The sequence below is a fragment of the Rhodococcus sp. GXMU-t2271 genome, assembly GCF_041414735.1.
Taxonomy (GTDB): domain Bacteria; phylum Actinomycetota; class Actinomycetes; order Mycobacteriales; family Mycobacteriaceae; genus Rhodococcus; species Rhodococcus indonesiensis.
On record NZ_JAUIZP010000070.1, the window covers coordinates 1 to 57,671 of the forward strand.

Here is a 57,671-nt window from a genome sequence, read left to right on the forward strand (position 1 = left end):
CGCGCGGGTTGTCGATCAGCATCCGATCGATGTCCGCCTCGCTCACCCCGGCCTCCCGCAGCGCGGGCAGCACGTCGTTGTGCAGGTGCATGTAGCTCCATCGCGGCGTCGCCACGGCGAGCATCTGCGGGTCGAGCCAGTCGTTGAGGGTGGCGTAGTCCTGCGAGAGCAGCATCCGGCCGGCGTAGCCGCGTTCGACCAGCGCCGCGATGGTCTTCACCCGCTGCTCGAAGCCGAGATAGACGTCCACGCCGCAGCGATCCATGCCGATGTACGAGCCGGCGTCCATCAGCGACGTCAGGTAGCCGATGTCGTCGGAATCGCCGCTGTGGCCGACGATCACGCGCGAGAGGTCGACACCCTCCTCGGTGAACAGGCGCTGCATCACCCGTCCCGACTCGGAGTGGGCGTGGGTGTGCACCGTGATCGGCACGCCGGTGCGTCGGTGGGCGACCGCCACGGCCCGGGCCGTGCGCTCGACTCCCGCCGTCAAGCCCGGGGCGTCGATGGCGCACTTGAGCATTCCCGCGCGCACGCCGGAGTCGAGGATGCCCTCCTCGATGTCGCGGACGAAGAAGTCCACCATCGGTTCCGGGCCGCCGAACAGGGTGTCGGGGCCGCGGTAGTGGAAGTAGTGCGGCAGGTCCATGTAGGTGTAGAGACCGGTGGCCACGACGATGTTCATGTCGGTGGCCTCGGCGACCCGTCGGATGAGGTCGATGTTGCGGCCGGTGCCGACCACGGTGAGGTCGACGAACGTGTCGAAACCGGCCGCGTGCACCTCCCGTACGCGAGTGATCGCCTCGGCGACCGCCGCGTCCAGGTCGACGCCGATGTCCCAGTTGCCGTGCAGTTCGGGGGAGAGGACGAACAGGTGCTCGTGCATCAGTGTCCGGCCGAGGCTGCCGCTGTCGACGGTACCGGTGACGGTGGGGACGGTGGTCATGACGTCTCGCTTCCTACGACCTGAATGAGAATTCAGTTTCGTATCAGATCACGATGAGACGCGCATCACAAGACCCCGAGGGTCGTCAGTCCCGCGGCTGGACCCGCGTCATCGCGAGCACGTCGAGCCTCCGATCCAGCTCCTCTTCACTCAGGCCGTCACCGATCAGGCCCCGGTCGATGACCGCCTGCCGGATGGTCTTCTTCTCCCGCAGCGCCTCTTTCGCGACCGCAGCGGCCTCCTCGTACCCGATCGCCGAGTTCAGCGGCGTCACGATCGAGGGCGACGATTCCGCGAGGGTACGCAGATGTTCGGTGTTCGCCACGAGCCCGTCGACGCACCGCTCGGCGAACAGGCGCGAGACGTTCGCCAGCAGGCGCAGCGACTCGAGCAGGTTGCGGGCCATCATCGGGATGTAGACGTTGAGTTCGAACGCACCCGCGGCACCACCCCACGCCACAGCCGCGTCGTTGCCCACGACCTGCGCCGCCACCTGGGTCACCGCCTCCGGCAGCACCGGGTTCACCTTTCCCGGCATGATCGAGCTGCCGGGCTGCAGATCCGGCAGCTGGATCTCGGCGAGACCTGTCAGCGGCCCGGACCCCATCCACCGGATGTCGTTGGCGATCTTCGTCAGCGAGACCGCAATGGTCCGCAACGCCCCGGACGCCTCGACGAGACCGTCCCGGGCGGCCTGCGCCTCGAAGCTGTTCTTCGCCGGGGTCAGCGCTTCCACCCCGGTCGCCCGCACCAGTTCGGCGACGACGCGGGGACCGAACCCCTCGGGGGCGTTCAGGCCCGTCCCGACGGCCGTGCCCCCGATGGCCAGCTCACCCAGCCGCGGCAGGGTCGCCTGCACCCGCTCGATGCCGGCCTCGATCTGCCGGGCGTAGCCACCGAACTCCTGGCCGAGTGTGACCGGCACGGCATCCATCAGGTGCGTCCGCCCGGACTTGACGACCAGTTTCCACTCCGCCGCCTTCGCGGCGAGCGAGGCCCGCAGCTGATCGAGGGCCGGGACGAGATCCTTCACCGCCGCCTCGGTGGCGGCGACATGTGTCGCAGTCGGGAAGGTGTCGTTCGACGACTGCGACATGTTGACGTGATCGTTGGGATGTACCGTCACCCCGCGCTGGGCGGCGATGCTCGCGATGACCTCGTTCGCATTCATGTTCGAGCTCGTGCCCGAACCGGTCTGGAACACGTCGATGGGGAACTGGTCGTCGTGCAGGCCCTCGGCGATCTCGGTGGCGGCGGCGACGATCGCATCGGCCTTCTCCGCGTCGAGCAGACCCAGATCCTTGTTGACCTGGGCGCACGCCGCCTTGAGCAGACCCATCGCGCGGATCTGGGTGCGCTCGAGGCCGCGACCGGAGATCGGGAAGTTCTCCACGGCCCGCTGGGTCTGAGCGCGCCACAGGGCGTCAGCCGGGACTCGGACCTCGCCCATGGTGTCGTGTTCGATTCGGAACTGCTGCTCGGAATTGTCGGCCATGGCTTCACAGTAGGCGGCGCGAGCGGCAGCGGCGCCCCTTCGGACAGGCAGAGATCCGAAAGGGCGCCACGACCGCGGACCGGGTCACGGCAGGGGAGGAACGGCCCCCGCGACGCCGTGGAAATCGATCGAGGTGAATTCGCTGAGCTTCTTCAGCCGGTGGTACGCCTCGACCATCCGGACGGTGCCGGACTTGCTGCGCATCACGATCGACTGCGTCGTCGCGCCGCCGCCGTAGTAGCGGACACCCTTCACCAGCTCACCGTCGGTGACGCCGGTCGCGCAGAAGAAGATGTTCTCGCCCTTGACCAGATCGGTGGTGGTCAGCACGCGGCCCGGCTCGTGGCCCGCGTCGATCGCCTTCTGCCGCTCCTCGTCGTCCTTCGGCGCCAGGCGACCCTGCAGCGCGCCGCCCATGCACCGCATCGCGGCCGCGGCGATGATGCCCTCCGGGGTGCCGCCGATGCCCAGCAGCATGTCGACACCCGAACCCGGGCGTGCCGCGGCGATCGCGCCGGCGACGTCACCGTCGGAGATCAGCCGGATGCGCGCGCCGGTCGCGCGCACGTCGCTGATGAGCTGCGCGTGCCGGGGACGGTCCAGGATCGTGACGGTGATGTCGGAGATCTCCGAGTGCTTCGCCTTCGCGACACGGCTGATGTTCTCGGCGACCGGTGCGGTGATGTCGATGACGTCCGCGGCCTCCGGGCCGACAGCGATCTTGTCCATGTAGAACACAGCGGACGGGTCGAACATGGCGCCGCGCTCGGCGACGGCGAGCACCGCGATGGAGCCGGGTGCGCCCTTCGCCATCAAGGTGGTGCCGTCGATCGGGTCGACCGCCACGTCGCACAGCGGCCCGTCGCCGTTGCCGACCTCCTCGCCGTTGTAGAGCATGGGCGCCTCGTCCTTCTCGCCCTCGCCGATCACGACGACGCCGCGCATGGACACCGAGCTGACCATGTGACGCATGGCGTCGACGGCGGCGCCGTCGCCGCCTTCCTTGTCGCCGCGGCCTACCCAGCGGCCCGCAGCCATCGCCGCGGCCTCGGTGACACGCACCAGCTCGAGGGCGAGATTGCGGTCCGGGGCCTGGCGGCGGGTCGGGGTGCTGGCCGTCATGGGCTACTGCCTCCTGGTGCGGTCGGTCGACGTGGACGCCGACGCGGGACGGCCGTCGAACAGGCGACCGTCGGGTTCCGATGGTTTCGAGTGGTAATTCTCTCATCACCGCCCCGTGAGCGGGGCTCGGACCCGGCCACGTGCGGGTATCGGTGCCGGCGGCTGTCAGACTGGAGACGTGGCCCCCCAGAAACCCCGCATTCTCCACGACACGCGCGACATGGCGTGGTCGCTGATTCCGCTGCTGCTGATCATGGTCGTCATCGCCGCCATCGCCAGCCAGTGCTCCTTCAGCCCCGGCGGCCCCACCGCGGGGCCCGTGCCCAGCTTCGACGTCGACGCGGGCCTGAAGTACGACGCGCGCGAGCTGGACTTCCCCATCCGTCAGCCGAAGGTGCCGGAGGACTGGCAGGCGAACTCCGGCAGCCGCAGCATCATCACCGGCGAACAGGGCGGCGACTCGAGCACCGTCGGGTTCATCACCCCGGCCGGCCGGTACGTGCGGTTCACCCAGTCGAATGCGGGGGAGGACGAGCTGGTGCGATTCGTCGCCGGGGAGCCGCGCACCGCAACGGGGGCGCAGGACATCGCCGGCCGCGACTGGGTGGTCTACGGGGGGCAGGGCGTCGAACCGCTGTGGGTGTCCGACTTCGGCGACGTCCGGATCCTCGTCGGTGGTTCCGGCGACGAGGCCGAGTTCCGCGAACTCGCGGCCGCTGCGGGCGCAGCCGAGCCGCTACAGCCCTGACGGGCGAGGCCACTTACTCCTCGTCGTCGCCCACCTCGTCGTCGCTGTGCGCCAGCGCGGCCTCGACACGCTGCCGGGCGCCGGCGAGATGCTCCTCGCAGCGACGCGCGAGCGCCTCGCCCCGCTCCCACAGCGTCAGCGACTCGTCCAGGTCCAGGCCACCCTGTTCGAGCATCTTGACCACGTTGACCAGCTCGTCGCGTGCCCGCTCGTAGCCGAACTCCGCAACGTCGTCGTTCGGGCCGCTCACGGGCGTGTCCTTCGTCTCGCTCATCCGCTCCTCGTCACTTCTCTCGTCCGATGACGGCCGCGCGCACCGCACCGTCGGCAACCCGTACCCGAAGCTGGGTGCCGGGCGGTGCGTCGTCGACCGACCGCAACACCTCCGCGTCCCCGTCCGGGACCATCCGCTGCACCACCGCGTAGCCGCGGGCCAGGGTGGCGGCGGGACCGAGCGTCCCGAGCCGCGCCCCGAGATGTTCGATCCGGGTGGCCTCGGCGGCGATCGCCCGGCCCACATCGCGCCGGGCGCACTGCCGCAGCCGCTCGATCTCCTCGCTCCGCTTGTCGACGGTGCGCAGCGGGTCGGCGAGTACCGGTCGGCTGCGCAGCTGTTCGATCACGTGTTCCTCCCTGCGCACCCAGTTGCGCAGCGCCGCGGCCGCCCGCGCCCGCAGCTCGTCCACCAGGTCCTGCTCGGCCACCGCGTCGGGCACGATCCGTTTCGCCGCGTCCGTGGGGGTGGCCGCCCGCAGATCGGCGACGTAGTCGGAAAGTGGACTGTCGGGTTCGTGCCCGATGGCGCTGACCACCGGCGTCGTGCACCGCACGATCGCTCGGCACAGCGCCTCGTCGGAGAACGGCAGCAGATCCTCCACGCTGCCGCCGCCGCGCGCGAGCACGATCACGTCGACGGACGGGTCCGCGTCGAGTTCCTCGAGCGCATCGAGGATCTGCGGGACCGCGGTGGGCCCCTGGACGGCGGTGTTGCGGATCTCGAATCGGACGGCCGGCCACCGGCGCTGCGCGACGCTGAGCACGTCCCGCTCGGCGGCGCTCGCCCGACCGGTGATCAGACCGATCCGGTGCGGCAGGAACGGCAGTGGCCGTTTGAGCCGCGGGTCGAACAGCCCCTCGGCCGCAAGCAGTGCGCGAAGCCGCTCGATTCGAGCGAGGAGTTCGCCGATTCCGACGGCACGGATCTCGGTGACCCGCAGGGCCAGGGTGCCGCGGCCGGTCCAGAACGACAGCTTGCCGAACATCACCACCCGGCTGCCCTCGGTGAGCGGCACGGGGGAGTTCTGCACCAGCTGCGGCGAGCATGTCACCGACAGCGACATGTCCGCCGACGGATCCCGCAGCGTGAGGAAGGCGGTGCGGGTGCCGGGACGCACATTGAGCTGGGTGATCTGTCCCTCCACCCAGACCGAGCCGAGCCGGTCGATCCAGCCGGCGACCTTCTGTGAGACGGTCCGGACCGGCCACGGATGCTCCGCGGAGTTGGACGGGGTGGCCGTGGGCGCGGAGGTCACTTGGTGCTTGCGTTCGCGATCCGGTTGGACAGCATGGTCTCGAACGGGTCGCGCGCGCGGGTGGCGCTTTCGTACTCGAGCAGCGCCCGCAGGTCCTCGACTGACAGGGTGCGCATCCGCGCTCGCAGCTGTGCCAGGGTCAGCGACGGGTAGTCGAGCAGCTCGACGATCTCGGGAAGCTCGGCCCCGGCCGCGCTCCCGGCGGCAGTCTTCTTCGCCGCCTTCTTCGCCGGTGCCTTCGCGGACTTCTTCGCGGGTGCCTTCGCGGACGTGTCACCCTCGCCGCCGGCCGCGGTCGTGCCGGCACTGATCTTGGCGGCGGTGGACTCGGCGGTCGACTCCGCTCCGGCGCGGGGCCCGGACCCCTCCGTCCGGGCGTCGGCCGACGTGCCCGCCTCGGGGCCGGCCGAGACCGGGACCGCCGCCTCGGTGGCTGGTGGCATCGAGTAGAGAGCGAAGCGTCCCGGCGTCGCGGCGGTCGACGGCTCGGCAGTGCCCACCGGCTCGACGTCCTCGTCGAAGGTGGCCCACGACGGCGCCTCGGCGGGCGCAGCGCCGAGCAGCTCGAACAACTGGTCACCCTTGATCGCGAGCGACGTCATCGTCTGCTGGATCCGCATCGTCGTCTGAAGGATCTGGCTGACCGTGGTCATCGGCAGGGCGACCGCCGTGGACGGCAGCTTGAGGGTCTCTTCGTACGCGGTGACGGCCAGCCCGGCCGCCACCCGCGCCATGAACGGTGGACGGATCATGTGAAACAGACTGCCTCACGTGCCGCCCGATTGGTAGCCGAGGAGGGCCGGCCCCGCGGACGGCCCGTACCCTGGAGACATGTCTGCGCCTGTTCCCCTCGAAGTCGGAATCACTCGGTCGGCCGGTTCACCGGCCGCCGGTAAGCGCGTCCTGCTCGCCGAGCCGCGCGGGTACTGCGCCGGTGTCGACCGAGCCGTCGAAACGGTGGAGAAGGCACTCGAGAAGCACGGTGCCCCCATCTACGTCCGCAAGGAGATCGTCCACAACCGTCACGTGGTCGAGACCCTCGCCGAGCGCGGGGTGGTCTTCGTCGACGAGACCGACGAGGTACCGGAGGGCGCGGTGCTCGTGTTCTCGGCCCACGGTGTCTCCCCCGCGGTGCACGCCTCCGCCGCCGAACGCAACCTGCGCACCATCGACGCCACATGCCCCCTGGTGACGAAGGTGCACCAGGAGGCGAAGCGCTTCGCTCGCGACGACTACGACATCCTGCTCATCGGGCACGAAGGCCACGAGGAGGTGGAGGGCACCGCAGGCGAGGCCCCCGACCACGTCCAGCTCGTCGACGGTCCGGATGCGGTCGACCAGGTCACCGTGCGCGACGAGGCGAAGGTCATCTGGCTCTCGCAGACCACCCTCAGCGTCGACGAGACCATGGAGACGGTCCAGCGGCTGCGCGAGAAGTTCCCGCTGCTGCAGGATCCCCCGAGCGACGACATCTGCTACGCCACCCAGAATCGGCAGGTGGCGGTCAAGGCGATGGCGCCCGAATGCGACCTGGTCATCGTCGTGGGGTCCCGCAATTCGTCGAACTCGGTCCGGCTCGTGGAGGTGGCTCTGGGGGCCGGTGCCCGGGCCGCGCATCTCGTCGACTACGCCCGCGAGGTCGACCCGACCTGGCTCGAAGGCGTCCGCACCGTCGGAATCACCTCCGGTGCCTCGGTGCCGGAGGTCCTCGTGCGCGGCGTGATCGATCTGCTCGCCGAGCACGGTTTCGCGGACGTGCAGTCGGTCACCACAGCCAACGAAACCCTGGTGTTCGCGCTGCCCCGCGAACTTCGCTCCGCGCGTCGCGCGTGAGCCGTCGCGCGTGATCCGGAGCGGGCTCGGTCAGTCCTCGTACCGGTCCCGGTAGCGCACTCGGGGCTGCCGGTATTCGGGGGCATCCGGGCCCGGAGACCGACGACGGGTGGGCGGGGGCACTTCTTCCCGCTCGTAGGGCCGGTCGGGGCGGGACCGGTGATCGCCGTGACGGTCGTAGTCCCGGCGGGTCTCGGCGGCCCGTCGCGGCGCCGGTTCGGCCCGTCGCGGGGCCGGTTCCGCCCGGCGTGAGGCCGGTTCGGCGCGGCGTGGGGCCGGTTCGGCGCGCCGGGGCCGGTAGGCGACGTCAGGTGCCGCGGGTGGCTCGCCGGTGCCCCGACGCGCCGTTTCCGGGGCCGGAGCGGTGGAGCGGCGCCGCACCACCGGGTTGTCGCGCGTGTCCGCAACCTGTCGCACGCTGGCCTTGGTGGAGGCCGGGGGCCGGGCGGCCGCACGGGCGCGACGTCCCCGCGCCGGCTTCGTAGCCCCAGCACCGTCGCGGTCCTGCTGCGAGCCGCGTGACGGGGCCCCAGCGGCGCGGGCGCCCCGCCGGCGCGGACGGGCCGGGGCCGGTACCTGCGACCGGCTCAGGAAGATCCGCAGCCCGCCGACGACCAGGACCGCCACCGTGGCGGTGAGCATCACCGGGAACCGGTTCACCAGCGGATACGCCACGTTGAGCGCCAGGTCCTTCAGGCCACCACCACCGGATTCGACGAGGAACTCCTGCGCGATCGGGACGGCGACAAGGAGCAGTAGCGGCGGCTGCGCCATCGCGGTGAACAGCGCCCGATGCTGCACGGCTGCTACCGCCGCGACGCATCCGAGCACGTAGAACGCGGAGAATGCCGAGCCGAGCTCGTTACCGCGTGCCGCATCGATGAGGAAGCCGAGCAGGGTCGAGCCCGCCGCGACGAGGACCGCGCCCCACCACGGGACGCCAGGCACAGTGGGCGCCACCGACCGCATGTCGAGCGGCACCGCCGAGCGAGCACGTTGCGTTGCAGACACATGTCGACACTAGACCCATCGGGTCAACTTGCTTCGTCGACAGGACCGTCGGACTCGGAGTTGTCCGTCGGACTCACGCGGCGCGGCCACGCATCGACCGGTCGCACCTCCGGGTGTTCGCCGTCGAAGATCTCCAGTTCGCTCAGCTTGCGGGCCGTCACCCCGACCCGGGACTCCATCGACGCGACGGTCAGGTTGAACGAGTCGACGGCCTTGCCCAGCTGGGACCCGAGCCGGTCGAGGTGCCCGCCGACGACCCCGATCCGCTGATACAGCTCCCGGCCGAGCTGGTGGATCGTCGCGGCCTCCTTCGACAGGGCCTCCTGGCGCCAGGTGTGCGCGATGGTGCGCAGCAGCGCCACCAGGGTGGTGGGGGTGGCCAGGATCACGTTCCGCGCGAACGCGTACTCGAGCAGGTCCGAATCCGCGGCCAGCGCCGCATCGAGGAACGGGTCGCCGGGAACGAACAGCACCACGAACTCGGGCGTCGGATCGAACGATTCCCAGTAGGCCTTCGCCGAGAGCTGGTCGACGTGCGTGCGTACCTGACGGGCATGCCGCATCAGGTGCTGGTCGCGCCGAGCGACGTCCTCCTCCTGGGCGGCGTCGAGATAGGCGGCGAACGGCACCTTCGCATCCACGACGATCTGCTTGCCACCGGCGAGATACACCAGCAGATCCGGGCGGACCCCGTCCTTGGTCACCTGGGTGTCGAAGTCGCAGTGCCGCACCATTCCGGCGAGCTCGACCACGCGTTCGAGCTGGATCTCGCCCCATCGTCCGCGCACCTGTGGGGCACGCAGAGCCGTGACCAACTGCTGCGTCTGCGTGGAGAGCAGCTGCGAGGCGCGGTGCATGCCCTCGACCTGCTCGGTGAGACCGGCGTACGCGTGTACCCGGTTGCGCTCGACGTGCTCCACCTGCCGGGCGAGCGCCCCCACCGCCTCCTGCAACGGTCCGACGAGACGTGAGACCTGTTCACCGATCGCGCCCGAATGGCGGCGGGCGGAGTCCTCGCTCACGGCGCCGAGCGCCTGCCGCAGCTGCCCTTCGTTCTCGCGCAGAGCCGCGAGCTGGGCCTCCGCCCGCGCGGCGCGGTCGCCGCTGCGGGCGGCGTGCAGCAGCCAGCCGACAACTCCGCCGAGCGCGAGGGCGGCGAGCAACGCCAGTGCCGTGAGTGCCGTCATGGTGCGCATGATGCCCGAGTGGACCGACAGGCTCACCCGGACCGGGCGACGGCGTGTCGGTGCGCTGCTCTACGGTCTGACGGCATGCGGATCCTGCACACCTCGGACTGGCACATCGGCCGCACCTTCCACGGTGTGGATCTGTTGTCCGACCAGGCCCAGGCCCTCGCCGCCCTCGCCGACCTCGTCGCCGAGCGGCGGGTCGACGTGGTGGTGGTGGCCGGGGACGTCTACGACCGCTCCATCCCGAGTGCCGATGCCGTCGCGGTGTGCAACGCGGGGCTCGAGGCGATCCGCGCGGCCGGTGCCGTCATCGTCGCGACGTCCGGCAACCACGACTCTCCCGTCCGCCTGGGCGCCGGCGCGGCGTTCGCCGCCGAGGGCGGGCTGCACCTGATCACCCGGGTCTCCCAGATCGACCGGCCCGTCCTGCTCGACGACGCCCACGGCACCGTCGCCTTCTACGGCATTCCCTATCTGGAGCCGGAGATCACCCGCGCCGAGCTGGGTGTGCCCGAGGCCCGCTCGCACGCGGAGATTCTCGGGGCGGCGATGGACCGGGTCCGCGCCGACGCGCGTGCCCGCGACGTCCGCGCCGTGGTTCTCGCGCACGCCTTCGTCGTCGGCGCCGAGGCGTCCGGTTCCGAGCGGTCCATCTCGGTCGGCGGCGTCGAGACCGTCCCGGCGTCGGCGTTCGACGGCGTCGACTACGTCGCTCTCGGTCACCTCCACTCCCCGCAGACCGTCGCCGAGCACGTCCGCTACTCCGGTTCGCCCCTGCCGTACTCGTTCGGGGAGCGCACCCATCGCAAAGCCGTGTGGCTCGTCGAGCTGGATGCGGCCGGGCGGGCGGACGTCGAGCGCGTCGACCTGCCTGTCGTGCGCGGCCTGAGCCGTCTCACCGGCGTCCTCGACGATCTGCTCACCGACGACGCGCACGCCGCCGCGGAGGATCACTACGTCTCGGCCGTTCTCACCGACGCCGTGCGCCCCCTCGATGCGATGCGCCGGCTGCAGTCCCGTTTCCCCCGGGCCGTCCACGTCGAGTGGGAACCGCCCGCCGCGACCTCCACCGTCACCTATCGGCAGAAGGTGCGCGGCCGGACCGACCTCGACATCACCCGAGGATTCCTCACCGACGTGCGGTCCGAGCCGTCCGCGCGGGAGCTGCGCTGGGTACAGCAGGCGCTGCGCGACGTCGACCGCACCGCGGGTGTCGGGACCGAGCAGACCGCCGCACCGGGGGAGGCGTCCGCGTGAGGCTGCACCAGCTGGAGGTCACCGCGTTCGGGCCGTTCGCCGACACCGTGCGGGTGGACTTCGACGAGCTCGGCGCCGACGGACTGTTCCTGCTGCACGGCCGCACCGGCGCCGGCAAGACCTCCATCCTCGATGCGGTGGCGTTCGCCCTGTACGGCACGGTGCCCGGGGCCCGCGCCGACGGGCGCCGGCTGCTGTCGGATCACGCCCCCGCCGGCACCGCACCCCAGGTCGGTCTCGAGGCGACCATCGCCGGCCGGCGGCTGCGGATCGTGCGCAGTCCCGACTACGAGCGGCCGAAGCTGCGCGGTACCGGGACCGTCAAGCAGAACGCCAAGGCGAGCCTGACCTGGCTCGACGGTTCGGGTGAGCACCTCTCGCGGCTGCCCGACATCGCGGAGGCCGTCCGGCGGCTGCTGGGGATGAGCGCCGAGCAGTTCTTCCAGGTCGTGCTGCTACCCCAGGGCGAGTTCGCGAAGTTCCTGCGCGCCGACAGCGAGGACCGCGGCAAGCTGCTCGAGCGGCTGTTCGACACCACCCGATTCGGTTCCGTCGAGCGCTGGTTCAAGGACCGCCGCAGCGCCGCCGCCACCCGCCTCGAAGAACAGCAGCGCGCCGTCGACCTGCTCCTCGCCAAGGTCAGCGCCGCAGCCGGCCTCGAGGCGGGCGCGGACGCCGAACCGGTCGTGTGGGCGCACCGGCTGCGCGACGACGCCGCCGAGAACCGGGATCTCGCGCTGGCGGCACTCGACCGTGCGCGCGCCGACGACACCCGCGATCGGGCGGCCCTCGCGGAGGCGACCGAGCTGCGACGGTGCCAGGAACGCCGCGCCCGCGCGGTCGCCGAGCTCGCCGAGCTGGATGCCGCGGCCGCCGAGCTGCAGTCCCTGACCGCAGAACTCGAGACGGCCCGGCGGGCGGCGCCCGTCGTCGAGATCGCTCGCGACGCGCGCCGCGCCGCCGAAGCCGCCGCCACCGCCCATGCCGCCGCGGTGGACGCCGCCGCCCCCCTGGCCGCCGACCGGGAGGGACAGGCCCTCGTCGCGGAGCTCGACGGTTCCCCCGCCGACACCGACCGCGGCCTGATCCGGCCCCACGAGCAGCGGTGGTCCGCGGAGGTGGTCCGCCTCGACGGCCTGCTCGAGCAGGAGGAGCGCCTGATCCGGCTCGAGGCCGACCGCGCCGCTCTGCAACGGCAGCGCCGCGACCTGGTTGTGCGCGCCGAGCGGATCGCCGTGGACCTGGACGAACTTCCGAACCGCCGCGATGCCGCGGAGCAGGCCGCGCGCGCGTCCGAGCAGGCCGCCGCCACCCTGCCCCGACTCGAGGCCGAACTCACGCGGACCAGCGACGCCCTCGCCGCCGCCACCGAGCTCCGGGACCTGGTCCCGCAGCTGCAACGGCTCGAGGACGAGGTCGCCGCCCGCCGCGACGCGCATCTCGACGCGCGCACTGCCCTTCTCGACGTGCGTGAGCGCCGGATCGCCGGGATGGCCGCCGAGTTGGCCACCGATCTGGTCGATGGGCATCCGTGTGTGGTGTGCGGCGCCACCGCCCACCCGTCCCCGGCCCGGCCGGCCCCGGACACCGCGACCAAGACGGACGAGGACGCGGCCCGGGACGCCGAGCAGCGCGCCGCCACGGCCCTGACGCGGGCGCAGGCGGCCGTCGCGGACGTCGCCAACACCGTCGCGGTGCTACGGCAGCGCTGCGGCGACGCCGGTCTCGACGAACTCACCGAAGCGCGGGCCGCGGCCGCCGCCGCGCACGCTGCGACGGCGGCCACCGCAGCCGAATGCGAGCACCGTCGCGGCGAGATCGTCCGGCTGCGCCAACTCGACGCCGACCTGCGCGAGCAGGCACGCGCGGTGGATGTCGAGGCCGCCCAGGCCGCGCACCGCGAGGAGAGCGCCGCCGCGGAGGCCGACGAGATCCGTGCCCGCATCACCGCGGCAGCCGGAGGCGAAGACTCCCTCGCCACCCGCCGACGTCGGATCGCGGCGCTCGCCGCCGCCGCGGCGAACCTGCTCGACGCCCGGGTTCGGGCCGCGAACGCGGCGACGAGTGCGCGCGAACGTGCCCGGGAGGCGGCCGCAGCCGCGGAACGGGCGGGATTCGGGAGCATCGAGCAGGCCCTGGCAGCCGTCCGTCCCGAGGCGCGCCTGCGTGAGATCGACCAGGCGCTGCGCGCGGCGGCCGACCGGCGCGCGGCGGCGCAGGGCGTGCTCGCCGACCCGGACACGGCCCGGGTCGGCGACGACCCGGTGGACCTCGCGGAACCGGAGGCCGCGGTCGCGCGGAGCGCGGCCGCGCTGGCCGCGGCCGTCTCCACAGCCTCCGAGGCCGAGCGCCGCCACGCCGACATCGAGAAGTTCGCGACGCGTCTCGAAGACGAGTACGCGAAGCTGGTGCCGCTGCGGGACGAGCAGGCCGAACTCGCGGCCCTCGCCGAAGTCGTCGCGGGCACCGGGCAGAATGCGCGCAAGATGTCGCTGCGCTCGTACGTGCTCGCGGCTCGCCTCGAGGAGGTCGCCGAATCGGCGTCGGTGCGGTTGCGGCGCATGTCCGGTGGCCGCTACGAATTCGTGCACTCCGATGCGGCAGGCACGCACGGCAAGCGCGGTGGCCTCGGGCTCGACATCCACGACGAGTACACCGGTGTCGTGCGGTCGACGAAGACCCTCTCGGGCGGTGAGTCGTTCCAGGCGTCGCTGGCGCTGGCGCTCGGGCTCGCCGACGTCGTCGCCGCCGAATCCGGGGGACTGGTGCTCGACACGATGTTCATCGACGAGGGGTTCGGCACGCTCGACGCCGACGCGCTCGACGCGGTCATGGGCGTGCTCGACGAGCTGCGCGCCGGCGGCCGGGTTGTCGGCGTGGTCAGCCACGTCGACGAGATGCGTCAGCGAATCCCCAGCCGCCTGCACGTCGTGCGCGGCCGCACCGGGTCCACGGTGGAGATCGCCGGCTGAGCCCGACCGATCAGGCCGGGCCGGGCTCGGCCGGTGCCGGCGGCAGTGCCGGGGTCTCCTCGGTGGTCTCGAGTTCGTCCGTCGTAGCGCTGCGTTCGTCGATCTGCTCACCGACGTAGCGCAGCACCACCGCGGCGACGGCCGCGACGGGAACGGCCAGGAACGCACCGATGATGCCGAACAGCGACGATCCTGCGGTGACGGCGAGCAGCACCACCACCGCGTGCAGGTGCATGCTGCGCGATTGCAGCACGGGCTGGAGCACGTTCCCCTCGAGCTGCTGCACCGCAATGATGATGACGAGAACGATGACGGCGGTGGTCAGCCCGTTCGCGACGAGCGCCACGAGAACGGCGAGCGCTCCGGCGACGAAGGCACCGACGATCGGGATGAACCCGCCGATGAAAGTGAGGATCGCCAGCACGGGCGCCAGCGGCACCCCGAGGATGACCAGACCCAGGCCGATGAAGAACGCGTCGATGAAACTGACGAGCGCCTGCGTGCGGATGAACCCGCCGAGGGTGTTCCACATCCGGATCAGCACCTCTTCCAGGTGCCGCCCGGCACGACCGCCACCGACGGCGTGCACCCACGGGATGAACCGCGGGCCGTCCTTGATGAAGAAGAACACCAGGACGAGGACCAGGCCGATCGTCACCAGTAGGGAACCGGCCGTGCTGACGCCGGTGAACACGCCGCTGGCGATGGTCGCGCCGCTCTCCTGGACCTTGTCGATCACCACCTGGGTCGCGTTCTCGAGCTGCTCGTCCTTCAGGTTGAACGGCGGACCCTGCACCCAGTCCAGCACCTTGTTGATGCCGTCGGTGGTCTTGTTCGCGAGTTCCGGTGCCTGCGCCACCACCGACGGGACGATGCCCGCGATGATGCCGCCGACGATCGCGAAGAACAGGAACAGCGTCAGGCCGGCCGCGGCCGCCGGCGGCACGCCGCGCCGCATCATGCCGCGGGTGGGCGGCCACAGCATGGTGGCGACGACGATCGCCAGTGCCACGGGCAGGACGATCACCCACATCTTCTCGATGATCCAGCCGATGACCAGCGCGCCCGCCGCGATTACGACCAGCGCCGCCGACCACTTCGCCAGCGCCAACCCGCCGGAGGCGATCAGCGTGGTGCGGTCCGGTTTCGGTGCCGGTGGCTTCCGCTCGGTGCTCTGCACATCGCTCAACGGACGGTCCTTCCGATGCTCTCGACGCCGCGGATCGGGCTCGTCTGCAATCTACGGGAACCGCGGCTCGCAGGGCGGTTCACCGGCGCGAACACCACGGAACGTGGCAGGCTTCCGGCCATGAAGAAGATCACCGCCGTGCTGGCCGCGAGTGCCGCGGCCGTCGTGCTCGTGTCCTGCAGTTCCGGTGACGACGCGTCGAACGAGTCCGACGCGGCGCGCACGACGATCGGCGGGGCCGCCTCGAGCCTGGCCTCGGCCGCGTCGAGCGTCGCCGAGCGGGCGCGCGGCGCCTTCGACGAGGCTAAGCTCGCGACGTTCGTCGCCGCGTTCCGCACCGGCTACCCCAACCTCGCCGCCGACCGCGACGACGCCTCCATCGAGGCGATCGTCATCGAGACGTGCCCGCTGATCGACTCCGGTGCGAGCGATCAGGAGGTGATCGCCAAGGTCGGCGAGCTGGCCCAGAACGGGGACACCGCGGCCACCGAGGAGCAGGCCGGCCGGATCTCGCAACTCGTCCGTGTCGCCTGCTGACGACCCGGCGGGGGTCGGGCCCGGGTCCGCGACGCGCTGGCAGTCCGAGCGCAGCGCCGACGATTCCCGCGCCTACATCGAGCGGTTCGCCGAACTCGCGCACGCCGGGACGGACCTGCACGGCGAGGCCCGGTTCGTCGACGTGCTCGTCCCGCGCGGCGCGCGGATCCTCGATGCCGGCTGCGGCACGGGCCGCATCGGACTCGAGCTGGCCCGGCGGGGCCATCGGGTGACCGCGGTCGATCTCGACCCGGTGCTCGTGGAGGAGGCCCGGTCGCACCCGGAGCTGACCGTGCATCTCGCCGACCTGGCGCAGCTGGATCTGCCGGGTCCGAGGTTCGATGCGGTGGTTTCGGCCGGCAACGTGATGGTGTTCCTCGCGCCCGGCTCCGAGCGGGCCGTGCTCGGGCGGATCGCCGCACACCTGCGCCCGGACGGAGTGTTCGTCGCCGGGTTCACCACCGGCGCGGCATACCGTCCGTCGCAGTTCGCCGCGGATCTCGCGGCCGTCGGCCTGGTACTCGAGCAGCGTTTCGCCACCTGGGACCTGCGGCCGTGGCGCGACGACGCCGAGTGGCTGGTGGCCGTCGCGCGCCGTGCGGTTGGCGGGGGCTCGACCGCGACCCCGTAGAATATCGATTCCGTGAGCCTAACCCTCGGAATCGTCGGTCTTCCCAACGTCGGAAAGTCGACGCTGTTCAACGCGCTGACCAAGAACGAAGTGCTTGCCGCGAACTACCCGTTCGCCACCATCGAGCCGAACGTCGGCGTCGTCGAGCTGCCCGATCCGCGGCTGGAGCGGCTCGCCGAGATCTTCGGGTCGCAGCGCATCCTGCCCGCGACGGTGTCGTTCGTCGACATCGCCGGCATCGTCAAGGGCGCCTCCGAGGGCGCCGGCCTCGGCAACAAGTTCCTCGCCAACATCCGCGAGGCCGACGCCATCTGCCAGGTCGTGCGGGTGTTCGCCGACGACGACGTCGTCCACGTCGACGGCCGTGTCGATCCGTTCGCGGACATCGAGATCATCGAGACGGAGCTGATCCTCGCCGACCTGCAGACCCTGGAGAAGGCCCTGCCGCGCCTCGAGAAGGAGGCGAAGAAGAACAAGGAACTCAAGCCGCAGTTCGACGAGGCCGTCAAGGCCCAGGGCGTGCTGAACGAGGGCAAGACCCTGTTCGCGGCGAAGGACTCGCTCGACTTCGGTCTGCTGCGCGAGCTGAACATGATGACGACCAAGCCGTTCCTCTACGTGTTCAACGCGGACGAATCGGTGCTCACCGACGAGGCGAAGCAGCAGGAGCTCCGTGCGTCCGTCGCGCCGGCCGACTGTGTGTTCCTCGACGCGAAGGTCGAATCCGAGCTGATCGAACTCGAGGCCGACGAGGCCCAGGAGCTGCTCGAGTCCATCGGTCAGACCGAGCCGGGACTGCACTCGCTCGCCCGCGTCGGCTTCCACACCCTCGGCCTGCAGACCTACCTCACCGCCGGACCGAAAGAGGCCCGGGCCTGGACCATCCCGCAGGGCGCGACCGCCCCGCAGGCCGCCGGTGTCATCCACTCCGACTTCGAGCGGGGCTTCATCAAGGCCGAGGTCGTCTCCTTCGAGGATCTCGACTCGGCAGGGTCGATGGCCGAGGCGAAGGCCCGCGGCAAGGTCCGCATGGAGGGCAAGGACTACGTGATGGCGGACGGCGACGTCGTGGAGTTCCGCTTCAACGTGTAGTGGGGCTAAGACGTCCGGGCAGCCAGTCCAGCGCAGGACGCAGAAGGCTGGAAACGCGCTGCTCACACAGAATTTCGTGGTCGGTTTGTAGCAACCCGTGGCACGGTTACGCCACATTGTGGTCACTCCGCGACGGGGCTAAGACGGGGCTTTCACCTGTGCCTGCCCACCACCGGTATGCGAGTCCTTGCGTCGTGGTGGGCGGGCTCCCCGCTGGAGGTCGCCCGGTTCATGGGCCATGCGAAAGCCACCACGCTCAGCGTCTACGCACACCTGTTCGCGGACGAGCACACCGACGCGATAACCGCGCTCGGATGCGATGGTGCACCGGAGAGCGAGAACGGGGCGCCGGGGCGCGTCGTCCTAGAGCTTGGCGACGAGCTCATCCATTGCCTTGACGCAATTCTCCTTGTAATCCTCGTGCACGATGACGCGGTGTCCCATGACGTCGCGCTTGCCGGGCTTCAAGCCATACAGGGGTGAACCTTTGGCGAAGGCAACGACACCGGTCGTCTGGAAGTCGCGCACGGTTGCTAGACCCTCTGACAGCGCGTCGAAAGTGAAGATCTCAGGATTGCTGGACATGAGCTTCTCGACATCGGTGTCAATTGAGCGGAGTACCGCCGCATACGCAGAAGCGGGGCCCATGTATTGGGTCAGCCGGTTCTTGGCGATCAAGTGCACTTGGGGCAGTGTGCGTCCTGCATTGCGGAGCCTGGTTGCAAACGCGTACGTAGCGTAGATGTCGGATGGGAGCTTGAGTCCGTAAACGAGTGAGAAGGCGTTCTGAATTGCGCGACGCGATGAGTCGTCAGCCATGACTGGCAATACCAAGCGATCGACCGCCGAGAGTGCGATCTGCGTGTAGATCGAGAAGCTAGGGTTGCAGTCGATGAACGCGACGTCGTACTCGTCCTGGAGTGGGGCGAGGAGGTCCTTGAGCCAGTCGACCACCGCAACCCACGCGTCGGTACCGGGGATATTTGTATTGGCAAGCGTCGAGATCGCGTTCGATTGGAGTTCCAGAAGCGGGTCTCCACAGATTAGATCGATGTTGTTCGGGACTTCTGGATTCATCTCACTCGGATGGGTGATGAAGTCGGACGCCTCCACCGCCGGAGGTGAGTAAGGGGCAGGAAGTCGACGCTGGAAGTAGCCACCCACCGTTGCACGTGGCACCGCCCCTTGGCGCGCGAGCAGCTTGTCGCTGCCTCCGTTAGCGAGACCGCCAAGGAACAATTCCGAGAGATTCGCCTGAGGGCATACATCGATGGCAAGAATCCGCGCATCGGGATGAGCCTTTGCGTAGAAGCAGATTGATTGGAAACACAGGCTCGTTTTGCCGGTGCCGCCCTTGTTATTCCAGAAGCCGTACGTAAGCACAAAAACCCTCCGTTGGTCAGATTGGACGAATGGAAGTCCATTTTGGACGTTACAGAGTCCATGGCGCCCGGTCAAGCGATTCTCACGGTGCGCACCGATGCGACGGGGAAGCGATGGTGGCCGGAGGTGCTACGGAGGTACGACCTGTTCGCGGCGAGCGCGGGCTGAGCTAAGTCCTGCGAGGCGTTCCGCTTGACGTCTAGATGTATGAGGCCACGGCATCGGTAATACCGGTGTTTTCCGTCGCCTCCATCGGGATGCCGAGCGCGACGCCACCGCGCACGCGCGGCGCTCAGCGCCCCGGAACGGGTGCCTCGCCCAGCGTCCGGCGGGTGACGAACCTCCGCGGCGTCCCCGACAGCGGATCTCTGAACTCCAGCTCCCGCGCGAGCAATTGGAGGGGGAGGGAATGATCGTCCGGGGCTTCGGGCAGTAGGTCGGGATACCAACGGTCGCCCAGGATCCCGGCGCCGAGCGCTGCCAGATGCACCCGCAACTGGTGCATCCGTCCGGTGCGTGGACGCAGAACCGTATGCAGCACAGCACGTCCGGAGGCGCTCACGCCGGTTCCGCGCACCTCGACCGTCGTCTCGGCGTTGGGTTCACGGAAGTTGTCGACGACCACCCGTAACTCGCCGCGTCGCGCCTCGATGTGGTTGCGGTAGACGAGGGGCAGGGCCCGCCCGGTAAGCGCCGGTGCGTCCGGGTCCCACCCGGGCGGTCGCGCCGACACCGCCTCGTAAACCTTGACGACCCGCCGTTTTTCGAACAGCGACTGGTATGCGCCGCGCGTCGCGGGACGGGCCGAGAACATCACCAGGCCGGCGGTCGCTCGGTCCAGTCGATGGATCGGCGTCAGGTCCGGGTTGTCGAGGCGGGTCCGCAACCGGACGAGCGCGGACTCGCGCAGGTATCGCCCGCCCGGGGTGGTCGGGAGGAAGTGCGGCTTGTCGATCACGACGAGGTCGTCGTCGACATGCAGGATCTCCTCGTGGAACGGCATCGGTTCCTCCACCGGCAGATCGCGGTAGTACCAGACGAACCGATGCGTGCCCAGCGCGGTGCCGCGACCGATGGGACTGCCGTCGGCGCCCACGATCTCGCCGGCGTCGAACCGCCGGTACAGGTCGTCGGCGTCCAGGTGGTCGAACCTCGCGACGACGTACTCGGCGATCGTTGCCCACGGTCCGGACGTCGGGACGCGCAGGCGCGTGGGTCCGACCCCGTTCTTGACGGGCAGCGGGGAGGGCATCGGCACGCCCGTCATCATCCCACCGCCTGCCGGCTGGTCCGTGCCGCGGGTCGGGCCGAGACGTGGGCGGGACCGCCTGGCTCACACGCGATCGCCGGGCCCCGCGACGCGGAACCCGGCGATCTGGTGTGACGGTCGATCAGTGGAGCCCGACGACCTCCTGAGCGATGGCGGCCAGGCGGGTCTGGGCGGCCGACACGACACCGTGCCGGTTCTTGTGGGCCTCCTCGTACGCGACGATCGCGCGCACGTCGGCCGGTTCGGTCAGTTCCTTGACCTCGGCGACCGCCTGGGAGACGTTGAGGCTGTCGTAGTCGGCGATCGGAAGTTCCTCGGCGGAGAGGATGCCGGTGGCGCTGCGCGCCGCGTGGATCGCCTGGGCAGTTCCGTCCGCACCTTCGCGGCGGGTGATCCGTTCGGCGGTCTCGAGCGCCGCGTCCCGGCTGGCCGTCAGGGTCTTGGTGGCGACGTCACCGGCATGCGCGCCACGGGCCAGCAGCGAACCCAGGGCGGGTCGCGTGGAGCGGGCGGCGTCGATCGCGCGGTCGATGCCGCGCGTGGACCACATCACCGGGATGTTGACGATCCGCACCGCCGCGCCGGCGGCCGCCTGCAGCGGGGTCCGTCGCAGTGCCGCGGGCCCGCCGAGGGCATCCTCGGCCAGAACGGTGGTCAACCACTCCACGGTCGCGCTGTGGGCGGTGATCAGACGATCGGCCAGGCCGACGACCGCGGGGGTCTGGGCGGCCGTGGCGAGGGCCTTGAGGTAGCGGGCACGGTCGAGAAGCTGGTGCTCGAGCGCGAGGTCGCCCAGGAGCGCCTCGTCGAACGGCTGGGCCTGTTCGGCCATGGCCTTCACCGCGGCGGCGGCGCGGCCGACGAACGGGCCGATGACGTCGGGCAGGCCGCCCAGCTCGCGGATGGTGCGCTCGATGGCCTCGGCGCGGTCGCGGCCGTTGGCGGCGTTCTCGGTCAGTTCGCGGCGGACGGCCTCGGTGCGGGCCTGGGCGATCCGGGTCTCGGCGACCTGGATCTCGGTGTTGGTCAGGTCGAGCAGTGCTCGCAACTGGGTGAGCAGCGTGGCGGTGTCGGTCTTGGTCATCGTGCGTTCGCTCCTTCGGTCGATGTCATCGATGGGGCTCACCGACGTGACACGAATCGGCTACCCGACCCCTACCGGCGGGTAACGCCATGTGAGGGAGAACACACTCGAAGGGCGCATGACCTGCGGGGTGTCCGGGTCGTGCGCCGACGGTAGGGAGGGCCGATCAGGCCGCGCGCGAGAGCACCGCGACCAGGAACCCGGACCGGTCGGTGAACGGCCGTAGATCCCAGGTCGAGAGCTTCAGATCCACCGCGAGACCGTTGGCCGCGGCGTCGGCGAAGAACTGCGGGAACTCGTATCCCCGGTCCGCGCCGAATCCCACGACCGCCCGGCCCGTCGGGGCGAGATGACGGGCGAATCCCGCCAGTACCGCGCCACGAGTGGAGGGCGCCAGGAAAGTCATCACGTTGCCCGCGCAGACGATGACGTCGAAATCCGCCGCCACACCGCGGGCCGGCAGATCCAGTTCGGCGAGGTCGCCGACGAGCCAGGTGGGGCCGGGATGGTCCTGTTCCGCAGCGGCGATCAGGACCGGATCGACGTCGACGCCGACCACCGCGTGACCGGCTCGGTGCAGATATCCACCGATCCGTCCCGGGCCGCAGCCTGCGTCGAGGACTCGCCCGCCGCGGTCGAGCATGGCATCGACCAGCCGGGCTTCGCCGGCGATGTCCTTACCCTCGGCCGCCATCTTCCGGAACCGCTCGACGTACCAGGTGGAATGCGCGGGGTCGGCCGCGGTGATCTCTTCCCACTGGCCGGGGGTGCGATCGCTCATCGTCGTTCCTCCTCGATTCGGCCGTGCGGCGGGCCGCAGTCACGGTGCGGCGGGCCGCGGTCCCCGTGCGGCGGGCCGCGGTCCCCGTGCGGCGGGCCGCAGTCACCGCATGCGGTCACCTTAGGCACCTGGGGTACCGGGCTGTCGAGCGCACCTGCCGGCGTCCCGGTTGACATCCATGTGCCCGAACGCGAACGTGCAGTGGACGAGTCCGGCGGCGCGGCGCGGGTGCGCGAGTCCGGCTCACCTGTCCTCCCCACAGAGGAGTGCGATGTGAAGTCCGACTCCGGGCCCGGCGAGCCTCGCCGATATCGTAGGGGCCCCACCCACCGCGTGGAGAACGTCGTGATGAGCGCCCTGGTGCGGGCCGGCATCGTTCCGCATTCGTACCTGCTGACCACCCGAGGCCGTCGCACCGGCCGCACGCGCGCCAACCCTGTCACCGTCGTCGAGCATGCAGGCCGGCGCTGGCTGGTGGCGCCCTACGGTGTGGTGCCGTGGGTGCTCAACGCGCGCGCTGCCGGCCGTGTGGGCCTGACCCGCCGTTTCCGCACCCGCCACTACACGGTCCGGGAGGTGCCGGCGCACGAGGCCGCGCCGGTCCTGCGGAAGTACGTCGGCGTCGCGTCCGCCACCCGGGACTACTTCCGGGCCGGCAAGGATGACTCGACGGAGGAGTTCGAGGCGGAGGCCGACCGCCACCCGGTGTTCGAACTCACCCCCGATCGCACTCCCGGGAACTGAGTGCTCGGGTGCGGTGCGGCGGGTAGACGAGTCGGTCGGCGAGAAATCCAACGGGAACTCGGACTCCGCCCCCAGGTCTGTTATTCGTTCGTGACCGAATGTTGCCGTTCGGTGATGTGAGTGACGGTGGGAACGTCACCCGAAGGGGGAATGCTCGTGCACGGCAGGCTCACGAGCATCAGCAGCAACGGTCGAGCGAGGGCCGTGCGGTGCGCACGAGGTTGGGACGTGACCATGGCGAGCACACCGGCATCCCCCGAGATCTCCGGCGAACGGGCCGCGTCGCTCGTCGAGAGCCCGAAAGTCGGGTAGATCCTGCTCACGCTCTTCGGCGTCGGCGGGGGACTGGTAGCGGCGTCCATCGCCGGATCGCTTTTGATCGGGCTCTCGGTGGTGGTGCTCGTCGGCGGTCTGGCCGCAGTGCTCGTCGCCGCCGTCTGATCCCGGTCCCGGCTGGGGAAGGCCGGGACCGGTCCCTGGCCCTCCTTTGCGGAGCAGGACGGGCGTGCGACGCTGGGCTCATGGTGTTCGTCCTCGCCGACCCCACCCGGCCCGCGGTTCCCGAGACCGTCGGTTTGCAGGTGACGCCCTTCTACGCGCCGGTGCGCCGGCTCGACTCGGGCGCGCTGGCGGCGGTGGAGGTCCAGTTGCGTGGCCCCGCGGGAGGACCGCTCGCCACCGCAGAGTCGCTACGGGCGGCGGCACGGACGATGAGCGAGAAGCGGCACCTCGACCGCCTCAAGTGGTCCGTCGCGCAGTCGAGACCGATCCGGAACGTTCCCGCGCTGGTGGCGATGGACCTCGAATCGGTCCAGACCCTGGACGTGCCCGACGCGGAAGGGTTGCGGCGCGACGTCGTGGTGATCACCGAGGCGTCCTTGATCGCCAATCCGTCGCGGACGTTGCGTGCGGTGGTCGCCGCCCGTTGCAGCGGCAAGGTCGTCGCGGTCGACGACGTCGGGTCGCGGCCGCAGTCCCTGGCCCTGCTGCCGCTCGTCGAACCGGACGTGATCGTCCTGGCCCCGCGGCTGTCGGCTCGTCGCGCGGACGACGCCACGGCCCGTACCGCGCACGCCGTGGCCGCGCAGGTCGAACGGACCGGTGCGCTCGTGATCGCCGACGGCGTCGACTCGGAACCGTGCCGGCGGCGGGCCCTGGCGCTCGGGGCCACCTACGGGCTCGGGGCGCTCTATCCCGCAGTCGACGCCCCGGAACAGCTCGCGGAAGAGAAGATCGATCCCTTCCCGTCCACCCCCGTCCGCAGCGACCTCGCCGCGGAGGCGAGCACACCCTTCGCGATCGCCACGGAAGGGCGCCGGCCCGTGCACAGCCTCAAGCGCCTCCTGGTCGCGATGAGCACCAGTCTCGAGCAGCAGGCCGGGGCCGCGGGGCCGGAGACCATCGTGCTCGGCACGTTCCAGTACGCGCGGAACTTCGGTGAGCGCACCCGTGCCCGCTGGCAGTACATGGCGGAGCGGATCGCGTACGCCGGCGTGTACGGCGTGGGCCTCGGACCCTGTGCGGAGGCGGGCATCCACCACGCGTCGCTCGACCCGGACGACCCCCTGGTCGAGGAGTGGAACGTCGTCGTCCTCGGCCCGTACTTCGCGTGCGTCCTGTCGGCCGTGGACCTGCATCGGGGCACCGACGACCTCGATCGCGAGTTCGACTACGTCGTCTCGTACGACCGCGGCACCGTGGTGCGATGTGCCCGTTCGATCCTGGACCGGTTCACCTCGGCGTAGGACGGCTCGGCGCGGGATCGACGAGGACCCCCGGGTTCAGAATGCCCGCCGGGTCGAGAACGGACTTGGCCGCCTGCAGGACCGCGGCGAACGGGTCGGGACGTTGGCGGTCGTACCAGGGCCGGTGATCCCGGCCGATCGCGTGGTGGTGGGTGATCGTGCCGCCGGCGGTCAGCAGCGCCTCCGACACGGCGGCCTTGATGTCGTCCCACTGCGCCACCGTGCTGCCCCACCGGCCCGCGGCGTAGATGCCGAAGTAGGGGGCGGGGCCGTCCGGGTACACGTGGCTGAACCGGCATGCGACCACCCCCGTCGCGCCCGCCCGGCGCAGTGCCTCGTTCGCGGCGTCGTGCACCGCCTCCCGCAGGGTGTCGAATACGTCCCAGGTACAGGCGGTTTCGAAGGTCTCGACGATCATCGACCGGGCGGCCAGGGCGTCGCGCAGGTACGGCATGCGCAGGAACGACGACCGCCACCGCCCCGCGGCGTCCGTGTCGGTCCCGTCCCCGGACGAGTGTCGCGGCGGTTCCGGCAGCGTGCCGCCGTGCTCGCGGCACAGGTCGACTGCGCGGTCCGACCACGCGTCCACGGGGTGATCGGCGGACTCGAAGGCGAGCAGGAGGACACCGCCGGAGGACGCCGTGCCCGCGTTGACGAACGCCTCGACGGGGTCCAGCAGCCGGCAGTTGGCGGGCTGCAGCCCCGACTGGGCGACGGCGCGCGTCGCGGCCACCGCCGCGCCGTAGTCGGCGAAGTGCACCGAGGCGTCGGCTCGCCACCGGGGGCGAGGCTGCAGCCGCATCCAGGCCTCGGTCACGATTCCGAGCGTCCCCTCGGAGCCGAGGAACAGGCGATCCGGTGACGGACCCGCTCCCGAGCCGGGCAGGCGCCGCGACTCGCACGGGCCCGCGGGGGTGACGATCCGCATCGACTCGACCAGATCGTCGATGTGGGTGTACCCGGTCGCGAAGTGACCTCCCGAACGCGTCGCCAGCCAGCCGCCCAGGGTGGAGAACTCGAAGGACTGCGGGAAGTGGCGCAGCGTCAGACCGGACGGGCGCAGGCCGTCCTCGAGCGCCGGGCCCAGGGTGCCCGCCCCAATCCGGGCCGCCCGGCTCGTGGGGTCGATCTCCCGAACCCCCTCGAGGCCGGTGAGATCCAGGCTCACCACACCGGCGAAGTCGCCGTCCACTCGCGGCTCGACACCGCCGACGACGGAGCTGCCGCCGCCGAACGGGATCACCGCGACGCGCGCCCGGGCACACCAGTCCAGCACGTCCACGATCTCGGTTTCGCTGCTCGGCCGCACGACGAGGTCGGGCGGATGGCGCAGGTCGCCGAGCAGGTTCCGGACCACGTCCCGGAACGCGCGGCCGTGGGTGTGGGCGGCCCGGTCCATCGGGTCGGAGGAACACAGCGGTGCAAGGGAATCGGGCGCGGCGATGCGCGCGGGCGGCAGTCCGAGCGACCGGACGTCGGGTGGTGGGTGGTCCGTCAGGTCGGCGCCGGGCAACAGGGCCGAGGCACGTGCGATCAGCTCCTGCAGTTCCGCGCCGCGTACCGCGTCCTCGACGGTGCCCCAGCCCCACCACGAACGCGTCCGCGTCATGACGCCCGCATCGCGGTACGCGGTCTCACGACGTGGCCTCGGGCGCCGACAGCACGAGGTCGGCGGTGGTGGTGAAGCCCACGGGTCCGCGCGGAGCCCGTCCGGAACGTTCCAGCATCAGATGTGCGGCCCGGCCGGCCAGGCGCAGCGTCGCGATCTGATTGCCGAAGAACGGGCCGGTCGCGCGGGTCCACTCGACCGGCACCGGGGGCACCTCCGACACCCGACCGAGCACGAAGCGCACAGCCCGTTCCATCGCCCGGCTCCACGAGATGCGGAACACCACCCGGACCGCGGCGGGCACATAGTTGTGCAAGGGCGAGCAGGTCAGCTGGTACACCCGGGTCGACATCGGATCCGGGAACCACGCCTGCGCGACGTAGGCGTGGTGCACGTCGCCTGAGAGCACGCAGATCGTGGCGGGCGGACGGCCGGACGGTCCGGTGCAACGGCCCCGGCCGATATCCGCGAAGAGCCGGCCGAGCCGGTCGAACGAGTCGCGGAAGGCCGCCCAGTGTTCGAGGTCCGCGCCGCGGCGGACGATCTCCGCCCAGCGGGCGACCCGTTTTCCGCGCACTCCCGCGGCGAGCCGTTCGTCCCAGGACTCGAGGTCGTGCAGCGCCCGCGGCAGCAGCCACGGCAGTGACGTCCCGACGAGCAGGTGGTCGTAGTCGCCCTGCGTCTGCCGCTCGATCCAGGAGAACTCCGGCTCCGAGACCATCTCGCGACGGCCACCGGCCAGGATCCGGCCGCAGCGCGAGTCGATCACCAGCAACCGGACGTTTCCGAGGTCGCGCCGGAAGGACCACTGGGTGCCCTTCGCGCCGTCGGCCTCCTCGTCCGCGGCCGACGCGAACTTCCGCAGCAGCGGCTCGGCATCCCCGTCGCACTTGCGGACGCGCTGGTACAGCTCGTTGCCCGCGAGTTCGGCGGGGTCGAGGTTGCCGAGGTGCTGGTACACCCAGTACGACGCGAGCGCGCCGACGATGCGTTCCTCCCACCACGAGGTGGCTTCGACCTGGTCGCGCCAGGACTGCGAGGTGTTCCAGTCGTCGTGCACGTCGTGGTCGTCGAAGATCATCGAGGTGGGGACGGTGGACAGCAGCCAGCGCACGTGGGGATCGGACCACGACTCGGCGTAGAGCCAGGTGTACTCCTCGTAGTTGCGGACCTGCGGGCCGGGAGGCTCGTCCAGGTCGTGGTGCTCGCGGAGCCGCGCGAGGGTCTGCTCGGACAGTTCGTCGGCGTAGACCTGGTCGCCGAGGAGCAGCAGCGCGTCGGGCCAGCGGTCCGGTGCCCGGGTCGTCATGCGCTGCGCGTACGCGTCGAGCGCGTCGGCGCCGAGCTTGTCGTCGTTCTCGGTGGCGGCCGTGGTGGCGAACCGGCACGAACCGAAGATCAGTTCGAGGGGGCGGCCGGTGCCGAGAGTGCGGACGACGGACGCCGGGAAGTCGGGAGGCGGCCAGACCGGATGTCCGTCGAGGCGGACCTCGTACGGAGTGGTCGAACCGGGCTCGAGGTCGTCGATCACCACCAGTGCGTAGTGATGACCGGCAACGGTCCAGGTGTGCTCCCGGTGGCCGAGGATCTCGACGGTGCACGGTCCGGACGTCTCGACCCACACGGTGGCGTCGTGACGACCGACCTGCCGCAGGACCGGACCCAGGACGAGTTCTGTCATGGCGCCACCTACATCGGAATTCGGCTCGGCGTTACAGCCATGCGCACGAGCCTACTGGTGCATGGGTCTGCGCGGTCCGGCTCGGCCGATTCGTCGTGGGGGGTGGTGCCGGGTGCCGATGCGGAGGATCGTGTGGGGTGCCGGGTGACCGGCGGACGAGAGGACCGCAAGGGGAACGGAGCGAAGCAGTTGAGTACTCAGCGCAGGTCCGAGGACCCACTGGAGAACATCGACGAGGACACGAAGCGTCGGGCGTCGGAGCAGGCGGAGGAGATGCAGCGCCGGTACGAGCCGGGGGCGCGCCCCACGGTGACGCTGCCCGGAACCGGGGGGACGGTGTCGGGCACGGCGTTCGCCGACCTCGTCGAGTCGGGGACCGACGAGGTCGACGAGGAGGGCGACACCGCCTCCGGTCGTTGAGCCCGCGCCGCGGGCGCCGAGCCCGGTCACGTCCGGGCGAGCAGGGCGTCCAGTGCCGCGTAACTCTGGCCGAGACCCTCGGCCATGCCGGAGTTCAGCATGCCGTCGCGTTCCTCGGAGGTGTGGAACTGCGAGACGGTGACCACGCGGGTGCGGCCGTCGCCGAGGTCTTCGAACGTCGCGGTGTCGATGGCGACGTACGCCGGCATGCCGTCCCACTCGAAGGACTGGACGATGCGGTCCTTGGGGGTGATCTCCCGGAATCGTCCTTCGAATCCGTGGGTTTCGCCGTCGCTGTGCTCGACGAACCGCCAGTGTCCACCCCGTTCGAACTCGAAGCGTTCGACGTCGAGGCGGTTGCCCCGGCCCCACCATTGGGCGAGCAGGTCGGGGTCGGTGTAGGCGGCCCAGACGCGGTCGCGGTCGGCGTCGAAGACGCGCTCGACCCGGATCTCCCGCTCGTGAGGAGTCGTGACGGTAAGCGGGGCAGAGGGATTCGTGGTTGTCATGACTTTCCTTTCGTTCGGTCGAGGAACTCCGCAAGGCGGTCCATGCGGCCCTCGATCATCTGCTGGTGGTCGCGGATCCAGTCCGCTTCGTGCTCGAGCCGGTTGGTGCCGAGCCGGCAGTGGCGCACGCGGCCCTTCTTCTCGGTGACGACGAGACCTGCCTCCTCGAGAAGCCGGACGTGTTTGGTGATCCCGGTCGGTGTCATCCGGTACCGGGCGGCCAGGTCGCTGATCGAGGCCGGTCCGGCGCGCAGGTCCTGGAGGATTCCGCGCCGGGTCGGGTCCGACAGCGCCGCGAACGTGGCATCGAGACTCGAATACTGAACCATCAGGTTCAGTGTTGCAAGGCGGCGGAGCCCTGTCAACGGTCCCGGCGGGCCGATACTGTGCAGTTCATGCCGAAGTCCTTCGCGTTCACCACCGAACTGGACCACCACGTCCGGGACGTGCACGCGGTCCTGACCGACGAGCGGTACTGGCTCGACCGGGTGGCGGACCGGGCGAGCGCCACCGCGATCGTCGAGGAACCGCACGGTCCGGGCAGCGTGCGGGTGACCGTCACGGACCGGTCCGAACCGTCGGAGCTGCCGTCGATCGTGCGCGGCATGCTGCGCGGGCCGCTGATCGTCGAGCGCACCGACGAATGGGGTCCGCTGGTCGACGACGTGGCCGAGGGGCTGCTGTCCGGAGGAGCCACCGGCCTGCCCGTCGCCCTCGAAGGACGATCCCGGCTGCGGACGAGCCGGACCGGTGGGACGTACGTCGACGTGCAGGGGCAGGTCGTCGTCCGGATCCCGCTCCTCGGCGGCCGGATCGAGTCGATGGTGCACGGGATGGTCCGGCAGATCGTCGAGCACGATCGGATCGCGATCGCGGCGTGGCTGTCGCGCTGACCTGCCCCGACCCGTCCGGCAGCGCGTGACGCGCGGCCGCCGCGGCGAGCGCTGTCGCCGGGGTGTGATAAGCCGGTGCAGGACCGGAACACATCGAGCGACGAGGGGACCCGCGTGCTGACGCTGCACCGCGCCGAGCGCGCCGACACCCTGGCCGCCGCGCTCGCCCAGCTGCTCGTCGTGCCGCTCCCCGACCCGTTCGCCCGCGAGATCGTCGCCGTCCCCGCCAAGGGGGTCGAGCGGTGGTTGACGCAGCGACTGTCGACGGTGCTCGGTGGCACCTGCGGCGACGGTGTCGCCGCCAACATCGACCACCCGTCGCCGGCACGGCTGGTGGACGAGGCGCTGGCCGCCGCCACCGGCCGGACGGCGGCGGACGACCCGTGGCATCCCGACCGGATGCTGTGGACGCTGCTCGACGTCGTCGACGACTGCCTCGACGAGCCGTGGTGCACCGTCCTCGCCCGGCATCTCGGCCGCGACGGCGTCGATCACCGCACCGGCCGTCGCTACGCCACCGCCGCCCACCTGGCCGGCCTGTTCCGCAGCTACGCGACGCAACGCCCGGAGATGCTCGTCGACTGGGCCGCCGGCCGCGACACGGACGGCACCGGCCACGGCCTCGCCGAACACCTCCTGTGGCAGGCCCAGCTGTGGCGGCGGCTGCGCGCGCGCCTCGGTGACGACAGCCCGGCGGAGCGGCTCACCGCCGCCTGCACGCGACTGCGCGCCGAGCCGGAGCTCGTGGACTGGCCGGCACGGCTGTCGCTGTTCGGCCTCACCCGGCTCACCGCGGCCCAGTGTGCGGTGCTGTCCGCGGTCGCCGCGAACCGCGATGTGCACCTGTGGATTCCGCATCCGAGTCCGGCCATGTGGGAGGGACAGGCGACCGCGGCGCCGGTGCGTCGTCGCGCCGACGACCGCAGTGCCCTCGCGGTGCAGCACCCCCTCCTGGCGAGCCTGGCCCGGGACGTGCGCGAACTACGCGCGCACCTGGCCGGTCCCGGAGTCGCCGACGTGCACCACCCCGGCGGGACCGGCCCGGACACGCTCCTGGGCCGCCTGCAGGACGACCTCCGAGCCGACCGCCCCCCGGCCCCTTCCGCGGCCGCCGACGGCACGATTCGCATCCACGCCTGTCACGGTCCGGCGCGGCAGGTGGAGGTGCTGCGCGAGTGCCTGCTGCACCTGTTCGCGGACGATCCGAGTCTCGAACCCCGCGACGTGCTCGTCATGTGCCCGGACGTGGAGACCTACGCGCCGCTCGTGCAGGCCGCGTTCGGCCAGGGCGCCGCCGCCCGGCTCGACACCTCCGGGCACCCGGGACACCGGCTGCGGGTGCGCCTCGCCGACCGCGGCCTGCGCCGCACCAACCCGGTGCTGGCGGTCGTGGCGACGCTCGTGGGTCTCGCCGACGCGCGGGTGACCGCCAGCGAGGTCCTCGACCTCGCGGGCGCCGCGCCGGTGCGCCGGCGGTTCGGCTTCGTCGACGACGACCTCGAACGGCTGCAGGAATGGACCGCCGCCGCCGGCGCCAGATGGGGCATCGGCAGAGGACAGCGAAACACCTTCGGCCTCGGAGACTTCCCGCAGAACACGTTCGGCACGGCCCTGGACCGGATCCTCCTCGGCGCGGCCGCCGACGAGTCGCAGAGCGAGTGGCTCGGACTCACGCTCCCGCTCGACGACGTCGAGAGCAACGACATCGACCTGACGGGACGGTTCGCCGAGTACATCGACCGGCTCACGGTGGCACTGCACGGCCTGCGCGGTCCCCAGCCGGCCGCGCAGTGGGCCGACGCCCTCACCCGCGCACTGGATCTGCTGACCGATGTCGACCCCGCCGACGCCTGGCAGCTCACCCAGGCCCACCGGGAACTCGCGGCCGCCGTCGAGCACGCCGGGCCGGCGCCGCTGCGGCTGGCCGATGTGCGGGCCATGCTGACGGCCCGGCTCGCGGCACGCCCGACGCGCGCGAACTTCCGGACCGGCGAGCTGACCGTGTGCACGATGGTGCCGATGCGGTCGGTGCCGCACCGGGTCGTGGTCCTGCTCGGCCTCGACGACGACAACTTCCCCCGCTCCGCGCACATCGACGGTGACGACGTGCTGGCAGTGAATCCGTGCCTGGGGGAACGTGATCCGCGCAGCGAGGATCGGCAGTTGCTGCTCGACGCCGTCATGTCGGCGGGGGAGACGCTGCTGCTGTTCTACACCGGTGCGGACCCGGTCACCGGTGCCCGCCGCCCCCCGGCCATCCCGCTCAGCGAACTGCGCGACGTGGTCGAGACGATGGTGGGTCCCGACGGCATGGCCGACGTCCTCACCCGGCATCCGTTGCAGCCGTTCGATCCGCGCAACTTCCGGCCCGATCGCCCGCTGAGCTTCGACCGGGCCGCACTCGCGGGAGCGCGTGCCGCGCAGCATCCGGCGAAGCAGCGTCCCGGCCTGCTGCAGCGGCCGCTCGCGCCCGCCGCACGCACCGACGTCGACCTCGCCGACCTCGTCGCGTTCGTCACCCACCCCACCCAGGCGTTCCTGCGGCAGCGCCTCGGGGTGCGGGTGCCCGACCGCGACGAGGACATCGCCGACGCCCTCGATGTCGGCCTCGACCCGCTCGCCCGGTGGGATCTCGGCGACCGCATGCTCGAGGCGCTGCTCGCGGGCACGGACCCCGCGGACTTCCGGGCCGCCGAATGGCGGCGCGGCACCCTGCCGCCGTACCGGCTCGGTGAACTCGCGCTCGACGACGTCGCCGCCACCGTGGACACCCTGGTGGCGGTGTGCCGGCCGATCTACACCGGACCGGCCGACACCGTCGACGTGAACGTCGACCTCGGCGACGGCCGGCGCCTGACCGGTACGGTCGGCGGCGTCCACGGCGCCGTCGTCGCCCGCAGCACCTTCTCCCGCCTGGCGCCGAAACACCGCCTCATCGCCTGGGTGCACCTGCTCGCCGTCGCCGCGTCGGGCCGGCCGGGACAGTGGCAGGCGATCACCACCGGCCGGGGGCGGTTCCGCAGCACCCCGGCCTGGCGGTCCACGATCAACGCCCCGGCCGACGCCGTGGAGCAGCTCGCCCGGCTCGTGGACCTGCGTGACCGCGGGTTGCACGAACCGCTGCCGATCGCCACCGCCGCCGCCGCGGAGTACGCCGAGCGCCGCCACCGCGGCGACTCCGTCGAGATGGGACTCGACGCCGCCGCCCAGGAGTTCGGCTCCACCTACGGCGAACGCACCGACCGCCACCTCACCTACCTGCACGGCCCCGGGGTGGCGCTGCGGGACCTGACGGCCGTCGCCGCCCGCGACGACGAGCAGACGTGGCACGGCGAGCCGACCCGTTTCGGCGCTCTCGCACGCCGCCTCTGGGAGCCCTTGCTGTCCAACGAGATCCAGGGGCGCCCGTGACCCGAACCGTGTCCGAGTTCGACCTGCTGGGAACGCTCCCCACGGGCACCACCGTGCTCGAGGCCAGCGCGGGAACCGGCAAGACCTACGCCCTCGTCGGCCTGGCCACCCGGTTCGTCGCCGAGGGCACAGCGGAGTTGTCGCAGCTGCTGCTGGTGACGTTCAGCCGCGCCGCGACGCAGGAACTGCGCGAACGCACCCGGGACCGGTTCGCCGCCGCCGCGCGGGCGCTGGCCGACCCGGACTCCGCCCGCCGCCATCCCGACGAGCTGATCCGGCACCTCGCCGACGGCGACGTGACCACGCACCGGCGCCGGCTGCTGCGCGCCCTGTCCGACTTCGATGCCGCCACCATCGCCACCACGCACGGGTTCTGCCAGCGCATGCTCGACGAGCTCGGCATCGCCGGCGAACGCGATTCCGCCGCGGTACTCGTCGAGGACGTCGAAGACCTGACCGCCGAGGTCGTCGCAGACCTGTACCTGCGCCGGTACGGCCGCGCGGATGCGGCACCGATCTCGCACGCGGAGGCCGCGGAAGCCGCGCGTGCCGCAATCTTCGACCCGCAGGCCACGCTCGCCCCCGAGGGTGCCGACGGCACGCCCGCGGGTGAACGCGTCGAGTTCGCCCGCGCCGTGCGGGCCGAGGTCGACCGCCGCAAACGCCTCGCGGGTCTGCGGGACTACGACGACCAGCTCTCGCTGCTGCACGCGGTGCTGACCGATCCCGAGCACGGCGAGGCCGCGTGCCACCGCATCGGCTCCCGGTTCCGGGTCGTGCTCGTCGACGAATTCCAGGACACCGACCCGTTGCAGTGGGAGATCCTGCGCAGCGCCTTCCACCGCCGCACGACCCTCGTCCTCGTCGGCGACCCGAAACAGGCCATCTACGCGTTCCGCGGCGCCGAGGTGCTCAGTTACCTCGGCGCAATGGAGTTCGCCGACGAGCACCAGGAACTGGTCCGCAACTGGCGCAGCGACGGGAACCTGCTCGCGGCCCTCGATCACCTGTACGGCGGTGCGGCCCTGGGGGACCCGCGGATCGTCGCGCATCGGGTCGAGGCTGCGCAGCCGCCGTCCCGGATCGCCGGCGCAGTGCCGCTGCGGCTGCGGCACCTGCCGCGTGCCGGGGCCGGCCCGTGCGGCGCCTCCGGTTTCCCGAAGGCCCCGGCGTTGCAGGCACGGGTGGCACGCGACGTCGCGGCCGACATCGCGGCGCTGCTCGGGGGTGGGGTCACGGTCGACCTCGGCGGCGGCCGGCGATCCGTCGAACCCGGCGACGTCGCAGTCCTGGTCCGGACCAACGCGCAGGTCGCCCTCGTGCACCGTGCCCTCACCGGCGCCGGGATCCCGGCCGTGCTCGCGGGAGGAACCAGCGTCTTCGCGACCCCCGCCGCGCAGGAATGGCTGCGGGTGCTGCAGGCGCTCGAGCAGCCGCACCGCCCCGACCGGGTACGTCTGGCCGCCCTGACCTCCCTGATGGGGCACACCGCCGTGGATGTCGACACCCGGGGCGACGAGCTCGTGGCCGCGCTCGGCACCCTGCTGCGCGAGCTGGACCTCGTGTTCGAGCGATCCGGCTTCGCCGCCCTCTTCGAGCGCCTCGCCGCGTCCTGCGCCCTCGAGCCGCGGCTGCTGGGCTGGCCGGGCGGTGAACGGGAACTGACCGATCTGCGGCACCTCGCGCAGCTGCTCGACGAGACCGCGGCGGCCGGGGCGCTCGGTGTCACCGCCCTGACCCGCTGGCTGACCGAACGGATCGCCGAGGCGGGCACGGCCCGTGCCGACCGCAGCCGCCGGCTCGACAGCGACGCCGCCGCGGTACAGGTGCTGACCGTCCACGCCAGCAAGGGACTCGAATTTCCCGTGGTCTACGTGCCGTTCGCGTGGGAGTCGGGCGTGCGGCCGAAACCCGACCGGCTTCTGCTCCACGACGACTCCGGACGCCGGATCCTCGACGTCGGCGGGGAGGGCAGCCCCGGGTACGGCGATCGTCGCCGGCGCCACGACGACGAGGTGGCCGGGGAGGAACTGCGGCTGCTGTACGTCGCGCTGACCCGCGCCCGCTGTCACCTGGTGCTGTGGTGGGCGCCCGGGTACGGCACCCCCGGCGCCCCGCTGCACCGCCTGCTGTTCGGCCGGGCACCCGGCACGTCCGACATCGCTCCCAAGGCACGCGTGCCCGAGGACCCGATCGTGGCGCAGCAACTCGACGCGTGGGCCGACCGCGCTGCCGGATCGGTGTCCGTCGAGGCCGTAGGATCGGCGCCGATCCCCACCGTCACGTGGGTGCGTCCGCGTGAGACCGTCGTGGACCTCGAGGCGGCACGCTTCGACCGCGAGCTCGACGACGCCTGGCGGCGCACCTCGTACACCGCCCTCACCGCCGCTGCCCACGACGAACCCCAGGTGCGTGCGGAGACGGAGCAGCCGGTGCGCGTCGACGAACCGGAGGAACCGCCGCTGCTGCCGGCCGACGTGCCGAGTGACGGCATCGTGTCCCCGATGAACGCCCTGCCCGGCGGGGCGGTGTTCGGCACACTCGTGCACGCGGTGCTCGAGGTCGTCGACACCGCTGCCGCCGACCTCGGCGCGGAACTGCTGCGCTGTTGCCGCGACACCGTCGCCGAACAGTTCTCCGACGTCGACCCCGAAGAGCTGGCGACGGCACTGCTGCCGGTCCTGCGTACCCCGCTCGGCGGGGACGCGGGCACTCTCGCCGACATCGCCCCGGCCGACCGCCTCGCCGAACTCGACTTCGAGCTGCCCCTCGCCGGTGGGGACGATCCGGTCGCCACCACCGTCACCCTCGACGGTGTCGCCCGGTTGCTGCGTGCGCACCTGCCCGCCGACGACCCGTTCGTCTCCTACGCCGATCTCGTCGCAACTCTCGAGCCCACCCCGCTGCGCGGCTATCTCACCGGCAGCATCGATTCGGTGCTGCGGATCCACGGCACCGAGCCGCGGTTCGTGATCGTCGACTACAAGACGAACCGCCTCGGACCGGAGGAACTCACCACCGCCCACTACACCCGGGACCGGATGGCGCTGGAGATGCTGCGCGCCCACTATCCGATGCAGGCGCTGCTGTACGCCGCCGCCCTGCACCGGTACCTGCGGTGGCGGCTGCCCGGCTACGACCCGGCCGTGCATCTCGGCGGCGTGCAGTACCTGTTCGTGCGCGGCATGGTTGGTCCGGAGACCCCGGCGGGCTGCGGCGTGTTCGACTGGACGCCGCCGCCCGCCCTCGTCGCCGCACTGTCCGATCTGTTGGCAGGCAAGGAGATTCCGTGACCGACGCCCAGGTGGCCCAGCGCGGCAAGGGTGCCCTGCGGGCCTTCAACGAGGCCGGGGTGCTCGCGGCCGCCGACGTGCACGTCGCGCTGCGGCTCGCCCAGCTGGCGGGGGAGACCGCCGAGGAGGTACATCTCGCCACCGCGCTGGCCGTGCGCGCCGTGCGCGCCGGTTCGGTGTGCCTGGACCTGACCCGGCTGCGGGAGATCACCGTCGACGAGTCCGCCGAGGTGGATCTCGCGGCGCTGCCGTGGCCGGACGACGACGCCGTCGTCGCCGGCCTGCGGCGCAGCCCGCTCGTCGTCGGCGGCGACCGCGGCCCGCTGCGTCCGCTGTGCCTGGTCGAGATCGCCGACGGTCCGCTGCTGTACCTCGACCGCTATTTCCGTCAGGAGGAAACGGTCCGGCGGATCCTCGACGCCCGTGGGCTCGGTCATCCCGTCGTCGACGAGGCGGCGCTCGAGCGGGGACTGCGCGAGCTGTTCCGCGACCAGCACGATCCCGGTCGCCCGTCCGCCGCCCCGGACCGGCAGCGCATCGCCGCGGCGCTGGCCGCCACCGGGTGGACCACGGTCATCGCGGGCGGGCCGGGCACCGGCAAGACCCACACCGTCGCCCGGATACTCGCGCTGCTGACCGCGCTGCACGGCCCCGCCCTGCGGATCGGGTTGGCCGCGCCCACCGGCAAGGCCGCGGCCCGGCTGCAGGAATCCGTCCGCGAGCAGGCCGGGCCGCTGGGGCTGCGCGCCGACCTGTCCGCGATGACCCTGCACCGCATGCTCGGTTGGCAGCGCGGCCGCACCCGGTACCGCTACCACGCCGGCAACCACCTGCCCTACGACGTCGTGGTCGTCGACGAGACGTCGATGGTGTCGCTGACCATGATGTGCCGGCTGCTCGAGGCCGTCCGTTCCGGGACCCGGCTGATCCTGGTGGGCGATCCGGACCAGCTGACGTCGGTCGATGCCGGTGCCGTCCTGGCCGACCTCGTCGCCCGTCCCGTGACCGCGGCGGGAAACCCGGTCCTCGGGCGCGTCGTCGGGCCCGACCTCGACGCCGGCGACGACCCCGCCGAGGCGTCGCTCTCACCGGGGGAGCGGAACCGGCTGCGCGGCGGCGTGATCCGGCTCAGCCGCGGCCGGCGGTTCGGCGGCGACATCGCGCACCTGGCCGTCGCCGTGCGGGAAGGTGACGCCGACGCGGTCATGCGGATCCTCGACGGCGGCGGCGCCGAGGTGTCCTTCCACGCCCCGGACGACCTCGGGGCCCTGCGCCGCGACATCGTCTCCACCGCCGCGACGGTCACCGCCGCCGCCGTCGCGGGCGACGACGTGACCGCCCTCGAGAAGTTCGAGACGCACCGCCTGCTGTGCGCACACCGCGAGGGTCCCTACGGTGTGCAGTGGTGGGCGCGCCGGGCGATGGAGTGGATCGCCGCCGACACCGGCCGGCGGCTCGACACCGAGCGCTGGTATCCGGGTCAGCCGCTGCTCGTCACCGCCAACGATCACGAGACGCGCATCTACAACGGCGACACGGGCGTCGTGGTCGTCGACGCGGACGGTGAACCCGTTGCGGCGTTCGCCCGCGGCAAGGAGCCGTTCCGGCTCCACCCCAGTCGGCTGTCGGCCGTGCAGACCGTGTATGCCATGACGATCCACCGCAGCCAGGGCAGCCAGTACGGCACGGTCTCGGTGATCCTGCCCCCGCCCGAATCCTCGTTGCTGACCCGCGAATTGCTGTACACCGCGATCACGCGGGCGCGCGGTCACGTCCGCCTGATCGGCACCGAGGAGGCGGTCCGTGCCGGGGTCGAGCGGCGGGTGCTGCGAGCCAGCGGACTGCGCCGGCAGCCGCGCGCCTGACCCCCGCACGGGGTGGCCGAATGTCACATCGGTTCGATCGGATCGAAGCGATGTGACATCGGGTCGACGGGTGCGCGGTGGCCGACGAGGTGCCGGACGACGTACCCGGCGTCCGCGCCGGCCCCGCCGACGAGCATCGACCGGAACGACGACTGGAAGCACAGCCCGGTGAAGTACAGGCCGGGGACGGTGGTCACCACCCCGCGCTCCTCGAGCGGCCAGCCGTCCGGGCCGAGCGCAGGCAGGTCGATCCAGTCGTAGACCTGCCGGAAGCCGGTGCACCACAACACGTTCGTCACATCGAGGACGCGCCCGCCGGCGAGGACCAGACGCCCGTCGACGACCCCGGTGACCCGTTCGGTGATGCGTTCGACGCCGAGCTCCGCGAGATCCTCCCGCTTGACCCGCAGCAGGGGTGCGCCGTGCCGGCGTTCGTGCTCCCGCACCTTCCGGCCGAGGGGGGTGCGTACGGAGAGCACGTGGCCCCACACGAACCACAGGACCGGGAACAGCACCCGCATCCGGCGGCTCTCGATCCGCACCGGGAGCTGCCCGGTGTCGCGGCCGCACAGGATCGTCGGATGGGACGTCGCCACCTCGTATGCGAGGTCGCCGCCGGAGTGGGAGGCGCCCACCACGAGCACCGGGCCGTCGGTCAGCTGCGTCGGATTGCGGTACTCGCTCGAGTGCAGCTGCACGATCCGTGGGTCCAGTTCGGCTGCGAACTCCGGGATGCTCGGGGTGCGGCCGAACGTGCCGGTCGCGACGACGACGTTGCCGGCCTCGATCCGCGTGTCCCCGCAGTCGAGGAGGAAGCGGTCGCCGTCGCGCGACAACCGCCGCACCCGGGTGCCGCCCGCCACGGGCAGATCGAACCGCGCGGCGTACGCCTCGAGGTAGTCGGCGACGTCGTCCTTCGTCGGGAACCGGTGCGGATCGCCGGGGAACGGCATGCCGGGCAGGCCGTCGTATCCGGCGGGACTGTACAGGCGCAGCGAATCCCAGTGGCTGCGCCAGTTGTCGCCGATCCGACGGTTCGCGTCGACGATCAAAAAGGGGCGGCCGTGCCGGGCGAGGTGGTAGCCGACGGACAGACCCGCCTGGCCTGCGCCGATCACGACGGTGTCGATCTGTTGGGGTGCGCTGTCGGTGGTCATCGGAAACTCCGGGGCTCGAGGGGGCTGTGCGGACGACGCTAGGCGCCGGCGCCGCCGGCCGCGTCGGGCGAAGTGTGTAGCCGGCCGCGCATCCGGATGGGTAGTTCTGTGCAGCTCAGAGCAGGTGGTGCTCGTACGCGTAGGCCGTCGCGGCCGCCCGGGACTGCACGTCGAGCTTGGTGAAGATGTTGCTCAGGTGCCGCGCCACGGTCTTCTCGCTCAGCACCAGATCCCGGGCCACGGCCCGGTTGGTCTTCCCCGTCGCGACCGCCCGCAGCACCTCGACCTCGCGCGGGGTCAGCCGGCCCCGCCCGACCGGCCGCGCCGGAATTCGTGCGAGGTCCCGCAGGTCCGGCTCGGCGTGCAGGTCCCGGAACGTCGCCGCCGCGGCCTCGTACTCGAGGCGCGCCGTCTCGGCGTCACCGAGCGCGTCACAGCAGCGGCCCTGTAGTACCCGCACCCGCGCGCATTCGTAGGGCGCCTCGAACTCGCGCCAGAGTCCGCACGAGCGGCGCAGCCGCTCGAGTGCGGCACGCGGTGCCCCCTCGGCGAGCAGGACGGCGCCGGTGACCTGCTCGGCCATCGCGCTCAACGCCGGAGCGGCCTGGTCGCGGGCCAGTGCCGCGAGTTCGTCGGCGCTGCGGCGTGCGGCCGCGACGTCGCCGACGGCGAGAGCGATCTCCACGTGACCGGCGAGCGTGCGCGGGCGGTGGAGGGGTGACGATTCGCCGAGCGCCCGGCGGATCCCGGCGAGCGCCGCGTCGGTGTCACCCTGGCGCAGGCGCAACAGCGCCATGCCCGGCTGGATCTCGCGGCCCAGCCGGCCGGCGTGGCGGTAGGCGTCCTCGGCCTCGTCGAACTCGCCGCGCAACCGGTGCAGTTCACCCTGCTCGTACCGGGCCATGCCGACGGCCGGTTGCCCCGGCGGGTCCGACAGCCGCCGGAACGCGAGCCGGGCCAGGTCCATGGCCTCCGCCCAGGCGCCCTCGAGTTGCAGGATCTCCGCGCGGTGCACGAGACACTGTCCACGGAAGGGGACGAGGCCGGGCTGGGCGTCGCACCAGCGGCCGAGTGCCCGCGTCCATTCCCGGGCCCGTTGCAGCTGGTAGGTGCCCTGGCAGGCCTCGATCGCCGCGCAGTACGCCAGACCGGCGACGACCGGGGAGACCTCGTCGAGGGTCACGCCGACCATCACCTCGTCCAGCGCGGCGAGACCGCCGGTGACGTCGCCGAGCAGGATGCGGCACTGCCCGAGGCCGAGGGTGCCCAACGCGACGAGGTCGGCGTCGCAGCAGGACCGGCCGATCTCCTGGGCGGCGGTGAATGCGGGCAGCGCGTCGGCCGGACGATTCGCATGCATGTCCTGCACCGCCGCCGGCAGCATCAGGAACCCGCGCGTTGCGCAGTCCGGGCGGCCGGGCTCGGTCAGGTGCTGCGCGCGGGCGAGCCAGCCGCCGGCGCGCGCCACTTCGCCACGGTTCATCAGCAGGAAGCAGAGCCAGAACGCGCTGCGACCGGCGCCTTCGGGGTCGTCGGCCTCGACGTGCGCGCGGAACGCCCGTTCGTACAGGGTCACGCAGTCGTCGTCCCGGCCGACGAGGTACGCGGACCGGGCGAACAGATCGAGATCGTCGGCGGTGAGGGGCTCGTGCGCGTCGGCGGCGCGGAACCTGTCGAACGCCCGCGTCCAGTCGCGCGCGTGGAACGCTGCCCGCGCGTGACCGAGCACCGTCGTCGGGCCCATCCTCGCTCCTTGCGGCGACCGAGCGTGCACCGAGTGGTTGCCTGCGATTTTACGCCCACCGGCCCCCGATTCCGGATGCAGCGGGAGGTCAGTCCGGCAGGCGGGGCCGGGTACGGACCGGTGCCAGACCGGAGACGAGGACGACGGCGGTGATCGCGCCGGCGGCCATGATCGCGGCGAGGACGACGATCTGGAAGCGTCCCGCCTCGAGCGGCGAGACACCACCGAAGATTGCGCCGACGAAGGCGCCCGGCAGCGTCACCAGCCCGGTGGTCTTGGTCTGGTCGGTCGACGGGATCAACGCCGAGTGGACGGCGAGGCGCGTGAGCTCGCGGGTGGACTGCCGCGGCGTCGCGCCGAGCGCCAGCCAGCCCTCGACGGTGTCCCAGTTGTCCCCGGTCAGCTCTGTGAAGCGACGCCCGGTGAGGGTCGCGACGGTCATCGCATTGCCGACGACGATGCCGCCGATGGCCAGCACGTACCGAGGGGAGAACTCGATGGTGCCGGTGACGAAGACGATCGTGAGGGTCACGGCGATCCCGAGTGCCATCGCACCGGACACCAGGGCCACGTGCTGCGGGCTCCAGCCGATCCGGCGCGACGCGGTCAGGGCGGCCACGGTGAACATGACGAGCAGGGCGGCACCCACCCAGATCGGATTCGTGATCACCCCGGACAGGACCACGCTGATCAGGGCCAGCTGCACGGCGCCCCGCAGCACCGCGAGCGCCGGCGCGAAGTGGTGCGGGGCGCGGTAGCCCCACAGCACCGCGGTCGTCACCCCGACGAGCAGTGCCAGCCCCACGAGGGTCGGTGCCAGCTCGGACGACCAGGTCACCCTGCGGAGCGTATCCGCCCGGGGCGGGAGGTGACCGAATGTGACATGCGGTCGATCGAATCGAACCGATGTGACATTCGGCCCACCGGCAGCGGGTTCAGCGGATCAGATTCCCGAGGTCCACGGGGATCTGCGCGCCGGTGATGTACTTCGCCTCGTCGGAGCACACCCATGCGACGACGGCAGCGACGTCCTCGGGCTGCAGGATCTCGTAGGGCAGGGAGTTCATGTAGATCGGGCCGAGGGTGCTCGCGTACTTCGCGATGAGCGGATGCAGGTCGTCGACCTTCATGCCGGTCTCCACACCGGCCGGGTGCACGGTGTTGACCCGGATCCGGTGCTCGCCCAATTCGTTCGCCATCGTCTTCGCCAGGCCGGTGATGCCGTGCTTGGTCGCGACGTAGTGACCCGTGAAGGGGGTGCCCTTGAGGCCCGAGACGGAGCTGGTGAAGACGACCGCCCCGCCCTCGCCCTGCTCGATCAGATAGGGCACGGCCGCCTTCGCGGTGTGGAACACGCCGGTGAGGTTGACGTCGACGGTCTCCCGCCACTGCTCGAGGGTGATCTCCCAGGACAGCGCGCCCGAGCAGATGCCGGCGTTCGCGACCACCACGTCGAGGCGGCCGAGCTGCTCGACGCCGTCGGCCAGGGCCCGCGACAGTGCGTCGAAGTCCCGCACGTCCGCGGTCGTGGCGACGATGCGACGGCCCGTCTTCTCGACCAGCCGCACCGTCTCCGCGAGATCCTCTTCCGTCGCGCCCGGGTAGGCGGTCGAGGCGAAGTCGGTACACGCGTCGATCGCGATGATGTCGGCGCCCTCGCGGGCGAACTGCACGGCTTCGGCGCGGCCCTGACCGCGCGCCGCGCCGGTGACGAAGGCGACCTTGTTCTCGAAACGGCCGGCGGTCTCCATGTTTGCCTCCTCGGTGTCGGACGCGGATTCTCCCGGCTCGAAACGGGGACGGTACCGCGGTTTCCGCTCACCGGGACTGCGACCCGGGAAGGCGCACGGTGCCGCGCCCGAGCGGGCGCGGTGTTCGGTTACCCACTGGTAACAGAGCAGATGTTCTGTTACGGTCCCGCTGTGCCCCGTCCCCGGATCCACGACCTCGACGAGGTTCTCGACGTCACCGAGAACCTGGTGGTGGCCGGGGGTGTGAGCGCCGTGACGCTGCGCGCGGTCGCCGCGGCCACCGGGATGTCGAACGGGGCTCTGTACCACGCCTTCGGCTCCCGCGGTGGTCTGGTCGGCCGGGCCTGGTTGCGCGCGGCCCACCGCTTCCTCGACCTGCAGCGCGCGTCGGTCGACGAGGTTCTCGGCTCCGCGTCGACGCCGGACCGGGGGATCGACGCCGTCGTCGCCGCCGCCGATGCCCCTGCGGCGTTCGCCGCCCGGTTCCCCGAGTCCTCGCGTCTTCTGCTCACCGTCCGGCGCGAGGAGTTGCTCGGGTCCGACCCGCCGGCGGACGTCGCCGCGGAGTTGAGCCGGCTCGATTCGATTCTGGTCGCGCTGCTCGTCCGCCTGTCCCGGGCGCTGTGGGACCGTGGCGACGCGCGTGCGGTCGCGGTCGTCGAGGACTGTGTCGTCGGTCTGCCCACCGGTCTGCTGCTCCGGCGCCGGCGTGTGCCCGACGCGGCCATGCGCCGCCGTCTCGAGGCCGCGGTCCGCGCGGTTCTCGCCCTCGATCCTCCGCCCGCGCCACCCGGGCGCGGCGGCCACACGAAAGGCTCGCGATGACCGCCACTCTGACCTACCGGGACAAGATCGCCGTCCTCGACCTCGGCGACGACGAGAACCGGTTCTCTCCCGACTGGCTCGACACCGTCGACCGGCTCCTCGACGAGACGCAGCAGAACGCGCACGCACTCGTCACCACGGCGACGGGGAAGTTCTACTCGAACGGCCTGGACCTGGAATGGCTGACAGCGCACGGTGATCGGGCGCAGTGGTACGTCGGCCGGGTGCAGGCGCTCTTCGGCCGCATCCTTACCTTCCCGCTGCCGACGGTCGCCGCCGTGGTCGGGCACGCGTTCGGGGCGGGCGCAATGCTCGCGATCGCGCACGACTACCGGGTGATGCGCGCCGACCGGGGCTACTACTGCTTCCCCGAGGTCGACATCCACATCCCGTTCACGCCGGGCATGGCCGCGCTGATCCAGGCCAAGCTGACCCCGCAGACCGCGGTCACGGCGATGACCACCGGTCGCCGCTACGGCGGCCTCGAGGCCGAGGCCGCCGGCCTGGTCGACCGCACGGCCGGCGAGGGCGGCGTCCTGGACGCCGCCGTCGAACTCGTCACCCCGCTCGCGGGCAAGGACCCCGGCACCCTCGGCGCCATCAAGTCCACCATGTACGCGGCCGTGGTCGACGCACTCGCCCAGGGTCGGGCGTGACCGGTCACGAACGTCCGTGATCGGACGGAATCTATTGACGCGGAGCGGAATCCGACCCCGGTAACAGTGCGCGCACCGCGTCGACGGTGTCCGCCTCGGCGGCGGTCTTGTCGGGGCGGTAGCGCAGCACGCGGGCGAAGCGCAGCGCCAGCCCGCCGGGGTAGCGGGGGCTGACCTGAACGCCGTCGAGTTCGATCTCCACGACCAGCTCCGGGCGCAGGTACACGGTGTGCGCGTCGCGGCTGCGTTCGTGTCGAGGGAACTCCTCGGTCTGCCATTGCAGCAGGGCGTCGGTCAGTCCCTTGAACGTCTTGCCGACCATGATCGGCTCGCCGCCGTCCGGATCCCGCGCGCCCAGATGGAGATTGGACAGGTAGCCGGTGCGACGGCCGTAACCCCACTCGGCGCCGAGTACCACCAGGTCCAGGGTGTGCTCCGGTTTGACCTTCTGCCAGGCGCGGCCGCGCCGGCCCGCCGCGTAGGGCGCGGTGAGGTCCTTGACGACGACGCCCTCGTGCCCGGCGGCGAGGGCGGCGTCGAACTGGGCGTCCGCGGTGGCCGCGTCCGGCCGCAGCACGCCCGGGATCCGATGGTTCGGCGCGACCCGCCGCAGAGCGTCGAGACGCTCGGTGAGCGGCGCGTCGAGCAGGTCGGTGCCGTCGAGGTGCAGGCAGTCGAAGAAGTACGGGTGCAGCATCAGCTCGTGCGCGGACTCGGCACCGAACCGGCTCATCGTCTCCTGGAACGGCCGGGGCCGGCCCGCAGGGTCGAGTGCCAGGGTCTCGCCGTCGAGCACGACCGACGTGCAGGGCAGCGTCGCGACCAGCTCCACGAGTTCGGGGACGCTGCGGGTGATCTCCCGCAACGTGCGGGTGAACACCCGCACCGTCCCGCCCTGGCGGTGCACCTGGATGCGGGCGCCGTCGAGCTTGTACTCGACGCTGACCTCGCCGCCGAACTCGCTGTGGGCACCGGCGAGGGACTGGGCCGGGGCGGCGAGCATGGGCCGGATCGGCCGGCCCACCTCCAGCCGGAAGGCGGCGAGCGCGTCCGCGCCGCCGCCGAGCCCGGCCGCCGCGGTTGCGGGCAGCCGGCCGGAGAGCATGAACGCCCGGCGCACCGTCTCGGCCGGCAGGCCGGCCGCGGCGGCCACCGCGTCGGTCATCATTCCGTCGAGCGCGCCCTGCCGCAGGTCGCCGGTCAGCAGCCGTACCAGGAAATCCTGCTCCTCGGCGGTGGCCGCGCCGAGCAGACCGGCGAGCAGTTCGCGCCGCCGCCCCGTCGAGCCGGTCCCGGACAGACCGGCGAGCTCGGTGAAGGTCCGGTCGACGTCGGCGACGGTCAGCGACGGCTCCTCGGACGGGTCGATGCGGGATCCGGCGAGGGTGCGCCATCCCACGCCGATCCGGCCCTGACGTGGCTCACCCGCCAGCCACGACACCACGGGCTCGACCTCCCCGGCGTCGAGGACGGCGAGGAGGGCGCGCAGTTCCTCCACCTTGCCACGCCGCGACCGGGTGGCACCGACGGCATGCGAGGTGGCAACGATCGTCGAGAAGAGCACGCCCCGACCGTACCGACCATCGCCGGTTCCGGCGCGGGTTCATCGCCGGTTCCGGCGCGGGTGCCCCGCCAGTTTCGGCGCGGGTGTACCGCCGGTTTCGGCGCGGGTGTACAGCCGGAGGGTCAGTCGCCGACGCGTTCACCGGTCGCCGGATGGAACAGGTGCACCGTGCCCTCCCGCTTGCGCAGCCGGATCGTGTCCGCCAGCCGGGCCGGGGTGCGGGTGAGCGAGCGTGCGACGAGGGGGGTGTCGCTGCGCGCGACGCGGGTGTACACGTACGACTCGCTGCCGAGTTCCTCGACGAGTTCGACGATGGTCTCGACGCCGTCGCCGTCCGTGATCTCGAGCTGTTCGGGCCGGATCCCGACGGTGACGGTCTCGAGTCCGGCGCGGTGCAGCGAGGCGATGCGGTCGCGTTCGACATCGACGACGGTGCTGCCGATCTGCACGCCGCCGTCGACGATCCGGGCGTCGAGCAGGTTCATTGCGGGCGAGCCGATGAACCCGGCGACGAATGCGTTGGCGGGCCGGTCGTACAGCTCGGTGGGGGAGGAGAACTGCTGGAGCTTGCCGCCGCGCAGCACCGCCACCCGGTCGCCCATGGTCATCGCCTCGACCTGATCGTGCGTGACGTACACGGTGGTGGTGCCGAGACGCCGCTGCAGCGCGGCGATCTGGGTGCGGGTCTGCACGCGCAGCTTGGCGTCGAGGTTGGACAGCGGTTCGTCCATGCAGAACACCTGCGGTTCGCGGACGATCGCGCGGCCCATCGCGACGCGCTGCCGCTGCCCGCCGGAGAGCTTGGCGGGTTTGCGGTCCAGGTAGTCGGTGAGGTCGAGCAGCTTCGCCGCCTGTTCGACCTTGCGGCGCCGCTCGTCGGCGCCGACGCCGCGCATCTTCAGCGCGAAGCCCATGTTCTCGGCGACGGTCTTGTTCGGGTAGAGGGCGTAGTTCTGGAAGACCATCGCGATGTCACGATCCTTCGACGGCACGCCGACCATGTCGCGGCCGCCGATGCTGATCGAGCCCTCGTCGATGTCCTCGAGCCCGGCGAGCATCCGCAGGGCGGTGCTCTTGCCGGAGCCGGACGGCCCGACCAGGACGACGAATTCTCCGTCCTGGATGTCCAGGTTCAGGGAGTCGACGGCGAGGGTGTCGGAGTTCTCGTAGAGGCACGACGCGTTGCGGTAGGTGATCTCGGCCATGACGGTTCCTTCGGAAAGTGAGTGGGGGAGTTACTTGATCGCGCCGAACGACAGGCCGCGCACGAGCTTGTTCTGGGCGAGCCAGCCGGCCAGGACGACGGGCAGCGCCGCCATCGTGGCGGCCGCGGACAGGCGGGCCCAGTACAGGCCCTCGCCGGTGATGAAGCCGACGAGGAACACGGGAATGGTCTGCGCCTGCACCGCCGTGAGGTTCACGGCGAAGAAGAACTCGTTCCAGGAGAAGATGACGCAGATCAGGGCGGTGGCGGCGATGCCGGGCGAGACGAGCGGCAGGATCACCTCCCGCACCGACGTCCACAGGTTCGCGCCGTCCATGCTCGCGGCCTCGAGCAGCTCGCCCGGCACCTCGAGGAAGAACGAGCGCATCATCCACACCGCGATCGGCAGATTCATCGCGGTGTAGAGGATGATCAGTGCCCAGATGTTGTCGAGCAGACCGATGTTCGCGACGATCACGTACAGCGGGATGATCGCGGCGACGATCGGCAGCATCTTCGTGCTGATGAAGAAGAACAGGGCGTCCTTGGTCTTGCGCACCGGCCGCAGCGACAGGGCGAACGCGGCGGGCACGCCGAGCAGCAGGACGAGGATCGTCGACACGCCCGTGGCGAACGCCGAGTTGAGCAGGCTGACACCGACTCCGGTGTCGAACACGGCGCGGAACTGGTCGAGGGTGGGCGTGAAGAAGAACTTCGGCGGATCGGAATAGGCGTCGGCCTCCTGCTTGAAGGCGGTGAGCACCATCCAGAACACCGGGAAGAAGAACCCCAGGGCGGCGATCCAGGCGACGACGCCCCACGGATTGGCCCTGCGGTGCTTGCGTTTCCGGGTTCGAACCGGGACGGTCTCCGGTGTGGGAACCTGTTGTGCGGTGGGGGCGGTGGTGCTCATCAGGCGGCCTCCTCCTTGCCGGTGAACGATGTGAAGATCAGCCGCAGCGCGACGGTGGCCACGACGATGGTGGCGACGACGACCACCACGCCCATGGCGGCGGCCTGGCCGATGTCGAAGCCGAGGAACGCGCGCTGATAGATGTAGAAGGGCAGGTTGGAACTCGCGGTGCCCGGTCCGCCCTGGGTCATCATGTAGATGGCGTCGAACGTGTTGACCAGGTGGATCGCGCCGAGCACGGCGCCGAGTTCGATGAACCGCCGCAGGTGCGGCAGCGTCAGCTCGCGGAACAGGGCGAAGGCGCCCGCCCCGTCGACCCGCCCGGCCTCGAGGATGTCCCGCGGCATCGACTGCAGACCGGCCAGGATGAGCAGCATCATGAACGGGGTCCACTGCCACACCAGGTTCGCCATCACCGCGGCGAGCGGGTAGCGGCTGACCCAGTCGATCTGCCCCACGCCGAACGGGGAGAGCACGAAGTTGACGATGCCGAACACCGGGTCGAACATCGCGGTCTTCCAGATCAGTGCGCCGGCGACGGGGGTGACGAGAAACGGGGTGATGAGCAGGGTGCGAACGATGCCGCGGCCGAGGAAGACCCGGTCGAGCAGCAGCGCGAGCAGCAGGCCCAGCACGACGGAGATCAGCACCGTGCCGACGATGAGGATCACGGTGTTGACCGCCACCTCGCGGAACTGACTGTCGCGGAAGACGTCCGCGTAGTTCTGCAGGCCGACGAAGCTGCGTGAGCCCGGGCGCACCAGGTTCCACGACTGCGTCGAGTAGTAGAGGGTGAACGCGAACGGGATCTGGGTCACCACGATCATGAAGATCAGGGCAGGCAGCAGGGGCCCGCGTCGGCGCCAGCCCTCCGCGCGGGAGACCGCGTCGCTCTTGGCGTCGCGCACCCGGCGGATGCGCTCCGAGTCGTCGGCGGTGGAGGCGCCGACCGCCAGGGTTGTCATCGCTGATCCTCTCGGTAGGTGGCGCCGACCACGTCGGCGTACTCCTGCGCCTGTTCCAGTGCCTCGGTGACGGTCTTCTGGCCCGCGATCGCGGCGCTGATCTGCTGGCTCACCCGGGTTCCGAGGTCCTGGAACTCGGGGATGGCCAGGAACTGGACACCGGTGTAGGGCACCGGCTCGACCGTCGGGGCGTCCGGCGTCGCGCTCTCGATGGACTCGAGGGTGAGCGGCCCGTATGCTGCTGCGGCCTCGCGGTATTCGGGGATCTCGTAGGTCGACAGCCGGCTGCCGGGGGGCACCCGCTCCCAGCCGAGGGTCTCCCCGACGGTGCGCAGGTACTCCTTGCTCGTCATCCACGAGACGAACCGCCACGCGGAGTCCGCGTTGTCGCTGTCGACGGGGATGCCGAGCGACCAGCTGTAGAGCCAGCCCGCGTCGTCCTTGACCCGGATCGGTGCCGGGGCGTACCCGATCTTTCCGACGACGTTGCTCGACGCCGGGTCCTCGAGGGTGGAGACCGCCGAGGTGGAGTCGTACCACATCGCGACCCGGCCCTGCGCAAGCTGCGTGGCGCATTCGCTGAAACCGCTCGTGGCGGCGCCGGGCTGGCCGTGCTCGCGGACCAGGTCGACGTAGAACTGCACCGCCTCGACGACCTCGGGGCTGGTGAGCTGCGCGTTCCAGTCCTCGTCGTACCAGCGGCCGCCGAAGGTGTTGATCACGGTGTTCAGCGGGGCGAGCACCTCACCCCAGCCGGGCTTGCCGCGCAGGCAGATCCCGGCGGTGTCGGGGGTGTCGAGCCGGGCGGCGGCGGCGGCAACCTCGTCCCAGGTGGGGGTGGGGGACAGGACGATCCCGGCCTGCTCGAACAGGTCCTTGCGGTACATCAGGAACGACGACTCGCCGTAGAACGGCACCGAGTACATGTCGCCCTCGTAGGACAGCGAGTCGCGCAGGGTGGGAATGAAGTCGTCCTCGTCGTAGCCCTCCGTCTGCCGGGCGTACTCGGAGAGGTTGGTCAGCCACCCGTTCGCCGCCCACTGCGGTGTCTCGTAGTTGCTGATCATCACCACGTCGAACTCGCCGCCGCCCATCGCGGTGGAGGCCGTGATCTTCGCGCGGGCCTGGTTCTCCGAGAGGGTGACGAACCGCAGGTCGATGTCCGGGTTCTCGGCCTCGAACTGGGCGGCGAGTTGCTGGGCGTCCTGCATCTGGGAGTTCGACACCATCGCGATGGTGACGGTCTGGTCGGAGGCGCCGAGCGAGCCGGCGCCGGCGCAGCCGCTGAGCGTGAGGCTGAGCGCCCCGGCCCCGGCCGCCAGCATGCGGGTGGTTCTTCTGGATCTGTTCACCGATCGTCGCCTCTTCTCCGGTCTCTCCGGTGGTGTCATCGGTCGAGTAGCCAACGTGCGCACTCGATGTCGCATACGAGCATGGTGACCAGGCCGCCGCGCAGCGCTCCCAGCGCGGCCTGGTGTTTGGCGGCCCCGCCGGTGACGAGGACCGCGGCCGGGCAGGCGCGGATGTCGTCGAGCGAGACCGACACGGCGCGACGGTCGAGATCCCCGCCCACGGCCGTGCCGTCGGCGTGGAAGAACCGTCCCGCGATCTCCCCGACCGCGCCGAGGTCGGTGAGGGTGTCGAGCATGGCGGTGTCGAGATAGCTGCCCTCGAACAAGGTGGTCGACGTGGACACCGCCCCCACACCGAACATCATCATGTCGGCGCGGCGGCCGACGTCCAGGGCGCGGGAGATCATGGAGTCGGCCCGCAGGGACGCGACCGTCGCGGGGTCGGCGTACAGGGGGACCGGGAGCCGGACCATCTTGGCCTGCAACTGTTCCGCGCAGCGCCCGAGCACGTACTCGGCGCCGGTCTGGTAGTCGGAGGTGGTGACGGCGCCGTCGAGCTGGACGATCGTCGCGCATGCGGCCCCGCCCGGCGGGAGGGCCTGCGCGACGGCCACGGTCTCCGGCCCCCACGTGAACCCGAGGGTGTCGGTCGCGCGGATCCGCCGGCTGATCAGGGCGGCGGCGGCCCGTCCGACGCCCGCGAAGCTGGCGGCCTCGTCGAGCGGGCCGGCTGCGTCCACCCCGTCGCCGACGACGACGGCCTCGAGCAGGCCGAAACGCTCCTCGAGCGCGCGTTCCTCGTCGGCGTGCAGGTCGTCGCGCAGGTTGGCCGGCACGTTCACCTCGATGCGCACCAGGCCCTGGGCCCGGGCCCGGGCGACGAGCCGTCCCGCCGTCGGGCGGGAGACGCCCAGGCGCGTCGCGACCTCGGCCTGGGTGAGGCCGTCGAGGTAGTACAGCGTCGCGGCGCGCAACGCCAGGCGCAGATCCTCCGGTGCCGCGGTGGCCGCGGGCGGGTTCGTCGCGTGGGGGACGGTCACGTCATCTCCTGGGTCGGAGGGACTCGGGCCGGGGAACCGGCGAAGTCGGTGGAGCGTGAGCAAATGCTCATGGGTGCGTTCATCTGCTCAGTACGCTAGCATCGGCACTGTGACCCACACAACACCCCCGTCGATCCCGGAGCGCATGCGCGCCGCCGTTCTGGTCGAACCCGGACGGATCGAGATGCGCGAGCGCCCGGTCCCCGAACCCGCACCCGGCGACGTGCTCGTCCGGGTCACCACGGTCGGCGTGTGCGGATCGGACACGCACTACTACCGCGAGGGCCGCATCGGTGAATTCGTCGTCGAGGCCCCGCTCGTCCTCGGCCACGAGGCCTCCGGCACGATCGCCGCGGTCGGTGCCGGCGTCCCCGCCGAACGGATCGGGCAGCGCGTGTCGATCGAGCCGCAGCGACCCGACCCGACCACCGAGGAAACCCGGCGCGGGCGCTACAACCTCTGCCCGCACATGCGGTTCTACGCCACCCCACCCGTCGACGGCGCCTTCTGCGACTACGTCACCATCGGGGCGGAATTCGCCCATCCCGTCCCCGACGCCGTCTCCGACGACGCGGCCGCCCTCTGCGAACCGCTGTCCGTGGGCATCGCCGCCGTCCGCAAGGCGGGCGTCACCGCCGGATCCCGGGTGCTCGTCACCGGCGCCGGCCCCATCGGCATCGTCACCGCGCAGGTCGCCCGCGCCTTCGGCGCCACCGACATCGTCGTCACCGACCTCGACGCGGACCGTCGCGCGCTGGCCCGGAAGTTCGGGGCGACCACCGCCCTCGACCCGCGCACCGACGACGTCACCGACCTGCACGTCGACGCCTACATCGACGCCTCCGGCGCCCCCGCCGCGGTCGCCACCGCGATGCGGGCCGTGCGGCCCGCCGGCGCCGTCGTCCTCGTCGGCTCCGGCGCCGAGACGATGAACCTGCCGGTCCAGCTGATCCAGAACCGCGAGCTGGTCCTCACCGGCGTCTTCCGGTACGCCCACACCTGGCCGACGGCCGTCGCCCTCGCCGCCACCGGCCGCGTCGACCTCGACGCGATGGTCACCGCCCGGTTCCCGCTCGAGCGGGCGGCCGAAGCACTCGAATCCGACCGGACACCCGGCAACATCAAGACCGTCGTGCGGGTCCACCCCGGCGACGACACGTAAGGAGCCCCGACATGGACCTGGGGGAGAACGCCCTGACCGCCCTGCCCGTCCCCGGCCCGACGTACCCGCGCCGCGACATCGGCGTCGGCATCGTGCATTTCGGGGTCGGCGGATTCCATCGTGCCCATCAGGCGATGTACGTCGACCGATTGCTCGAAGGCGCGGGCGCCCGCAACTGGGGCATCTGCGGTGTCGGCGTCATGCCCGGCGACCGCCGCATGCGCCACGCCCTCGCCGCCCAGGACGGCCTCTACACCCTGATCCTGCGCCACCCCGACGGCACATGGGAACCGCGGGTGATCGGTTCGATCGTCGACTACCGTTACGCACCCGAGGATCCCGAGGCGGTGATCGAGCTGATCGCGGCGCCCACCACGCGCATCGTCTCGCTCACCGTCACCGAGGGCGGCTACAACATCCGCCACGACACCGGCGAGTTCGACGTCGACGACCCCGCCGTCCGCCGCGACGTCGAGCACCCCGATGCGCCCGCCACCGTCTTCGGGCTCGTCACCGCCGCCCTCGCGCGCCGCCGCGAACGCGGACTGCCGTCGCCGACGATCATGTCCTGCGACAACATCGAGGGCAACGGCACCGTCGCGCGGCGGGCCTTCACGTCCTTCGCCGCGCTCGTCGACCCCGGTCTCGCCGACTGGATGCGCGAGCACACCCGGTTCCCCAACTCGATGGTCGACCGCATCACCCCGGTCACGACCGACGACATCGCCCCCGAACTCGACGCCCGCTTCGGCGTCCGGGATCGCTGGCCCGTCGTCGCCGAGCCGTTCACCTCCTGGGTACTCGAGGACGACTTCTCCTGCGGCCGTCCGGCATTCGACGAGGCGGGGGTGCAACTGGTCGACGACGTCGCCCCGTACGAACTGATGAAACTGCGCCTGCTCAACGCGAGTCACCAGGCACTGGCCTACTTCGCCCACCTGTGCGGCTACCGCTACGTGCACGAGGCCGCGCAGGACCCGTTGTTCGCGGAGTTCCTGCTCGAGTACATGGACGCCGAGGCCACCCCCACCTTGCGGCCGGTGCCCGGCATCGACCTCGCGCAGTACAAGCGCACCCTGATCGAGCGCTTCGCCAACCCCGAGATCCGCGACACCGTCGCCCGGCTGTGCGCCGAATCCTCCGACCGCATCCCGAAATGGCTGCTGCCCGTCGTGCGGGAGAACCTCGCGACGGGCGGGTCGGTGCGCCTGGCCGCCGCCGTCGTGGCCAGCTGGGCCCGCTACGCCGAGGGCACCGACGAGGCCGGCGAACGCATCGAGGTCGTCGACCGGCTCGCCGGCACCCTCGGACCCCTCGCCCGCAGCCAGCGCGGGAATCCGACCGCCTTCCTCGAGAACCGCTCCGTCTTCGGTGATCTCGCCGACGAGCCGCGGTTCGTGGACGCCTACCGGTGGGCGCTCGACTCCCTGCACCGCAACGGCGCCCGCGCCACGCTCGAGGCCCTCCGCAGCAGGGTCGGATCGTGAACGGGCACGTCCTCGTCCTCGGCGAGGCCCTCGTCGACATCGTCCGGCGCGGCCCGGCCCGGCCCGTCGAACACGTCGGCGGCAGCCCGCTCAACGTCGCCGTCGGCCTCGGCCGCCTGGGCCGCGACGTCGAATTCGTCACCCACATCGGCGACGACGACCGGGGCCGCCGCATCGTTCGCCACCTCGCCGACTCCTCGGTGCGGCTCGCCGCCGGCAGCAGTACCGCGCCGCGCACCCCCACGGCGACCGCCACCCTGGACGAGAACGGCGCCGCCACCTACGAGTTCGACCTCGAGTGGCAACTGCCGGATCCACGCCCGGAGCCCGGCGCAGGGCACGTGCACACCGGGTCGATCGCGGCCCTGCTCGAACCCGGCTGCGAGGCCGTCGCCGCGCTGCTCGACCGGCACGTGCCCACCGCGACCATCAGCTACGACCCCAACGTCCGGCCTGCCCTGGTCGGCGACGACCCGCGCACCCGCGACCGCATCACCCGCTTCGTCGCGGGCGCCGACGTCGTCAAGGCCAGCGACGAGGACCTGCGCTGGTTCGCCCCCGACCGCGACCCCCGCGACGTCGCGCAGGAGTGGCTCGCCCTCGGCCCGGCGCTCGTCGCGGTGACCCTCGGCGCGGGCGGTGCCGTCGCCGTCGCGCGGTCCGGCGCCGTCGACGTCGCCGCGCACCCCGTCGAGGTCGTCGACACCGTCGGCGCCGGCGACGCATTCATGGCCGGTCTGCTCGACGCCCTGTGGACGCAGGAACTGCTCGGCGACCGCGAGGGCCTGCACGGAATCGAACCGGACGCGCTGCGCGCGGCCCTCGACGTCGCCGCGCGCACCGCGGCGCTCACCGTCGCGCGCCCGGGTGCGGACCTGCCGACCCGCGGGGAGCGGGACGCCGACCCGAAGGCGCAGAGGTGACGCTCGTCGCCGGGATCGACTCGTCCACCCAGTCCTGCAAGGTGCTCGTCTGCGACGCGCGCACCGGTCACGTCGTGCGGGAGGGCCGCGCCCCGCATCCTGACGGCACCGAGGTCGACCCGCGTGCCTGGGCGGATGCCCTCGGCCGTGCCGTCGCCGCCGCCGGCGGGCTCGACGACGTCGCCGCGGTGTCGGTCGGCGGTCAACAGCACGGGCTGGTGACCCTCGACGAGACCGGGACGGTGGTGCGCCCCGCGCTGCTGTGGAACGACACCCGCTCGGCCGCGGCCGCCGCCGACCTCGTCGCCGACCTCGGCGGCGGGCAGGCGTGGGCCGACGCCGTGGGGGTGGTGCCGCTCGCCGCGATCACCGTCGCCAAGGCGCGCTGGCTCGCCGACCACGAACCGGGCCACGCCGATCGCGCCGCGGCACTGTGCCTGCCGCACGACTGGCTCACGTGGCAGCTCGCGGGAGCCTCCGACGTCGGCGCGCTCGTCACCGACCGCAGCGACGCCAGCGGCACCGGCTACTACAGCGCCGCCGACGGTTGCTACCGCACCGACCTGCTCGAACTCGCGCTGCGCGGCCGCCGGCCCGTGCTGCCCCGGGTGGCCGGACCGGCCGAACGGGTCGGGGAGACGGTCGCGGGCGCCGCACTCGGACCCGGTGCCGGGGACAACGCCGCCGCGGCCCTCGCCCTCGGCGCGCACGAGGGCGACGTGATCGTCTCCGTCGGCACCTCGGGCGTGGTCTCGGCCGTCTCGGCCACCCCGAGCCGCGATCCGTCCGGGCTCGTCGCCGGATTCGCCGACGCCACCGGCCGGCACCTGCCGCTCGTGTGCACCCTCAACGCGGCGCGGGTCCTCGACGCCACGGCCGCGCTGCTCGGGGTCGACCACGACGAACTGTCGCGGCTCGCGCTGTCGGCCCCGCGCGGCGCCGGCGGTCTCGTGCTGGTGCCGTACCTCGAGGGCGAGCGCACCCCCAACCGGCCCGGCGCCACGGGCGCGATCCACGGCCTGCGCCTGACGAATTCGACACGGGAACACCTGGCGCGCGCGGCCGTGGAGGGACTGCTGTGCTCGCTCGCGGACGGTCTCGACCACATCACCGCGCAGGGCGTGCCGGTGCGGCGGGTGCTCCTCGTCGGCGGCGGTGCCCGTTCCCGGGCGCTGCGCGAACTCGCGCCCGGCATCCTCGGGATTCCGGTCGAGGTGCCCGAGCCGGGGGAGTACGTCGCCGTCGGCGCGGCCCGGCAGGCGGCCTGGGTGCTGGCCGGCGGCACCGAACCACCCCGGTGGGAGGGTGGCGGCGTGCGGCGCTACGAGGCGGACCCGGTCCCGGCCGTGCGCGCCCGGTACGCGGAGGTCCGTGATCTCACGGACGGCAGCGACCTGACACCTCTTTCCGGAACCTGACACCTCTTTCCGGAACCTGACACCGGTTCCGGCCGGCCGGAAAGGCTGTCGGCATCCCGAAACGGATGCACGCTCCGGACCGCGGCCGCGATGAGTTCCGGCGTCGGCCCGGGTCGATATCTGTGACGCCGACAGGGCGCCGTCATCCACCGAGCAAGGAGAAGGCGATGCCGAAGATCACCCCGTTCCTGTGGTTCGACACCGAGGCCGAGGAGGCCGCCAAGTTCTACACCAGCGTGTTTCCCCGCTCGCGCATCCTGAGCACCACGTACTACCAGGACACCGGGCCCAAGCCGGCCGGCACCGTCATGACCGTCGACTTCGAACTCGACGGCCAGCGCTACGTCGCGCTCAACGGCGGCCCGGAGTTCTCGTTCACCGAGGCGGTGTCGTTCCAAATCGACTGCGCCGACCAGGACGAGGTCGACCACTACTGGAACGCTCTCACCGAGGGCGGGGAAGAGAGCCAGTGCGGCTGGCTGAAGGATCGGTTCGGGCTGTCCTGGCAGGTGGTGCCGCGACGGCTCTTCGAGCTGCTCTCCGACACCGGCCCCGAGGTGGGGCGGCGGGTCACCGAGGCGATGCTGCAGATGCGCAGGATCGAGATCGCACCGCTCGAGGAGGCCGCCCGCGGCTGAACCGGCGAGCCCAGCGGGCACCGCGGCGGCGGTGATAGCTTTCGGTCGATGACCACGCGCACCGAGCGGCTCGACGAGCTGCCGCTGACCCGCAGACACGGCAGGCTGCTGCTCGGCTCCGGTGTGGGCTGGGCACTCGACGCCATGGATGTCGGGCTCATCTCCTTCGTGATGGCCGCCCTGGCCGTGCAGTGGAATCTGAGCGCGACCCAGCTGTCGTGGATCGGGTCGATCGGCTTCGTCGGAATGGCAGTCGGAGCCGCGGTCGGTGGGCTGCTCGCCGACCGGATCGGCCGGCGCCAGGTGTTCGCGGTGACACTGCTGGTGTACGGCCTGGCCACCGGCGCGGCGGCGCTCGCCGGCTCCGTCGCGGTGCTGATCGTGTTGCGGTTCGTCGTCGGCCTGGGTCTCGGCGCCGAGCTTCCCGTCGCGTCGACCCTCGTCAGTGAGTACGCGCCGCGCCGGCAGCGGGGTCGCATGGTCGTCGCGCTCGAGGCGTTCTGGGCGGCCGGATGGATCCTCGCGGCCCTCATCGGCTACTTCGTGATCCCCCTCGGCGACGACGGCTGGCGCTGGGCGCTGGCCGTGGGAATCGTCCCCACCCTGTACGCGGTGGTCGTGCGGTTCGG

General features: G+C 71.6%; 49 protein-coding genes (1 of these 49 running past the window's edge). 22 read left to right on the plus strand and 27 right to left on the minus strand.

The window, feature by feature from the left end; genetic code table 11:
- From QYS60_RS23910 to glpX, 3 genes are all read right to left on the minus strand, one after another.
- Nucleotides 1–946: phosphotriesterase (locus tag QYS60_RS23910; RefSeq protein WP_371384462.1), on the minus strand; the 946-nt coding region annotated here is incomplete at its 3' end.
- Nucleotides 947–1,031: 85 nt separating this feature from the next.
- The gene (locus QYS60_RS23915) at nt 1,032–2,441 is read right to left on the minus strand and encodes a class II fumarate hydratase (RefSeq protein ID WP_289379922.1); all 1,410 of its coding nucleotides are present in this window, start codon (nt 2,439–2,441) and stop codon (nt 1,032–1,034) included.
- 84 nt (nt 2,442–2,525) lie between these two features.
- Nucleotides 2,526–3,563, minus strand: a complete 1,038-nt coding sequence (gene glpX / locus QYS60_RS23920) for a class II fructose-bisphosphatase (protein ID WP_003935061.1) — start codon at nt 3,561–3,563, stop codon at nt 2,526–2,528.
- Between the two features lie 178 nt (nt 3,564–3,741).
- Here glpX and QYS60_RS23925 point away from each other — a divergent pair, with 178 nt between their 5' ends.
- Nucleotides 3,742–4,311, plus strand: a complete 570-nt coding sequence (locus QYS60_RS23925; protein ID WP_081005244.1) for a DUF4245 domain-containing protein — start codon at nt 3,742–3,744, stop codon at nt 4,309–4,311.
- 13 nt (nt 4,312–4,324) lie between these two features.
- Here QYS60_RS23925 and QYS60_RS23930 read toward each other — a convergent pair whose 3' ends face one another.
- From QYS60_RS23930 to QYS60_RS23940, 3 genes are read right to left on the minus strand one after another with little or no spacing between them, the layout of a single operon-like run.
- The gene (locus QYS60_RS23930) at nt 4,325–4,585 is read right to left on the minus strand and encodes an exodeoxyribonuclease VII small subunit (RefSeq protein ID WP_289379926.1); all 261 of its coding nucleotides are present in this window, start codon (nt 4,583–4,585) and stop codon (nt 4,325–4,327) included.
- 10 nt (nt 4,586–4,595) lie between these two features.
- Nucleotides 4,596–5,843, minus strand: a complete 1,248-nt coding sequence (gene xseA, locus QYS60_RS23935; protein WP_371384463.1) for an exodeoxyribonuclease VII large subunit — start codon at nt 5,841–5,843, stop codon at nt 4,596–4,598.
- Entirely contained in the window at nt 5,840–6,595 is a 756-nt protein-coding gene (locus tag QYS60_RS23940) for a lipid droplet-associated protein (protein WP_289379930.1), read from the minus strand. The genes xseA and QYS60_RS23940 overlap by 4 nt, the downstream gene beginning before the upstream one ends.
- Before the next feature lie 79 nt (nt 6,596–6,674).
- On the opposite strand from QYS60_RS23940, the gene QYS60_RS23945 reads away from it, so the two are divergent.
- A complete protein-coding gene (locus tag QYS60_RS23945) occupies nt 6,675–7,676 on the plus strand; it encodes a 4-hydroxy-3-methylbut-2-enyl diphosphate reductase (RefSeq protein ID WP_371384464.1) in 1,002 nt (333 codons plus the stop codon).
- Between the two features lie 30 nt (nt 7,677–7,706).
- Here QYS60_RS23945 and QYS60_RS23950 read toward each other — a convergent pair whose 3' ends face one another.
- Both QYS60_RS23950 and QYS60_RS23955 read right to left on the minus strand, forming a co-directional pair.
- Complete coding sequence (locus QYS60_RS23950; protein WP_371384493.1) at nt 7,707–8,657, minus strand: DUF6542 domain-containing protein; 951 nt, start codon at nt 8,655–8,657, stop codon at nt 7,707–7,709.
- A 53-nt stretch (nt 8,658–8,710) separates the two neighbouring features.
- Nucleotides 8,711–9,874, minus strand: a complete 1,164-nt coding sequence (locus tag QYS60_RS23955) for a DNA recombination protein RmuC (RefSeq protein ID WP_371384465.1) — start codon at nt 9,872–9,874, stop codon at nt 8,711–8,713.
- Between the two features lie 84 nt (nt 9,875–9,958).
- On the opposite strand from QYS60_RS23955, the gene QYS60_RS23960 reads away from it, so the two are divergent.
- Complete coding sequence (locus tag QYS60_RS23960; RefSeq protein ID WP_371384466.1) at nt 9,959–11,134, plus strand: exonuclease SbcCD subunit D; 1,176 nt, start codon at nt 9,959–9,961, stop codon at nt 11,132–11,134.
- A complete protein-coding gene (locus QYS60_RS23965; protein WP_371384467.1) occupies nt 11,131–14,106 on the plus strand; it encodes an AAA family ATPase in 2,976 nt (991 codons plus the stop codon). The genes QYS60_RS23960 and QYS60_RS23965 overlap by 4 nt, the downstream gene beginning before the upstream one ends.
- A gap of 10 nt (nt 14,107–14,116) precedes the next feature.
- Here QYS60_RS23965 and QYS60_RS23970 read toward each other — a convergent pair whose 3' ends face one another.
- Entirely contained in the window at nt 14,117–15,286 is a 1,170-nt protein-coding gene (locus tag QYS60_RS23970; protein WP_371384494.1) for an AI-2E family transporter, read from the minus strand.
- A 129-nt stretch (nt 15,287–15,415) separates the two neighbouring features.
- On the opposite strand from QYS60_RS23970, the gene QYS60_RS23975 reads away from it, so the two are divergent.
- From QYS60_RS23975 to ychF, 3 genes are read left to right on the plus strand one after another with little or no spacing between them, the layout of a single operon-like run.
- Complete coding sequence (locus QYS60_RS23975) at nt 15,416–15,832, plus strand: hypothetical protein (protein ID WP_371384495.1); 417 nt, start codon at nt 15,416–15,418, stop codon at nt 15,830–15,832.
- Nucleotides 15,819–16,463, plus strand: a complete 645-nt coding sequence (locus QYS60_RS23980) for a class I SAM-dependent methyltransferase (protein ID WP_371384468.1) — start codon at nt 15,819–15,821, stop codon at nt 16,461–16,463. The genes QYS60_RS23975 and QYS60_RS23980 overlap by 14 nt, the downstream gene beginning before the upstream one ends.
- Before the next feature lie 12 nt (nt 16,464–16,475).
- Nucleotides 16,476–17,555: a redox-regulated ATPase YchF gene (ychF, locus tag QYS60_RS23985; RefSeq protein WP_371384469.1), complete on the plus strand. Its 1,080-nt coding sequence runs from the start codon at nt 16,476–16,478 to the stop codon at nt 17,553–17,555.
- A gap of 363 nt (nt 17,556–17,918) precedes the next feature.
- Here the strand turns inward: ychF and QYS60_RS23990 are convergent, their stop codons facing one another.
- From QYS60_RS23990 to QYS60_RS24005, 4 genes are all read right to left on the minus strand, one after another.
- Nucleotides 17,919–18,938 (minus strand): ParA family protein, encoded by a 1,020-nt coding sequence (locus QYS60_RS23990; protein ID WP_371384470.1) that lies wholly within the window; start codon nt 18,936–18,938, stop codon nt 17,919–17,921.
- 292 nt (nt 18,939–19,230) lie between these two features.
- The gene (locus tag QYS60_RS23995) at nt 19,231–20,208 is read right to left on the minus strand and encodes a pseudouridine synthase (protein WP_371384471.1); all 978 of its coding nucleotides are present in this window, start codon (nt 20,206–20,208) and stop codon (nt 19,231–19,233) included.
- A 121-nt stretch (nt 20,209–20,329) separates the two neighbouring features.
- Complete coding sequence (locus tag QYS60_RS24000; RefSeq protein ID WP_289378282.1) at nt 20,330–21,292, minus strand: ferritin-like domain-containing protein; 963 nt, start codon at nt 21,290–21,292, stop codon at nt 20,330–20,332.
- Between the two features lie 166 nt (nt 21,293–21,458).
- A complete protein-coding gene (locus QYS60_RS24005) occupies nt 21,459–22,073 on the minus strand; it encodes a class I SAM-dependent methyltransferase (RefSeq protein WP_371384472.1) in 615 nt (204 codons plus the stop codon).
- A gap of 348 nt (nt 22,074–22,421) precedes the next feature.
- Here QYS60_RS24005 and QYS60_RS24010 point away from each other — a divergent pair, with 348 nt between their 5' ends.
- Entirely contained in the window at nt 22,422–22,817 is a 396-nt protein-coding gene (locus QYS60_RS24010; RefSeq protein WP_289378280.1) for a nitroreductase family deazaflavin-dependent oxidoreductase, read from the plus strand.
- A gap of 521 nt (nt 22,818–23,338) precedes the next feature.
- The gene (locus QYS60_RS24015; protein WP_289378279.1) at nt 23,339–24,562 is read left to right on the plus strand and encodes an EAL domain-containing protein; all 1,224 of its coding nucleotides are present in this window, start codon (nt 23,339–23,341) and stop codon (nt 24,560–24,562) included.
- Here the strand turns inward: QYS60_RS24015 and QYS60_RS24020 are convergent.
- Together QYS60_RS24020 and QYS60_RS24025 are read right to left on the minus strand one after the other, a co-directional pair.
- Nucleotides 24,549–26,171, minus strand: coding sequence for an FAD-binding oxidoreductase (locus QYS60_RS24020; protein ID WP_371384473.1), 1,623 nt, complete (start codon nt 26,169–26,171; stop codon nt 24,549–24,551). The genes QYS60_RS24015 and QYS60_RS24020 overlap by 14 nt on opposite strands.
- Before the next feature lie 25 nt (nt 26,172–26,196).
- Nucleotides 26,197–27,852 (minus strand): alkaline phosphatase D family protein, encoded by a 1,656-nt coding sequence (locus QYS60_RS24025; RefSeq protein ID WP_371384474.1) that lies wholly within the window; start codon nt 27,850–27,852, stop codon nt 26,197–26,199.
- A gap of 219 nt (nt 27,853–28,071) precedes the next feature.
- Between QYS60_RS24025 and QYS60_RS24030 the strand changes: the two genes are divergently transcribed.
- Nucleotides 28,072–28,272, plus strand: coding sequence for a hypothetical protein (locus QYS60_RS24030; protein WP_371384496.1), 201 nt, complete (start codon nt 28,072–28,074; stop codon nt 28,270–28,272).
- A gap of 26 nt (nt 28,273–28,298) precedes the next feature.
- On the opposite strand, the gene QYS60_RS24035 is transcribed toward QYS60_RS24030, so the two are convergent.
- Complete coding sequence (locus tag QYS60_RS24035) at nt 28,299–28,781, minus strand: SRPBCC family protein (protein WP_371384475.1); 483 nt, start codon at nt 28,779–28,781, stop codon at nt 28,299–28,301.
- Nucleotides 28,778–29,110, minus strand: coding sequence for a helix-turn-helix transcriptional regulator (locus QYS60_RS24040; protein ID WP_003935037.1), 333 nt, complete (start codon nt 29,108–29,110; stop codon nt 28,778–28,780). Before QYS60_RS24040 ends, QYS60_RS24035 begins: the two co-directional genes overlap by 4 nt.
- A gap of 66 nt (nt 29,111–29,176) precedes the next feature.
- On the opposite strand from QYS60_RS24040, the gene QYS60_RS24045 reads away from it, so the two are divergent.
- The 4 genes from QYS60_RS24045 (at nt 29,177) to recD (ending at nt 38,243) form a co-directional block, all read left to right on the plus strand.
- Nucleotides 29,177–29,674, plus strand: coding sequence for a DUF2505 domain-containing protein (locus QYS60_RS24045; protein ID WP_040781399.1), 498 nt, complete (start codon nt 29,177–29,179; stop codon nt 29,672–29,674).
- A 114-nt stretch (nt 29,675–29,788) separates the two neighbouring features.
- Nucleotides 29,789–33,085, plus strand: a complete 3,297-nt coding sequence (recC, locus tag QYS60_RS24050) for an exodeoxyribonuclease V subunit gamma (protein ID WP_371384476.1) — start codon at nt 29,789–29,791, stop codon at nt 33,083–33,085.
- Nucleotides 33,082–36,378 carry a UvrD-helicase domain-containing protein gene (locus tag QYS60_RS24055; protein WP_371384477.1) on the plus strand — a complete coding sequence of 1,099 codons (3,297 nt, stop codon included), beginning with the start codon at nt 33,082–33,084 and terminating at the stop codon, nt 36,376–36,378. The genes recC and QYS60_RS24055 overlap by 4 nt, the downstream gene beginning before the upstream one ends.
- The gene (recD, locus tag QYS60_RS24060) at nt 36,375–38,243 is read left to right on the plus strand and encodes an exodeoxyribonuclease V subunit alpha (RefSeq protein WP_371384478.1); all 1,869 of its coding nucleotides are present in this window, start codon (nt 36,375–36,377) and stop codon (nt 38,241–38,243) included. The genes QYS60_RS24055 and recD overlap by 4 nt, the downstream gene beginning before the upstream one ends.
- Nucleotides 38,244–38,266: 23 nt before the next feature.
- Here recD and QYS60_RS24065 read toward each other — a convergent pair whose 3' ends face one another.
- The 4 genes from QYS60_RS24065 to QYS60_RS24080 form a co-directional block, all read right to left on the minus strand.
- Entirely contained in the window at nt 38,267–39,400 is a 1,134-nt protein-coding gene (locus QYS60_RS24065; protein ID WP_371384479.1) for a flavin-containing monooxygenase, read from the minus strand.
- Between the two features lie 115 nt (nt 39,401–39,515).
- Entirely contained in the window at nt 39,516–41,144 is a 1,629-nt protein-coding gene (locus tag QYS60_RS24070) for a LuxR C-terminal-related transcriptional regulator (protein ID WP_371384480.1), read from the minus strand.
- A gap of 88 nt (nt 41,145–41,232) precedes the next feature.
- Nucleotides 41,233–41,982: an ABC transporter permease gene (locus QYS60_RS24075; protein WP_054372392.1), complete on the minus strand. Its 750-nt coding sequence runs from the start codon at nt 41,980–41,982 to the stop codon at nt 41,233–41,235.
- Nucleotides 41,983–42,079: 97 nt separating this feature from the next.
- Nucleotides 42,080–42,895: a mycofactocin-coupled SDR family oxidoreductase gene (locus QYS60_RS24080; RefSeq protein WP_371384481.1), complete on the minus strand. Its 816-nt coding sequence runs from the start codon at nt 42,893–42,895 to the stop codon at nt 42,080–42,082.
- Between the two features lie 171 nt (nt 42,896–43,066).
- Here QYS60_RS24080 and QYS60_RS24085 point away from each other — a divergent pair, with 171 nt between their 5' ends.
- The gene (locus tag QYS60_RS24085; RefSeq protein ID WP_371384482.1) at nt 43,067–43,720 is read left to right on the plus strand and encodes a TetR family transcriptional regulator; all 654 of its coding nucleotides are present in this window, start codon (nt 43,067–43,069) and stop codon (nt 43,718–43,720) included.
- Nucleotides 43,717–44,376 (plus strand): enoyl-CoA hydratase-related protein, encoded by a 660-nt coding sequence (locus tag QYS60_RS24090; protein ID WP_371384483.1) that lies wholly within the window; start codon nt 43,717–43,719, stop codon nt 44,374–44,376. Before QYS60_RS24085 ends, QYS60_RS24090 begins: the two co-directional genes overlap by 4 nt.
- A 31-nt stretch (nt 44,377–44,407) precedes the next feature.
- On the opposite strand, the gene QYS60_RS24095 is transcribed toward QYS60_RS24090, so the two are convergent.
- From QYS60_RS24095 to QYS60_RS24120, 6 genes are all read right to left on the minus strand, one after another.
- A complete protein-coding gene (locus QYS60_RS24095) occupies nt 44,408–45,940 on the minus strand; it encodes an ATP-dependent DNA ligase (RefSeq protein ID WP_371384484.1) in 1,533 nt (510 codons plus the stop codon).
- A gap of 122 nt (nt 45,941–46,062) precedes the next feature.
- Nucleotides 46,063–47,145 carry an ABC transporter ATP-binding protein gene (locus QYS60_RS24100; RefSeq protein ID WP_010592531.1) on the minus strand — a complete coding sequence of 361 codons (1,083 nt, stop codon included), beginning with the start codon at nt 47,143–47,145 and terminating at the stop codon, nt 46,063–46,065.
- 30 nt (nt 47,146–47,175) lie between these two features.
- The gene (locus QYS60_RS24105) at nt 47,176–48,057 is read right to left on the minus strand and encodes a carbohydrate ABC transporter permease (protein WP_040275335.1); all 882 of its coding nucleotides are present in this window, start codon (nt 48,055–48,057) and stop codon (nt 47,176–47,178) included.
- Nucleotides 48,057–49,022, minus strand: coding sequence for a carbohydrate ABC transporter permease (locus QYS60_RS24110; protein WP_040275337.1), 966 nt, complete (start codon nt 49,020–49,022; stop codon nt 48,057–48,059). The genes QYS60_RS24105 and QYS60_RS24110 overlap by 1 nt, the downstream gene beginning before the upstream one ends.
- Nucleotides 49,019–50,347: a sugar ABC transporter substrate-binding protein gene (locus tag QYS60_RS24115; RefSeq protein ID WP_010592528.1), complete on the minus strand. Its 1,329-nt coding sequence runs from the start codon at nt 50,345–50,347 to the stop codon at nt 49,019–49,021. The genes QYS60_RS24110 and QYS60_RS24115 overlap by 4 nt, the downstream gene beginning before the upstream one ends.
- Nucleotides 50,348–50,409: 62 nt before the next feature.
- Nucleotides 50,410–51,414 (minus strand): sugar-binding transcriptional regulator, encoded by a 1,005-nt coding sequence (locus QYS60_RS24120; RefSeq protein WP_010592527.1) that lies wholly within the window; start codon nt 51,412–51,414, stop codon nt 50,410–50,412.
- A gap of 145 nt (nt 51,415–51,559) precedes the next feature.
- On the opposite strand from QYS60_RS24120, the gene QYS60_RS24125 reads away from it, so the two are divergent.
- The 6 genes from QYS60_RS24125 to QYS60_RS24150 form a co-directional block, all read left to right on the plus strand.
- Complete coding sequence (locus QYS60_RS24125) at nt 51,560–52,576, plus strand: NAD(P)-dependent alcohol dehydrogenase (RefSeq protein WP_040275341.1); 1,017 nt, start codon at nt 51,560–51,562, stop codon at nt 52,574–52,576.
- An 11-nt stretch (nt 52,577–52,587) separates the two neighbouring features.
- A complete protein-coding gene (locus QYS60_RS24130) occupies nt 52,588–54,063 on the plus strand; it encodes a mannitol dehydrogenase family protein (RefSeq protein ID WP_371384485.1) in 1,476 nt (491 codons plus the stop codon).
- Nucleotides 54,060–54,986, plus strand: a complete 927-nt coding sequence (locus QYS60_RS24135; protein ID WP_371384486.1) for a carbohydrate kinase — start codon at nt 54,060–54,062, stop codon at nt 54,984–54,986. Before QYS60_RS24130 ends, QYS60_RS24135 begins: the two co-directional genes overlap by 4 nt.
- Nucleotides 54,983–56,404, plus strand: a complete 1,422-nt coding sequence (xylB, locus tag QYS60_RS24140; protein WP_371384487.1) for a xylulokinase — start codon at nt 54,983–54,985, stop codon at nt 56,402–56,404. The genes QYS60_RS24135 and xylB overlap by 4 nt, the downstream gene beginning before the upstream one ends.
- Before the next feature lie 167 nt (nt 56,405–56,571).
- Nucleotides 56,572–57,042, plus strand: a complete 471-nt coding sequence (locus QYS60_RS24145) for a VOC family protein (RefSeq protein ID WP_010592522.1) — start codon at nt 56,572–56,574, stop codon at nt 57,040–57,042.
- 48 nt (nt 57,043–57,090) lie between these two features.
- Nucleotides 57,091–57,671 carry the beginning of an MFS transporter gene (locus QYS60_RS24150; RefSeq protein ID WP_371384488.1) on the plus strand. 733 nt of this gene lie beyond the right edge of the window, so the window shows 581 of its 1,314 coding nt (coding positions 1–581); it begins with the start codon at nt 57,091–57,093; its stop codon lies off the right edge, out of view.

Coding starts and splice junctions, on each gene's coding strand:
- QYS60_RS23915 (WP_289379922.1), bottom strand. CDS start 2,441: ATGGCCGACAATTCCGAGCAGCAGTTCCGAATCGAACACGACACCATG.
- glpX (WP_003935061.1), bottom strand. CDS start 3,563: ATGACGGCCAGCACCCCGACCCGCCGCCAGGCCCCGGACCGCAATCTC.
- QYS60_RS23930 (WP_289379926.1), bottom strand. CDS start 4,585: ATGAGCGAGACGAAGGACACGCCCGTGAGCGGCCCGAACGACGACGTT.
- QYS60_RS23940 (WP_289379930.1), bottom strand. CDS start 6,595: ATGATCCGTCCACCGTTCATGGCGCGGGTGGCGGCCGGGCTGGCCGTC.
- QYS60_RS23945 (WP_371384464.1), top strand. CDS start 6,675: ATGTCTGCGCCTGTTCCCCTCGAAGTCGGAATCACTCGGTCGGCCGGT.
- QYS60_RS23955 (WP_371384465.1), bottom strand. CDS start 9,874: ATGACGGCACTCACGGCACTGGCGTTGCTCGCCGCCCTCGCGCTCGGC.
- QYS60_RS23960 (WP_371384466.1), top strand. CDS start 9,959: ATGCGGATCCTGCACACCTCGGACTGGCACATCGGCCGCACCTTCCAC.
- QYS60_RS23975 (WP_371384495.1), top strand. CDS start 15,416: ATGAAGAAGATCACCGCCGTGCTGGCCGCGAGTGCCGCGGCCGTCGTG.
- QYS60_RS23995 (WP_371384471.1), bottom strand. CDS start 20,208: ATGATGACGGGCGTGCCGATGCCCTCCCCGCTGCCCGTCAAGAACGGG.
- QYS60_RS24000 (WP_289378282.1), bottom strand. CDS start 21,292: ATGACCAAGACCGACACCGCCACGCTGCTCACCCAGTTGCGAGCACTG.
- QYS60_RS24005 (WP_371384472.1), bottom strand. CDS start 22,073: ATGAGCGATCGCACCCCCGGCCAGTGGGAAGAGATCACCGCGGCCGAC.
- QYS60_RS24010 (WP_289378280.1), top strand. CDS start 22,422: ATGAGCGCCCTGGTGCGGGCCGGCATCGTTCCGCATTCGTACCTGCTG.
- QYS60_RS24015 (WP_289378279.1), top strand. CDS start 23,339: ATGGTGTTCGTCCTCGCCGACCCCACCCGGCCCGCGGTTCCCGAGACC.
- QYS60_RS24020 (WP_371384473.1), bottom strand. CDS start 26,171: ATGACGCGGACGCGTTCGTGGTGGGGCTGGGGCACCGTCGAGGACGCG.
- QYS60_RS24025 (WP_371384474.1), bottom strand. CDS start 27,852: ATGACAGAACTCGTCCTGGGTCCGGTCCTGCGGCAGGTCGGTCGTCAC.
- QYS60_RS24035 (WP_371384475.1), bottom strand. CDS start 28,781: ATGACAACCACGAATCCCTCTGCCCCGCTTACCGTCACGACTCCTCAC.
- QYS60_RS24040 (WP_003935037.1), bottom strand. CDS start 29,110: ATGGTTCAGTATTCGAGTCTCGATGCCACGTTCGCGGCGCTGTCGGAC.
- QYS60_RS24045 (WP_040781399.1), top strand. CDS start 29,177: ATGCCGAAGTCCTTCGCGTTCACCACCGAACTGGACCACCACGTCCGG.
- QYS60_RS24065 (WP_371384479.1), bottom strand. CDS start 39,400: ATGACCACCGACAGCGCACCCCAACAGATCGACACCGTCGTGATCGGC.
- QYS60_RS24070 (WP_371384480.1), bottom strand. CDS start 41,144: ATGGGCCCGACGACGGTGCTCGGTCACGCGCGGGCAGCGTTCCACGCG.
- QYS60_RS24080 (WP_371384481.1), bottom strand. CDS start 42,895: ATGGAGACCGCCGGCCGTTTCGAGAACAAGGTCGCCTTCGTCACCGGC.
- QYS60_RS24090 (WP_371384483.1), top strand. CDS start 43,717: ATGACCGCCACTCTGACCTACCGGGACAAGATCGCCGTCCTCGACCTC.
- QYS60_RS24100 (WP_010592531.1), bottom strand. CDS start 47,145: ATGGCCGAGATCACCTACCGCAACGCGTCGTGCCTCTACGAGAACTCC.
- QYS60_RS24105 (WP_040275335.1), bottom strand. CDS start 48,057: ATGAGCACCACCGCCCCCACCGCACAACAGGTTCCCACACCGGAGACC.
- QYS60_RS24110 (WP_040275337.1), bottom strand. CDS start 49,022: ATGACAACCCTGGCGGTCGGCGCCTCCACCGCCGACGACTCGGAGCGC.
- QYS60_RS24115 (WP_010592528.1), bottom strand. CDS start 50,347: ATGCTGGCGGCCGGGGCCGGGGCGCTCAGCCTCACGCTCAGCGGCTGC.
- QYS60_RS24125 (WP_040275341.1), top strand. CDS start 51,560: ATGCGCGCCGCCGTTCTGGTCGAACCCGGACGGATCGAGATGCGCGAG.
- QYS60_RS24130 (WP_371384485.1), top strand. CDS start 52,588: ATGGACCTGGGGGAGAACGCCCTGACCGCCCTGCCCGTCCCCGGCCCG.
- QYS60_RS24145 (WP_010592522.1), top strand. CDS start 56,572: ATGCCGAAGATCACCCCGTTCCTGTGGTTCGACACCGAGGCCGAGGAG.